Below are 57,671 nucleotides of genomic sequence, written 5' to 3'. Positions count from 1 at the left end.
TTGTCGTCGACCACCGTGTTCCCCTTCATATACGAATACGCGCCGCTCAGACTCCACAGATTGCCGATCTGCCACACGCTGCCCGCTTCGATTTGCCATATGCCGGCGCCGTTCAGGTTGTTGTGCACGGTTGTGAACAGCCCCGTTAGCGTGACAGCGCCCAGGTGATAGTGGGTACCGACACCCCAGTTACGTACGCTGTCCTGACCACCGGCCGTCGCCGTTTTTACGAGCGTGTACGCGGCATTCGCGCCAAATGCGCCGTTCACATAATTGAGCCCAAAGCTCGACGCGTTGCCCGAGCCGATCGATCCAGGCACGCCGCCGAAGCCATACATGGCGCCTGCCGAGAATCCACCGAAATTTGCGCTCTGATATTTGACCGAATTGGTGATCCGCTCGCCGGCCATTCGATCCCAGTCGAACGCGCCGGTCGGATTGTTGGGTAACGCAAGCTTGGCGAACGGCCCGTTCCGGAAGTCGTAGACACCCGCTGCGTAAAGCGCCGCGTCGTTGTAGCCGAAGAACAGCGAGTCGACCATGAAGTCATACTGATTGCCCAGCGTAAGACGCCCAAAACGTTCGTCATCGAGACCCACGTACGCCGTCCGGCTGAACAGGCTTTGTCCAGGCATGAAAGAGCCGTTGCCAAGTTGGAACTGATTTGTCAATTCGAAAACTGCTCGCGTGCCGCCCCCGAGATCCTCCTTGCCGGTGAACTTCAGGAGATTCGGCACCGCGATCCCATCATCGAACTTCAGCGTGTGACCGCCGCCTTCGTTGCTGACATAAGATACGCCGCCGTCGATCAAGCCGCTGATCGTCACACTGCTCTGGGCGAACGCGTGACACGCGAACAGCATGCCGGCTGCCGTACAAACCGCTTTCGTCTTCATTGACTGTCTCCTTACCGGATATCAAAGTTGCGACTTTTCGTCGTCAGTTGGTTTATTGCTACTTCTGTCACGCGTCCCGGATTCGCTGCGGCGGATACGGACGAGCCGATCCACAGCCTGGTGGCCGATCTGAATCCGGGAGGTTGAGTTCGTATAGATGCGCCGGCGTCATGCCCTGACGAGCCCGGCGCGGCCCGCGACAAGCGCGCTAGGGCGTCACACGGGATCGCCCGACGCACCAAGCGCGGCAGCCGTGCGTTCCAGCTTGCGTGGCGCCGTCTCGGCGAGGAACAGCGAAACGGCGGCGCCGGCGATCAGACCGCCTAGCGCGAAATCCAGCGTAAATGCCAGACCAAAGTGCTGAGCGATGAAACCCGCGATTACAGGCGCGAGACCGCCGCCAAAGATCTCTCCGGCACCGGAGACAAAGCCGACTGAAGAGGCAACTAGCCCAAGCGGTGCGGCCTCCGTGGCGATCGGTCCGCTCAGGAGCCCGAGCAATCCGAGCGCGAACACCGAAATGCCGAACAGCAGCGCAAACAGAAGTGGCGGATTCGGGCCGGTCTGTGAGAAGACATACAGCAGAACGGCGGCCGCCGCGAAGGCGATGACTGCGGCGTTACGGCGTCCGATGTAATCGGACACACCGGCCACGCCGAACGAGCCGATGAAGCCGCCGAAGCCGATAGCCGAAACGACGAAACCCATGCGCTGCGTGTCCAGATGCAGCACTTCGACGAGGTACGTGGGCACCATCGCGCTGACAACGAAAATGCCGGCCATCGCGCACAGGATCGCCGCCATCGCCAACCATACGTTGCGGCTGGCGAAGAGCTTCGTCCAGCGCGGACGCACCTCGCCGGACGTAGCAGTGACCCGAACGCTACGCGGCTGGTCGCGCAGCAACCGTGCGATCAATACCGCCACGATCAGCCCCGGCACAGCCGAAATCATGAATACCCAGTGCCACGAAGGCACGACGCGCAGCAACTGCGTGACGAGAATCGGGGCGAAACCGAGACCGAGCAAAGAGAACATGCTGAGTTGTAAGCCCTGGTTGAAGCCGCGCCGCGACGGTAATGAGGCCTCGCCGGTGGCGGCAACGCTCGCCGGCGTAAACGCACCTTCCGCAATACCCATTACCGCGCGGATCAGCATCAGACTGGCGAAACTGGTGGCCAGCCCCGACAGGCTGGACAAAAGGGAGAAGGCGACCATCGTGACCACGAGAATTTTCTTCCGGCCAATACGGTCGGATACGGGCCCCATCGCGATAGCCCAAACGCCCCATGTCACGCTCAGAATGCCGATCAGACTGCCGAGTTGCTGAAAATTGAGCCCGAGGTCGTGCATCATGTGAGGAAACAACGGCGCGACGATCCATCGGTCGAGTCCAACGAGGCCGAACCCAAGGCCCAGCAGGACGAGTGTCTTACGCTCGTACGCTACGTCGTGTCTGGAGGTAGTACTCATGAAAGCGTCTCCTGTCAGTTGAAATTTTAGTTATGTCTCATATTGGTTATTGATAATAAGTTGTTTATCGGCGAATGCAAGCGGGGACTGATAGGGGAAAACGCTGAAGCGCGTTGTCAATGCGAGCTTGCACGATCACCATCGCAGTGGATATCCGTGCCAATCGGCTCACGCTAGCGAGGGAGTTCGGGGCGACTCATACGATTGATGCTGCGCGGGGCAATGCCGTCGAAGCGATCTGTGCGATCTATGACGGCGTCGAAGATTCGCTCGGCACGATGGCTGTGCCAGCAATGATTCAGTTGGGGATGGGAAACATCGAACCTCGAACCCATGGAAGCTTCGTGCCGGAAATCGAACGGCCCGCCGTACACGGGTGCGCACTGGCGAGGGATAAGCGCTGCGTCGACCTCAACATAAGCGTCCGACTGTATCTTCACCCGGTGTACGCGGATGTCGCAACCTGGCCGGGCCGCGAGATTGAAGTACGAATGACTCGTCAGGTTAACCGGCGTTGCACGGTCCGTGAGTGCCAGGTATTCAATCTCGCCCAACGAGGCGTCCAATCACTGCCCTACAGTTTTTGTCAGCGATCCCAGACGTTCGGCAGTGAAACTGAAGCGACGAGACAGTCGTTCGCCGGCAGCGAGCATCGTCAGGCCATTTGCCTCCCGCCGCCCTGAAAGAGACACCGCACCAGGTCGGCCATCACCCGGCTGGAAGCAGAAGAAGCGCCCTTGACGTGGTATATGGAGCGCGTAGTTGGCAGCGTTCGCGGAAATCGTCAGTGCGAACTGGCGCGTGGGCCACTCCACGAACGCACGGCCGCCCCAGCCAGTAAACACATGATCGACCAGCGACCGTGGCAACGGATAGGTCACACCGAATTGCCAGGCGGGTGGGGTTGGAACGTGCCGCGGCGCATCCCAATCATCCTTGGTGAGCCACAGGCCACTGGCCGGCGCGCACAGTCCGGTATCGGCATCGCGTACCAGAAATGGACGAATGCCGATTCCGAACGGTGATGTTCTACGCCCCCTGTTTTCGATCTCGATCGTCACCGTCAGCGTCGGTCCGTCGATCTGATACGTCTGAATGGCGTGATACGGTTTCCGCAAGGTGCCTACGGTTCTTAGTCGCACGCACCTTGCGTCGGCCGATTCAATTTCCCAATCTTGCGGAACACGACCATCACCGACCGGAACCCGATCTTCGGCGCAATCGCACAGTGGTCCCGACGGACATCCCGTAAGACACGACTGCCCTCGCCCCAAACAAAAGGGAGTCGAAAATACAGGATGACATGCGAGTTGCCTGGTATCCACACCCGACGTAACCGCCGAAGGCGCGAGAAACACAGGCGCCCACATACCACGATCATTCCAGTCAAACCGGGTAACGCCGCCAAGCACGCCCGATACAACGTCAAGCTTCAGATAGGCGTTAGCAAGCGTCACACAGTCGCCGGCATTCACAGCCCCGTTTGATCTGCTGTCGCCCCTCCGTGCGATGTCCATAACGGCTGAAGTAGCCGAATCGACCTCGCGGGGATCTACCATGTGCATGCCGCACTCCCTTCAGACAAAACGCCTGTCAGTTATCCGTTTCATCCTGCATCCGGACGACCTTCAGTTCGCTGGTTATGCGCTTGTGATCGCGTAACTTCCATCGAGACCGCAATCTGATCAGTACCCGGTTGTTGTCTCACACCACCGGCTCACCCGCTGCGGGGTCAAGCCGCTCACCTCATCGTCACGAGATCGGCCCCATCGCCAACACCCGCTGGCGGTTGCCGTTCGCCAGGAGGCACTCCCTGCTTCGCGTCGAGCCCTGTACCACCTGAGCGTCGACGCCCAGCGTGCCGCTCGATAATCCGCTGCAGCAGGCAGAACACACACAGCAGCGCGCCGATTACGATGCGCGTCCACCATGAACTCAGCGTGCCATCGAACGTGATCAACGTCTGGATCGTGCCGAGTATGCCGACACCGAACAACGAGCCGATCACATAGCCGACACCGCCGGTCAGCAACGTGCCGCCAATCACAGTCGCGGCGATCGCGTCCAGTTCCATCCCCTGCGCCTGCAGCCCATAGCCGGACAGCACGTACAACGTGAACACGACCCCGGCAAGCGCCGAGCACAGGCCGCTCAGGGCGTACACGGCGACCTTCGTACGCGCGACCGGCAGCCCCATCAGCAGCGCCGAGCGCTCACTGCCCCCGACCGCATATACATTGCGCCCGAAGCGCGTGAAGTGCGCAACATAGATTGCGGCGGCAAGCGTCGCGAGCGCTATCAGTGCACCCGCGTTGAGCGAGCCGCCGCCGATTGGCACGCTCAGGCCTGCAATCGCATGGAACGTCGGTTCGTTAATCGTGATCGATTGCGTCGTGATCAGGAAGCATGCGCCGCGCGCGAGGAACATGCCGGCAAGCGTCACGATGAATGGCTGCAGGCGGAAGAAGTGGATCAGCGCGCCCATCGCTGCTCCATAGAGCGCACCGAACACCAGTACGAGCGGCACGATTACCCAAATGGGCCAATGCAGCCATTCCGCGCCGACCGCACAGAGGATCGTCGTCAGCGCGACCACCGCTCCAACCGACAGGTCGATACCGCCAGACACGATCACAAACGTCATGCCGATGGCAACGATCAACAGGAACGCGTTGTCGACGAACAGACCGGTCAGCACCTGCATCGAGAAGAAGCCCGTGTACGTCACCGAACCGAAGCCGAACAGCGCAGCAAACAGCACGATTGTCACGACGATCGGCAACGTGCGGGGGTCGGCCAACCGACCAATCAGCTTGCTCATGGGTTTGTCATCCCGGTGGATGCGCGGGACCGCGCGGAAGAGAAAAATCGCATTAGCTGCCTGACGAGCAACGCGCGAGCCGCCTCGGACTGAATCACGCTGACCACGACGACGACGACGGCCTTCACGACAAGCGTCGCCTCCGGCGGCACGCCGATCGAGTACGTCGTATAGGTCAGCGTCTGGATGATCAGCGCGCCGAGCACCGTGCCCGCCAGGCTGAAGCGGCCGCCTAGCAGTGAGGTGCCACCGAGGGTCACCGCGAGAATCGCGTCGAGTTCGAGCAGCAGTCCCGCATTGTTACCGTCGGCGCTGCGCACGTTTGAGCTCGCGATGATCCCGGCAATCGCGCCCATCAGCCCGCAGAACGCGTAGACGCTGAACACGATCGTGCCGGAGCGCAAGCCGACCAACCGGGTCGCAACCGGATTCACGCCAATGGAGCGGATGAAGAGTCCAAGCGCGGTGCGGTTCACGAGCAGCGCCGTCGCTGCCGTCACGGCGATCGCGATCCACACCGAGCACGGCACCATCGCGAGATAGCCGTCGCCAAGCTTCAGGTAGCCCGGCGCGTCGATCGGGATAATCTGGCCACCCGTCAGCAACTGTGCAATGCCGCGCCCGGCAACCATCAGGATCAGCGTCGCGATGATCGGCTGCATGCCGACGAACGCAACCAGCAATCCATTCCACATACCCGCCAGCAGCCCGACCCCGGCAGCCACGAGCAGCGCCTCGCCAACGTGGGACGGGTTCGCTTCCAGGACGATGGAAGCCGCCGCGCCAGCAATTGCAACGGTCGCGCCGACCGAGATGTCGATGCCGCGCGTCGCGATCACAAGTGTCATGCCGAGCGATACGATCACGAGCGGCGCCGCCCGATTCAGGATGTCGATCGGTGCGCCGAACAGGTGGCCGTCGAGAACCGTGATCGACAGGAAGCTGGCCCGATGCGCGAGGTCGAGCGCGAATAGCAGCACGAGCGTGAGCGCCGGCCAGATCAACGGGTGACGAAGCAATGCCTGAATCCGTTTCATGACTGGCCTCCGGCGATGAGTCGATACACCTGATCTTCCGACAGTTTTTCGCCCGAGACCTCCGCAACCTTGCGCCGATCGCGCAGCACGGCGACCCGGTGGCTCACACGCACCACTTCGCTCATCTCCGAAGAGATGAACAGGATGGCAAGCCCCTTCGCGCACAGCGAAAGCACGCGATCCATGATGTCGAACTTCGCGGCTACGTCGATGCCTCGCGTCGGTTCATCGAGAATCAACAGCTTCGGCTCGGTCGCCAGCCAGCGCGCGAGCAGCACCTTCTGCTGATTGCCGCCTGAAAGCAGGCCGATCGGCTGCTCGGCGTCGCGCGCCTTGATGCCGAGGCGCTCGATGTAGTCGTTCGCAATCTCGCGTTGCCGCGCCCGGCTCAGCATGCGCCACCAGCCGCGCCGCGCCTGCAGCGCGAGAATGATGTTCTCGCGTATCGAGAGCGCAGCAACGATGCCCTCGTTCTTGCGATCTTCGGGACAATACGCAATGCCGTGCCGCACGGCGTCGCGTGGCGAAGCAAGCTTCACGCGCTGTCCGTCGACCAGCATCGTGCCGGCGTCCGCGCGCTCCGCACCGAACACCAGTCGCGCCGTCTCGGTGCGGCCCGAGCCGAGCAGCCCCGCAAGCCCGAGAATCTGGCCCGGACGCACATCGAGATCGACCGGGTTCATCAGACCGCGCCGGCCCACGCCCTGCATCGACAGGAATGGCGCCGCGCGATTTTCCTCGCGCGCGACGTCCGATGCGCCATTCTTCAGCCGTTCTTTCATACGCTCATGACCCGTCATCTTTGCTACGAGCAACTCGACGGGTAGGTCCTTCGCGAGATATTCACCTTCGCGCTCGCCGTTGCGCATCACCGTGATGCGATCGGACACCGCATAGGTTTGCTCAAGAAAATGCGTCACGAACAGGATCGCCATGCCCGACGCCTTCAGTTGCCGCAACACGGCGAAGAGGCGCGCAACCTCGCCGTCGTCGAGGCTCGAGGTTGGTTCGTCGAGAATCAGCACGCGTGCATCGACCGACACCGCCCGCGCGATCGCGACCATCTGCTGAACCGCAATCGGATAGGAGTCAAGCGAACGCGTGACATCAAGGAAAAGGTCCAGGTCCGCGAGCGCTTCACGGGCGCGCACGTTGATTGCCTTCCAGTCGATCGCTCCACGCTTCTTCGGCTGCCGGCCGGCGAAAATATTCTCCGCGACGGACAGGTTAGGACACAGGTTCACTTCCTGGTAGAGCGTCTGGATACCCGCGGCTTCAGCCTCCAGCGGGGCTGCGAAGCGCACGGTCTCGCCACCAAGCCGGATCTCGCCGGAATCGTGCCCGAACACGCCGGTCAGCACGTTGATCAGCGTTGACTTCCCCGCGCCGTTCTGGCCCATCAGGGTATGAATCTCGCCGGGAAAGAGGCGAAAATTCACCTGCTGCAGTGCCTTGACGCCTGGAAACGTCTTGTCGATGCCGATAATCTCAAGAATGGGTGCGTGGATCATAGGTGAACGGAACAGGAATCCGCCCCGTCAAAGTGGTCGAAGACACAGCCACACACGGCCCGGGCGATGCGCGCCGGGCCGTGGAGCACGTAGTACCGATGACGGCCTGGGTCAATACTTGCGGGTCGGCAGGATCTGCGCCGCAACGTTCATCGGAAAAACGGTCTCGTTTGTGACGATGCGCTTCGGCACCTGCTTGCCCGCGACGACGTCCTTCACCGCCGCCATCAACTGCGGCCCAAGCAACGGGCTGCATTCGACGTCGACATTGATCTTGCCCGCAACCATCGCCTGAAAGCCACCCTTCGTCGCATCAAAGGAGACGACGCTCACGTCCTTGCCGGGCTTGATGCCAGCTTCTTCCATGGCCTGGATCGCGCCGAGCGTCATGTCGTCGTTGTGCGAGTAGACGACATTGATCTGCTTGCCGTAAGTCTTGGCGAACGCTTCCATCACCTGCTTGCCGCCTGCAAGCGTGAAATCGCCGCTCTGCGACGCGATGATCTTGAACTTCGGATCGTTCTTGATCACCTCAATCAGGCCCGCGTGACGGTCGTTGGCCGGCGCAGAGCCGACGGTGCCCTGCAGCTCGACGATATTGACGGGTCCCGCATCGCTCTTGTAACGTTCTTCGAGCCAGCGGCCAGCGCGCCGCCCTTCCTCGATGAAGTCGGATCCGATCACCGTCACGTAGAGCGAAGTGTCCTGCACGTCGACCGCGCGGTCGGTCAGAATCACGGGAATGTGCGCGGCCTTCGCCTCGGCCAGCACCGGCTCCCAGCCAGACTCGACAACCGGCGAGAACGCGATCACGTTGACCTTCTGCGCGATGAACGAGCGGATCGCCCTGATCTGGTTCTCCTGCTTCTGCTGCGCATCCGAGAACTTAAGGTTGATGCCCGCATCTTTCGCGGCGGACTTCACCGACACGGTATCGGCCGTGCGCCATGCGCTCTCCGCACCGACCTGCGAAAAACCGAGCGTGATCTGCTTTTCCTGCGCCGATGCGTTGACGCCTGCTGCCAGCGTTAGCGTCGTGCCGATCAGCGTGCCGACTGCGAACTTCCTGATAAGTCTCATGTTGTGTCTCCCGTCTGGTTGGTTGATTTGTAGTGCTGTGTCACACGTGATAACGCTCACGCGCAAGCGTGAAACTACGATTCGGATGACCACCTGTTTCGTGAGCGAGATCGTCGTGTCTGGCTGCCGGCCCGCTGGTCAGACTGTTCGCTTGCTCCGGCGATACTGATCGAACAGGACCGCCAGCAGCAGGATGCCGCCGCGAATCAGGTATTGGTAAAACGTCGGCACATTCAGCAGGCTCATTGCGTCCTGCACGGAGCCCATGATCAGTACGCCGACCAGCACGCCCGAAATCGTTGCAACGCCCCCCGTCAGCGAGACGCCGCCGAGCACGCACGCGGAGATCACGCCGAGTTCGAGACCGACCGAGGTTTTCGGATCGCCGAGGCTCATCCGCGAGGCGAGCATGACGCCGGCAAAACCGGTGACGAGCCCCTGCAGCACGAACACGGCGATCTTGATCCGCGTGACCGGCAGCCCCGCGAGCAGGGCAGCTTCACTGTTGCCACCGACGGCCAGCACGTTCTTGCCGAACACGGTCTTTTTCAGCAGAAAGCCGAACAGCACGAAGCCGACGATGTTGCTCCAGATCGGATACGAGATACCGAGGAACGAGCCGCCGCCGAGGTCGAAGAAACGCTCTTCCGAGATCATCACCGCGTCGCCGTTCGACGTGATGAAGGCGAGGCCGCGTACTACCTCCATCATCGCGAGTGTGACGATCAGCGAATTGATCTTGTAGCGCGCGACCAGCACGCCGTTCACGAGCCCGACCGCACCGCCCGCCAGCACGCCGGCGGCAACGCCGAGCAGCACGCTATGCGTCGCGGTGATCAGGGTGGAGGCGACCACGCCCGCGAAGGCGACGATCGACGCGACCGACAGATCCACTTCGCCGAGCGCCAGCACGAACATCATCGTGACGGAGATGGAGCCGATCAGCGTGACCGACAGCAGAAGCCCCTGGATATTGCGCGAGCTGATGAAGTCCGGCACCGTGAACGACAGAACGGCGAACAGGACGATGAACACCATCACGATCCCGGACTTGTTGATCACGTCCCAGGTACGCGCGGCGCGCGCGCTGATACCGTTGCAGACGGCCGGCGAGCTGCCCGGATCGGAGGAGCCTGATTGCGTTTGCATGTTGTCTATTTCCTTGAGGCCTTTTACAAAACCAACGTCCTGTTCAGTTACGCGGTGCGAAATACCGTAGCGGGTTAGCGCGGCAGAGCGAGCTTGATCAATGCGTCGGGCGTGGCCTGCGCCTTCGGCAGATCGCCGACAATGCGGCCTTCCTTCATCACGATCACGCGATCCGCTACGCCGATCACTTCAGCCAGATCGCTCGACACGACGATCACCGTGCGGCCCGCTTCGGCAAGTCCATACAGCAAACCGTAAATCTCGCTGCGCGCGCCGACGTCGATGCCGCGCGTGGGCTCGTCCATCAGGAACACGTCGATCTCTTCAGCAAGCCAGCGCGACAGGATCACCTTCTGCTGATTACCGCCGGAGAGCGTGCCGATCGGCGTTTCGCCGTTGCGCGTCTTGATCGCGAGCTTGCCGATGAACTCTTTGGCGATCTGCGCTTCCTTGCGGCCGTTGAGCACGCTGAAGCGGCTAAAGTGACGACGGCAACTGATATTCAGGTTGTCGGACACGGAGGCGATCGACACGATACCTTCCTGCTTGCGGTCCTCAGGACATAAGGCGACACCCGCGCGCACGGCATCGCGCGGCGTGGCAAAGCGCACGCGCTTGCCCTTGAGCATGATCTCGCCGCCCGCCGGTTTGACCGCGCCGTAGATCAGCTTCATCAACTCGGAGCGGCCCGCGCCCACGAGTCCGAAGAAGCCGACAATCTCGCCGGTGTGCGCGGCGAATGACGCGGGTTCTCTCAGGCCCGGTCCCATCAATTCCTTTACCTCGAGCTGCAAGTCGCCCGTTGCACGCGGGCGATAGCCGTACACGTCCGCAATCGAACGGCCCACCATGCTACTGATCAGACGGTCACGATCGAGTCCTTCACCCGCTTCGAACGTATCGATGTGGCGGCCGTCGCGAAACACCGTCACGCGGTCGCACAGTTCGTAGACTTCATCCATGCGGTGCGTGACGTAGATGATCGCGCGGCCCTCGGCCTTCAATGCGCGAATGATGCGAAACAGTTGCGTGGTCTCGCGCGCCGACAGCGAACTGGTCGGCTCGTCGAACGCAATCACGCGCGCATCGCGCATCAGGGCCTTGCCGATTTCGATCATCTGCCGCTGCCCGATCGACAGATGCTTGACCTGTTGCGAGGGATCGATCTTCTCGCCGAGCCGTTCGAGTTCGCGAATGGCGCGTGCAACCAGCGTTTTTTCGTCCACCACGCCGAAGCGATTGGGCAGTGCACCAAGCATCAGGTTTTCCGCGACCGTCAGCTCAGGCACCAGATGCAGTTCCTGATAGATGATCGCGACGCCAGCCGCGATGGCCGCCTTGGTGGTGATGAACTGCTGCTCGACGCCATCTAGCGACAAGGTGCCCGCCACCGGTTGATTCACGCCGGACAACACTTTGAGCAGCGTCGATTTGCCGGCGCCGTTCTCGCCCATCAACCCGTGTACTTCGCCGCGCCGCACGTCGAGTGACACCTGATCGAGCGCCAACACGCCCGGAAAACGTACCGTGATGCCGTCGAGCTGCAGATACGCCCGAGTATCGGCGGACGCCGGCGCAACGGGCGTATGCGCCTGGTTGTATTCTGAAACCGTCATCGAATGCCTTTTGCAGATGGACACGCGTGCGGGCCATACCGCGAATACCTCGCCTGAGAAACCGGTATCGGGTAACGGTCATGGCCCGCGCCGAACGTTGTCGGCTCACACGGACGTGCTTAGATACCCAGTTCCTTGCGCACGTCCTGCCAGTTGCTGCGCACCATCAGCTTGCCAGTGGTTTGCGTGTCGGCGGCCGGCTGCTTGCCGTCCTTGATCCACTCGACGAGGTTCTCCGTGCTCTCCTTGCCGTGCATCGTCGAGCTCACGGCGATCGTGCCGTAGAAGCCCGTCGGTTCCTTCTTCTGGAACTCGGCAAACGCTTCGCCCGCACCGTTGATGCCGACGCCGATCACGTCCGCTGCCGGGATGTGCAGTTGTTCGGTCGCGCGAACGCCGCCCAGCACGCTTTCCTCGTTGAGCGCGAAGATCACCCACTTCTTGATGTTCGGGTGCTGAGCAAGCACCGGCGATGACGCGTTGAAGCCGCCTTCGTCATCCGTGGTCTTTTGCGGGGCGTCGAAGATGTTTTCCTTCTTGAAGCCGCCGGCCAGCAGCGATTGCGTCGCGCCGTCGGTGCGCAGTTTCGCGGTCGGCAGTTCGTAGTTCGTGATGCGCAGCGCGCCGACTTCCTCAGGCTTCCAGCCGCGACGCTTCATCTCTTCGGAGATCGCGGTGCCGACCTGATTGCCGATCTTGACCGCGGACATGCCCAGATGCGGTACGTTCGGCAGAGGCTTGCCGGTAGAGTCGACCAGTTGGTCGTCGACGGTGACGAACTTCATGTTGTAGCGCTTCGCGCGCGCCTGAATCGCCGGTCCGAGCCGCACGTCGGGTGCGCAGATCACGAAGCCCTGGGCGCCTTGCGCGCCGAGGTTGTCGATCGCGGCCAGCACTTTTTCGCCGTCGGGCGTGCCGATATTGACCACCGAAAAGCCGTCCTTCTGGCCCAGTGCGGTCGCTGCTTTCTGTTCGTTGATGAACCATGCCTGTTCCGGCATCTTTACGAGAAATCCGATCTTGAGCGGCGCATCGGCGCGCGCCGCGAGGTTCATGCCGAGCGGTGCGATGCACATCGCTGCGAGGGTGGCGCGAAGGGTCAGCCGGCGGATCTTGCTGGTCATACTCTGTCTCCGAGATGTGTGGTTGTGGTCAACCGTTCGTAGGTATTGCGGCGATTTCTGGCGATTGTTTTGCAGACCAAGGTTTAGCGACCGAACGCCTCGACTTCGACATGCCGTCCGAGCAGGAACGCATCGGCAACGAGGCGCAGCGGGCGCACGTCCACATCGTGAGCGCCGTGCGCAATCAGTCCGTGAAAGCGTTCGTAGAGCGCTCCATATTCGCGCTCGCCTTCGAGCGCGACCGGTTCGCCCGCGATCGAAAGACGCTTCCCGCCTTCCGTGATCGAGAGCAACCCGTTGGCGGTTTCGACATCGATCTCCCATTGTTCGACGGGACCGTGGCGCCAGTCGAACTCGGCGCGCACCGGTACGCCGTCTGTGTCGATGCAGTCGAGTTCGGCCGCGATCGGCGTCGACGCATCGCGCGGCACGAGCAGTTGCGCGCCGCGCAACACGATTTCACGCGGCAGGATGTGCGTGACGATGGACAGCGCGTTGATGCCCGGATCGAACACGCCAAGGCCGCCTGGCTCCCAGATCCATTGCTGGCCCGGATGCCAGCGGCGCACGTCCTCTTTCCAGCGCACGTGCACGGAGTGGATCGTGCGTCCCTGAAGCCAGGCGCGCGCCGGCTCCACGGCGCTTGCATAGCGCGAGTGCCAGGTGGCAAAGAGCGTGCGTCCTTGAGCACGCGCCAATGCGCGCAGGGCCTCGACCTCGCTCACGCTCGCCCCGGGGGGTTTTTCGAGCATTACATGCTTGCCCGCCTCGAGCGCCGCGCGGGCCTGCGCGTAGCGCACCTGCGGCGGGGCGCACAGCGAGACGGCGTCGAGGTCAGGCTCGGCGGCGAGCAGCGCATCGATGTCAGCATAGTTGCGCACCTGCTCGACCTGCGTGCTGCGGCTCGCGCACGCGACCAGCGCGAAGCCCGCGTTCGCCGCGATAGCAGGCAGATGCTGGTCGCGGGCGATCTTGCCGATGCCGGCCACGGCCAGCGTAAAAGTCGACTTCATGATGTTTCTCCGCCCAATGTTTGCCTAGCCAGAGCGACTCGCCAAAGGCAGCCGCGGCTCATTGCGTCCATCTCAGCACCAGCGCATCGAGACGCCTCGCGATCGCGATCAACTCGGCGCGCGTCTCTGGATGCATTGCCGGCAGCGGGTGACGCGGTAGCTCGCAGGCGATCACGCCGCCTTCCTTCATCAACGACTTGCAGGCGAGCAGGCCCGCCTGGCGGTTTTCGTGATTGATGAGCGGCAGCCACTTCTGATAGAGCGCGAACGCGTCGTCGATACGGCCTTCGCGATGCGCTTCGATGATCGGGCGAATGCCATCCGGGAAGCCACCGCCCGTCATGGAGCCGGTGGCGCCAGCATTCAGATCGGCCAATAGCGTGATGCCTTCTTCACCGTCCCACGGCCCCTCCACGGCGTCGCCGCCCTGGCGGATCAGCTCGCGCAGCTTGTTCGCCGCGCCCGGTGTTTCGATCTTGAAGTACGAGACCTGCTCTATTTCAGAGGCCATGCGCGCGAGGAACGCCGCCGACAACACTGTGCCGCTCGCGGGTGCGTCCTGAATCATGATCGGAATGTCGAGTGCGTCGGACACACGCGCGTAGAACGCGTAGATCTGCGGCTCGGGCACCCGGAAGGTCGCGCCGTGATACGGCGGCATGATCATGACCATCGCGGCGCCTTGTTCCTGCGCGCGTTTGCTGCGCGCCGCGCACACGTTGGTGCCGTAATGCGTGGTCGTGACGATCACCGGCACGCGGCCCGCCACGTGTTCGAGCACCGTGCGCGTGATGATTTCGCGTTCTTCGTCGGAGAGCGAAAACTGCTCGGAGAAGTTAGCGAGAATGCACAGGCCGTCCGAGCCCGCGTCGATCATGAAATCGACGGCGCGCTTCTGGCTTTCCAGGTCCAGTTCGCCAGTCTCGGTGAAGGTGGTCGGCACTACTGGGAAAATGCCCTGATAACGGGGCGTACGGTTCGTTGTCATCACTCCAATCCCGCAAAAAATGGCGTTCGTCGAAGACCGCGCCTTCACGACTCGCGTGTGAATCCGCCTTCGGCGCGCGGCGCCGGACGGAGCGCCGCGTTACGACGCGCGCGGCGTTTCCGGTTTACCTGCAAAGCGGCGCCGCACGTTCAGTGGATTGGCGTCGCGCAGCGCGTCGGGCAACAGGCCGTCGGCGAGATTCTGGTAGCACACGTGGCGCAGGAAGCGCTCGATGGCGGCGGTGCCCACCGATGTGCTGCGGCCATCCGAGGTCGCCGGAAATGGGCCGCCGTGGACCATCGCATCGCACACTTCCACACCGGTCGGAAAGCCGTTCGCGAGCACGCGGCCCGCCTTGCGTTCGATGAGCGGCAAGAGCGTGTGCGCGAGTTCGGCGTCGGCGGCTTCCATGTGCAACGTGATCGTCAGTTGGCCTTCGATTTTGCGCAGTACCGCGCGCAACTCGGCCAGGTTCGCGCATGCCACGAGCACGCTGCTCGGGCCGAACACTTCTTCACCGAGTGTGAGATCGGCGAGCAGATCGCTCGCGCTTACGCGCAGGAGCGCCGCCTGGGCACGTCCCGGCGCCGCCGCGCCGCGCGCGAGCGTCATCACTTTCGGATGCTGCATGAGACGCTCGATGCCGTGCTCATACGCGCGCAGGATGCCTGCCGCGAGCATTACGCCAGCAGGCGCGGCGCTGAATTCGCGCGCGGCATTGGCGGCGAAGGCGTCGAACTCCGCACCCGCGAGGCCAAGCATCAAGCCCGGATTCGTGCAGAACTGCCCGCAGCCGAGCGTCGCGGACGCGACGAACTCGCGCGCCAACGTTTCGCCGCGCGCGGCGAGCGCGCCCGGCAGCAGCAGGTTCGGATTCACGCTGCTCATTTCGGCGTAGACCGGAATCGGTTCGGCACGCGCCGCCGCGAGCGTCACAAGCGCGAGGCCGCCCGCGCGCGAGCCGGTAAAGCCCACCGCGCGGATCGCCGGATGCTGCACCAGCGCGCCGCCGACTTCGTGGCCCGCGTCGAACAGAAGTGCAAACACGCCTGCGGGCAAGCCGGCCGCCGCAACGGCCTGCTGGATTGCGCGCCCAACGAGTTCGGATGTGCCCGGATGCGCCGGATGCGCCTTCACGACGACGGGACAGCCCGCCGCCAGCGCCGAGGCCGTATCGCCGCCCGCCACCGAAAACGCCAGCGGGAAATTGCTCGCGCCAAACACCGCGACGGGGCCGACACCGATGCGCCAGAAGCGCAGATCGGTGCGCGGCGGCTGGCGTTCGGGCAATGCGGGCTCAATGCGCGCGTCGAGTGCGTCGCCGCTGCGCACGAGCGCCGCAAACATGCGCAGCTGATTCGCGGTGCGTGCGCGCTCGCCTTCGAGGCGCGCACGCGGCAGGCCGCTTTCGGCCATCGCGCGCTCGATCAATGGATCGCCCAATGCGTCGATGCGCGCCGCGCAATCGTCGAGGAATTGCGCGCGCTTTTCGGCGGACAGCGCGCGATAGAGGTCGAACGCTTCGTCCGCGAGTTCGCACGCCGTATCGACATCGGCGCTCAAGGCGCTATGGAAAACCGGCTGTGCGATGGGCTCGTTCGTCGCGGCGTCAAGCGCCTGGAATGGCGCGCCCGCGCCGCGCCTCGCCGTGCCCGCGATCAGCAGTTCGCCCGTCAGCTGCATGGTCATGCTTCGTGCTCCCAATCAGTGCGAGTGGCGCGGCACGGCCGCGCCGCGCTTGCCCACGAGGAAATCGAGGTCGCAACCTTCGTCGGCCTGCAGCACGTGATCGACATAGAGACGTGCGTAGCCGCCCTTGCCCTGCTGCTCCGCCACGCCCGGCGCGGCCACCGGATCGACGTCGGAGAGACGCCGCGTCAGTTCCTCGTCGCTGATGTCCAGATGCAACCGGCCCGCCTCGCAATCGAGTTCGATCCAGTCGCCGCTGCGCACGGCCGCAAGTGGGCCGCCCGCCGCCGCTTCCGGCGCGACGTGCAGCACCACCGTGCCGTAGGCCGTGCCGCTCATGCGCGCGTCCGAGATGCGCACCATGTCCTTCACGCCCTGACGCAGCAGCTTGGGCGGCAGGCCCATGTTGCCGACTTCGGCCATGCCAGGATAGCCGCGCGGACCGCAGTTCTTCATCACGAGGATCGAGTCCTTGTCGACATCGAGCGATTCGTCGCCGATGGTCGCCTTGTAGTGATCGAAGTTCTCGAACACCACGGCGCGGCCGCGATGCTTGAGCAGTTCGGGTGTCGCCGCCGACGGTTTCAGCACCGCGCCGCGCGGCGCGAGATTGCCGCGCAGGATGCAGATGCCGCCGTCTTCGATCAGCGGCTCGCCCAGTGGCCGGATCACTTCGTCGTTGTAGTTCGGCGCTTCGCGCACGTTGTCCCAGATCGACTTGCCGTTGACCGTGAGCGCATCGGGATGCGGCAGCAGGTTCGCTTCGCCCAGACGCCGCAGCACCGCCGGCAGACCGCCTGCGTAATAGAACTCTTCCATCAGGAAGCGGCCGGAGGGCTGCAGATCGACGATGGTCGGCGTATTGCGGCCGATACGCATCCAGTCCTCGAGCTCGAGCGGCACGCCGATGCGCCCCGCAATCGCCTTCAGGTGGATCACGGCATTGGTCGAGCCGCCGATCGCGGCATTGGTGCGGATCGCGTTCTCGAACGCTTCGCGCGTCAGCACCTTGGAGAGCGTGAGGTCCTCAAGCGCCATCTGCACGATGCGAATGCCTGACAAATGCGCGAGCACGTAGCGGCGCGCATCGACGGCGGGAATCGCTGCGTTGTGCGGCAGTGAGACACCGAGCGCCTCGGCCATGCACGCCATCGTCGAGGCCGTGCCCATGGTGTTGCAGGTGCCCGCCGAGCGCGACATGCCCGCTTCGGCTGAGAGGAAATGATGCAGGTCGATCTCACCCGCCTTGAGCGACTCGTGCAGCTTCCACACGGCCGTGCCCGAGCCGATGTCCTTCCCTTCGAGCTTGCCGTTGAGCATTGGGCCGCCGCTCACCACGATGGCCGGCACGTCGCAGCTCGCCGCGCCCATCAGCAGCGCGGGCGTGGTCTTGTCGCAGCCGCACAGCAGCACGACGGCATCAATGGGATTGCCGCGAATCGCTTCTTCCACGTCCATCGAGGCGAGATTGCGCGTGAGCATCGCCGAAGGACGCAGGTTGGACTCGCCGCTCGAGAACACCGGAAACTCGACCGGGAAGCCGCCCGCCTCGTAAATGCCGCGCTTGACGTGCTCCGCGAGCTTGCGGAAATGCGCATTGCAGGGCGTGAGTTCCGACCACGTGTTGCAGATACCGACGATCGGCCGGCCGTCGAATTCATGATCGGGAATGCCCTGGTTCTTCATCCAGCTCCGATACATGAAGCCGTTCTTGTCCATGGTGCCGAACCATTGTTGGGAGCGCAGTTTGGGTTTGGTTGCCGACATTGTCCGTCTTTGGGTGGGCTAGATTTGCGTGCAGTTTAAGGATCAAACTGATAACCTACCAATGAAAATTGGGCTGCCTCCCATATCCATTTAGATATCAATGTAAACACCTAGATCATGCTGGATACGAACCCGTGGTACGTCCGTACTCGTCTGAAAACCCGCCAGTTACTGCTTGTGGTTGCGCTGGTCGAAGAAGGCAACATCCACCGGGCGGCGGCGGCCTTGAACATGACCCAGCCTGCCGCCTCGAAACTCTTGCGCGAGTTGGAGGAGATGCTCGGGGCGGTTCTGTTTGAGCGCATGCCGCGCGGCGTACGGCCAACTCTCTATGGCGATGCGCTGATCCGCCATGCACGCGTCGTGCTCGGCAGCCTCGAGCAGGCACAGGAGGAACTGGCCGCGTTGAAGGCCGGGCGGCTGGGGCACGTTGCGGTGGGTGCTATCACCTCGCCGGGCGTGCGAGTGCTGCCGGCGGCTGTCGCGGCAGTCAAGCGCATCCATGCGAACATGCGTGTCTCGGTCGAAATCGACACCAGTAACGTGCTGCTGGAGCGGCTGGCGCAAGACAAGCTCGACGTGGTGATCGGACGTCTGTCAGCGGAGCACGACAAGCGTCAGTTGTGCTACGAACCGTTGTCCGGCGAGCCCGTCAGCGCAGTGGTTCGGCAAGGTCATCCGCTGCTGACCGGGAAGCCAGTTGCGCTGTCCGATGTCCAGCGCGGCGCGTGGGTCGTGCCGCCGGCGGGCAGCGTGCTGCGGCATCGTTTCGAGCTCATGTTCCAGCGTGCAAGCCTCGCTCCGCCCTCGAACGTTGTGGAGACGGCAGCGCTGCTCTTCATTACGCGGGCGCTCGAGAAGAGCGACATGATCGCCGTGCTCGCCGAAGATGTTGCGCGTTATTACGCGGCACATGGCATGGTGGAAATCCTGCCTCTGCCGATGGACTGCAAAATGGACGACTTTGGGATCATTACCCTGGCGGAGAAACTTCTCTCCCCCGCCGCGGCGCTGATGATCGACGCACTGCGCGCAGCGAGCCACGAGACCTACGACTTGCCCTATCGCGTTCACGCAGGCGCCGTCGATACGCTTACACATTGATTCTCTAGCCCGGTTTGAGCACGTGTGGACTTAATCAGCGCAGCATTAAGCAAATTGAAAGAATGGAGGCAAAGAAATTCGCGGGTAAACGTGAATTTATATGAAGAATAGATTTGTGCTGCCGTTAACTGAAGAAATGAAGCACTTGGGGGTCCGCGCGTGGTCTGGATCCGGACATGTAGTCAGACGTGCAAAGTTTTTCAAGTCGACGAAGCGAGCTATGAATATTGGCAACATGAAACTCGGCGCCAAACTGATCGGCGCTTTTATCCTCGTATCGGTCATCAGTGCGGTCGTCAGCGTGATCGGTGTCCGCAGCATGGGGCAGATCAGCGCGAACGCTGACACGACCTACCGGCAGGATCTCATCGGGCTAAACCTGATCCAGCAGGCGAACGCGGATGTGCTGCGAGCCGGCACGTATCTGCGCAATGCGATCCTGGCTTCCACTGTCGAGAAGCGAAATGCCTCGGTGGCTCAGGCCGATAAAGCGATGGCCTCGGCGCGCGAGCACCTCAATCAGGCGGAGCCGCTCGTCTACTCCGACAAAGGCAAGGCGACCTTCGCCGATCTCGATCAGGGCTGGCACGACTTCACTCAGGCCTTCGACGAAATGAAAGGCCGGATCAACGCCGCCGGGCTGCAGGATCAGGCTGGTCTGACTAACTATCTGTTAGGCGAATACCACGAGAAGGGTTTCAAGACCCTGGTTCTGATGGGTACGCTCGTCGATGTGAAACAGCATGACGCGCAAACGACTGCCGTAGTCAACGACAAGGTCTACGACGACGGCCGCAATCTGATGCTCGTTTTAGTGGTCCTGTCCGTGTTGATCGGTTTGGGCATCGGCGTGTGGATGGCGCGCACTCTGACACGGCAGTTGGGCACTGAACCCGCGACAGCCGTTGACCTTGCCAGAAGCGTGGCGGCCGGCGATCTCAGCGTCAACATCGATCTCCGGCCCGGCGATACGAACAGCCTCATGGCGTCGCTGAAGGCAATGCGCGATGCGCTGTCACGGGTCGTCGCGGAGGTCCGCGAGAACGCCGAAGGCGTGGCGACCGCGAGTGCGCAGATCGCCCAAGGGAATCTGGATCTGTCGAGCCGCACGGAGGAACAGGCCGCATCGCTCGAAGAAACCGCGTCGAGCATCGAACAGCTTACCGCGGCTGTCCGCCACAACACGGACAACGCGCGGCAGGCAGCAACGCTTGCCGGCGCGGCGTCCGGCGTCGCGCAGAAAGGCGGCGAAGTCGTGGGCCGGGTCGTCCAGACGATGCGCGACATCGCCACCAGTTCGACAAAAATGTCCGAGATCATCAGTGTGATCGAAGGCATCGCTTTCCAGACCAATATCCTCGCGCTCAACGCGGCAGTCGAGGCGGCGCGTGCCGGCGAAGAAGGCCGTGGGTTCGCCGTGGTGGCTGGTGAAGTTCGCGCACTCGCGCAACGCAGCGCTAGCGCCGCGAAGGAAATCAAGGACCTGATCGCCGACTCGGTCGACCGGGTGGAGGCAGGGTCGAATCTGGTCGAGCAGGCGGGCAGCACGATCAACGAAATCGTCGGCTCGGTGAAACGCGTCACCGATATCGTGGGTGAAATCTCGTCGGCGTCGCAAGAACAGAGTACCGGTATCGAGCAGGTCAACCTGGCGATCAACCAGATGGATCAGGTCACCCAGCAGAATGCCGCGCTGGTGGAAGAAGCTTCGGCTGCAGCTCAGTCAATGGCGCAACAGGCCCAGGGCCTGCGCGCAGCGGTGGCTTTCTTCAAGGTCGACAACAGGCAGGTAGCCGCGTCATCAGCGAATGCGCCGCGGAAGGCAACACGGCGGCCGCAACCGCGCACTACCGGCGCCTCCGCTGCCAGGTCGTCAAAGATCTCGACGACGACGCGCGTTACCCCTGCTGCAGGCACTGCCGTCGCAATCAATGCCGATGAGACTGCCGATTGGCAGACATTCTGAACCGGTCAAGGCGTTCAGGCAGCACAGCAAACTGCAGTCGAACGGACCGAGGTTCGCGATCACGCGCACCGTACGGTCGATAACACCTCGCAGCGCTTGCCCCGGTCAATGAGGCGGTGCGGACGAGCGACGTCACAGTCAAGGAAAGAGTACTCATGGATGGAGACACGAGCCCGCTTCTGGCTGGCTCGGCGAAGCAGCACGCAACGCAACTGCAGCCGTTATGCAGCGCGTTCGAGGCCGTCTTGCTGTCTCCACATGCCGTTCGCCGGCCTGGTCGCGTCGCCCTTTCGCGGCGGCGCGCGACGACCGGATGAGGGATAGCGAGATCCGATTAAAGTTCTCTGCCCGGATCGTACTCGAAAACCATGGAATCACACGCTCCATTGAATGTATCGAAAACGGTCGTGAAGTCGTTAGAAGACGCGAAAATCGACCACGTCTTCCTCGTGCCGGGGAAGATGATCTACCCGCTTCTTGATGCCATCGACAAGTCGCCGTCGATTCGCGGAATTGTTTGTGCTCATGAGACCGGTAGTACTTTCATGGCTGACGGCTACGCGCGAGCCAGCCGGAAGTTTGGCGTGTGCCTGGGCATCTCCGGACCCGGCACGATGAATTTCGTGCCCGGTATGGCGGCCGCCAACGCAGACCGGATTCCCGTCCTCTATATTGCCGGCGGTGTGTCGTCTCGCGCGGAAGGCAAAGGCGCATTTCAGGACGCGACGCTGAGCGGTATTTTCGAAAGCGGCGTCGTGAGAAGTTTGATGAGCAGCGTCGTCGAATTGAAGAACAAGAACAATCTTCAGGCCGAAATGCGCCGCGCTACTGACGGTTTGAACTGGATGCGCCGCGCGCAGTCTTTCGTCAGCATTCCGGTCGACATCCAGGATCAGGAAGTTCTGCCCGGTCAGCACGCCTCGCGGCAACCTTACGATCAGCATGAGTTGAACGCATCCGGGGTTCCGGCGAACCACGCGGCGTTGGAAGCATTGTGCAAACAGTATTTGTTCGAATCGAAGAGAGTCGCTTTTCTGATCGGTAGTCGGGGCAACGACGCCGAAACGGCAAAGGTGTTGCTCGACGTGGCCGAACGATTCTGCATTCCCGTTGCGACTACGCTATCGGGCAAGGGTGCGTTTCCTGAAGAGCATGTGCTTTCGCTCGGCGTTTACGGATTCTCGGGACATTCGCGAGCCGTTCGCGCGATCAACTCGGATGAACTAGATGTCCTCGTCGTGTTTGGCAGCGACCTGAATCAGCGCGATAGTATGAACTGGACGGAGAAGCTGGCTGCCTACAAGGAATTGATCATCTTTGACGACAGCTTCGACGCTCCCGCGATGGGGCATGTCGCACGCGGCAGCATTTTTTCCGGAGTCGGCGCCGCATTCCGTTTCCTGTCGCAAATGGACACGAACCGGAGTGCAGACTTTGGCACCGCACTGGAGAAAAGAAAAGCATGGGTCGCGCAGATCAATCAAACGCCGCTGTACGACCCGCAATTCGAACGAGGCGGCATACACCGTTCGGTCGATGGTCTCTGGCTTTATCCAGGCGATGTTGTCAAACGCTTATGCCAGCTCCTGCCGAAAGACAGCAACGTCGTTGTGGATTCCGGCGCTCACCGGATATTCATGGCCCACTACTGGCTTTCGTCGGGCATCGGCAACTATTTTTCGTCCAGCGCTCTCGCGCCGATGGGATGGGCAATCGCCGCCGGGATCGGTGTCAAGCTTGCTGCGCCGGAGCGCCCGTGTGTCGTAGTGACCGGCGACGGGTGCATGCTGATGCATGGGACGGAGATTCAGACCGCAGCGCGATACGGAGTGAAAGTACTTTACGTCGTTCTGAACAATTCCGCGCACGGCGCGGTCCATATCGATGCGATCAGCAACGGCGCCATTCCGGCACAATTCAGCGCGCTCCCGCGTCACGACTGGTCGGCTTTTGCCGCGTCGCTCGGCGTCGCTGCGCGTAGGGTCGAACGCCTCGACGACCTCGCGGATGCAGTGAGCGAGGCATCCCGATCGAATGGGCCGTTCCTGATCGAAGTGTCGACCGGGGTCTTTCCAGCGCCGAATCGGTACTACGCGGAATGCGCGGCTTGTCCTTGAAAGCGAGGATGTAGAGGCCCCCCCTTCAAACGAGCGCTGTCACGTTGGGCGGGGTGTTCGCTTCACATGATGCGATGACGAAAACGACGAGATGTTCGTCACCCTGCGCGCGAAGCGCGTAACGTAGCCTGGCTGTTTTCAAGCTACTGCAACTTTCGGCCGATATCCTCGAAACAATCGTGCGCAACGCAACGAAGAGACACACGCCACTGAAGCGTGCGACGCTCATCGGGGACAAATAAGGCGGCGGCCGGACGGCTGTCGCTCCTTGACAAACGGCCTGCCGAGCAGGTTGCCAGCAAAACGGAGCAGCAGAAGATGGTGTGGACGACGGGCACGAGGCAGCGTGCGATCACAGTGACAGTGAAGGGGATATTTTGCGCAGCGACTGTGGGCCATGCGTACGCGCAGGCAACACAACCAGTGAACGACACGCAAGCGACAAGCGTCGCGGGACAGGCCGATGTGAAACCCGGCGTCACGCTGTCGGAGATCAACGTGAAAGACGTGGCAAACGCGGCGTCAGTCGGGCTCGTCGGCAAACGCACCGCGACCGGCACGAAGACCGACACACCAATCGCCGAAGTCCCTCAAACGATCAACGTCGTCACTGCGCAGCAGATCGAAATGACCGGCGCGACCGACCTCAACCAGGCGCTGCGCTATCTGCCAGGCTTCGCATCCTTTGGATCCGACAGCCGCACAGATCTGTATGCGGTGCTGCGCGGCTTTACTCCCACCTTGTTTATCGACGGGTTGCAAGCGCCGAATACAACGCCCATCGCGAGTTGGCGCGTCGACCCGTACATGATCGACAGCATCACTGTGCTACGCGGGCCGACGTCGGTTCTGTATGGAGCAGGAGATCCGGGTGCGATCGTCGACGTGCAAACCAGGCGGGCCGACGGCGAGCGCGTGCGCGAGGTGGACGTGCAGGTCGGCAACTACGCGCGCAAGCAGATAATGTTCGACATCGGCGACACGCTCGACGACGGTAAATACGCGTATCGCTTCGTTGGCGACGCGCGCGACGGCAACGCGTTGACCGGACCGCATGCGGACCAGCGCGTCGCGCTTGCGCCGTCGTTTCGCTGGCGACCGAATGCTGGCACTTCGCTGACGCTCACGGCGACCTACCTGCAAGACTGGAATGATATTTCGCACAACTTCCTGCCCGCGCAGGGCACCGTCGTGCCGAACCCGAATGGGCAGTTGTCGCACGACGTTTACACGGGAGACCCGACATTCAATGACTACCGCAAGAAACAGTGGTCGCTCGGCTACCAGTTCTCGCACGACCTCGATTCCATCTGGACGTTAAGCCAGAACCTGCGCTGGATGCACCTGTCGCTCAGCGACGCGTCGGTCTTTGGCGGTGGCCTCGCCCCGGGCAGCACGACCGATATCACGCGTTACGCAGGGCTGTTCCAGCCCAACTACAGCCGCTTCGACATCGACAACAACGCGCAGGCACGTTTTGGTACTGGCCCGCTCGAGCATACTGTACTGCTCGGCTTTCAGTACAACCGGCAGACGACGACCGACAGCGTGTGGCTCGCGCTGGCGCCGGAGCTCAACCTTTACAACCCGGTCTACACGCCGGTCACGACCGCGATCTTCTCGGGCCCGACGTCGCTCGGCCGCCAGGACCAGTACACGACGATGAACACGTTCGGCGTGTACGCGCAGGACCAGGTCAAATGGAATCGCTGGACCTTGACGCTCGGCGGCCGCGAGGATTGGGTCAACACGCGCCTCCACGACTACGTGGCCCGTACGCAGACGAACCAGGATGTCAGCGCGTTCTCGGGCCGCGTCGGCCTCACGTACCAGGGTGACTATGGGCTGTCGCCGTACATTGGCTATTCGACATCGTTCAATCCGGTCATCGGCGTGGACATGTTCGGCGGCGGATTGCCCGCGCCGACGCGCGGCAGGCAGATCGAGGCGGGCCTGCGCTGGCAGCCGGCCCGCAAGAATCTGATGTTGAGCGCAGCCGTCTATCAGATCAACCAGACGAACGTCATGACACCGGCACCGACAAACCTCGATCCGACAGGAACGTCTTCCGTGCAGACCGGAGAGGTGCGTTCGCGCGGTATCGAACTGAGCGCGGTCGGAAACGTAACGCGCGAACTGTCCATTATCGCGTCGTACATCTATCAGGACGTGAAGAACGTAAAGGCAAACGACGCGTCACTGAACAACTGGCCGGTCGACATTCCCCGCCCGCGCCAGATGGCGTCGATGTGGACCGACTGGACGTGGCATACAGGAGCGCTCGCGGGCTTCGGGATCGGTGGTGGGATCCGCTACCAGAGCGCGTCCGCGGGTGCGCCGGACAACTCGCTGACGGTCGCGAGCTATACGCTGTACGACGCCGCACTCCACTATCAGATCCGCAACTGGCGTTTCGCCCTGAACGCGACAAACCTGTTCGACCGCCACTACATCAGCGGTTGCCAATCGTACTTGATCTGCGCATTCGGCAACGAGCGAACCGTGCTGGCCAATGCGAAATACACATGGTGACAAAGCATCCGGGATTTCCAGAATCGGCGCACAGGCGCCGACCTCCGTGGTTATCAGCTGCACGGTTCGCTGGCATTTCCAGTTCGGCCTGCGCGACATCGAGGAGTTGTTGCTTGAGCGTGGTGTTTTGGTCACGTCCGAAACGATCCGTTTCTGGTGCGACAAGCCAGGCTCTCGATTCGCGCAGAGCGCCAAAGCGGCGCGGCGCAAGCCAGGCAGCACATGGCATCTGGACGAAATGTTCGTGACGCTTCGCGGCGAGCCGTACCTGCTGTGGCGAGGAGTCAACGATTCTCGCCTTGACACGAAGTACGACTCAGACGAGCCGAAACGGCGCTTAGGGTAGCGGGTATCTCCTGTATCGCAGACTGGATGGGCTCACTTTGTGGGGCAACCCTCTCAAGACCGGCAATTCAAAGCGCGCCACTCAGCTGAGATCCACACGCAATGTGAAGTGTCGCGGCAGTGAGAATTGTTGCCGCAAAGGCAACGCTGCGAGTTCCTCTAGCTATCTACCGGTATGCGGGCGTTGAACCTACGATGACTTGCGAGCGATATGGTGCCGCTACCCACCCTTCGACTGTGTGGAGGGAGCGCAGGTGGACTCATTTCGAAACCGGCAGGATACGAGGGGTACTATCATGTTTCATCTGAAATCTAAGCGAGTCTTATCCAACGCCGCGCGCACCCTCGCATGTGTGTTGATGCTGGCCGAAGTCGGAACACAGGCAAATGCGGCCGCAGTGACGCGTGCGACGGACATTGAAACCTCCGGCCTGGAAAATTCTTCGTCGGGGCACCCTTTCGTAGGCGATGACCCGGTTGCCATTCGGGACAGGATAGTGAATCAGCACTTGAGTGCAGGCTCGCCTTCTTTGGGCGATCGTGTCCTGAGCCTGATCCGCATTCCCACCGGTAGACAGCGCCACTATACCGACTTGACGGTAGTCCATCCCGATCGCGACCTGACTTTTGTTGTGCCCGTCCCCTATGGGATGAGGTATCAGGCAGAGAAGCACCTGTTGACGGTAAACGTGGATTTGTCCGGTGACGACAATCACGCAGGCATCCTCCTTAAAAAGACAATCAGCGGACCCAGCGGTCGAAAGCTTGTTGTCGCGCCGGAAGCGAGGTCAAAAGGGTTCATTCAGCATCTCGATTTGGTCGAACTCGAGTCTGGCGAAAGTAAGAAGACCACGGTTCGCGGACGACGGACAGACTCGGGATGCGGTTGTGGGACGGCAGGCTTTTCCTCTACAACGCCGGTGGCTCGCACCATTTCGCGGGCGCTGCATATATTGCGGGACAGCTGCGGCGACCGGTCCCCTTGCGAGCAAGGCTGGAGGTGATCGAACTCAATGAAGACGTTATCGACTGGTTGCTTGCCTTGTTCGTTCCACTCGCGGTTCCAGAAGGACTTGTAATAAAGCTTCGTCGACAATGCGCGGCAGTTCTTGGTAGCGCATATAGCCTGCCGATCCACGGCGTGCTGGCGTCCGACACCGCGATTCTGCTGCTTCCTGCGTCAAACAATGCTACCGGAGCGGTCTGCGAGCTGTTTAGGGTTGCCTGGATCGCCGACGTTCGAACGTGGTTTGAATCGCTGCTCGCCGAACAGCGGAGCAACCTTGCGTTGCTGCGGCAACGGTTTCTTGTTGCATTTGCAGAAGCCTGCCCCGTTCGTTGATCGACGTCGCGATCACCTGCGGGTTTCGCGCAGTGTCTGGCGTTTCAACTCACGAGCGGCCTTGCCAGAGACCTGCCACATACCGTACTCAAGCGCGACGACCAGGCGAGCAGCAATTCCGCGTAGCGTGCCCTCCAGAGCAAGTCGGCTTGACGCATCCGATGGACCGTCGACGGTCAGCGCGACGCAAATCGCGTCAGAAACCGTTGTCAGCTCGTGAGCCGCGGAATCGTCGCTCGCTCCGAATGACCACGTCACGGACTACAGGGAAGGCAGGAGGCCGCGCAATTCATCGAGCCTCACGGTCGCGCCGTCAATCAATGACCGCAACGAGGTCGGCGAAGCGGCCGTTGTGCGTGCCTCGTGTAACGATAGTCGAATCGACGTGCCGGTAATGGGCGCGATACGCAGATGACCTCGCGCGTATGCCTCGATGGGACCTGCAGCTCCGTAACCCGAATCACTTTCCCGGCAATCAGTCAGCAGGTCGGAATGCATTTTAGCGACGCGCAACCCGCCATGGTTGCCACGATCGCCAACAGCAGCATCACACTGAATATTCGCTTCATCATCACTTCATCCTCCTAGGTATTCGTTATCGGTTCACTGCGTCATCGTGCAGCCGCGCCTACACGTCAACGTAAGACGTCGTTTGCGACGGCACAAGACGCGGATGCGGTGTGCACTGACAGACACACAGATCATCGCTCAGTGCCGCCTGCCGGCCGTCTGGTCCTGTCGTGGAAATGCGCGCGCCCTCGCACTTGATCAACCCAACGGTCTTGCAGACCGGGCACAGGACCTGATCGGTTTCGTAGGCCTGCTCGCGCCCGCCGATCAGGTCGTTACCGTCACCACCCTGCACGATGCCACCCACCGTCGTTTTGTCGCCTTTCACAATGTCGTAACGCCGCATCGTACGCTCCTACACCGCACCCGGTCGCTGCCGGAGGCTATTCAGCAGGGTGTCCCATACCTGCAGCGCTCCCGCCTCATCGACCGGCGACGTTGCCTGATCAGGCGGCAGGTCGCTCCGTGAAGAGGTGCCCAGCAGCAGTTCAATCGAGGTATGCGGTTGCGCAAGCGTGGCAGGATTGCCCGGTGCCAGCAGATAGAAACGGTAGACCGTAATCGGCCCGTCCTGAAGCGCAAACAGTACCTCTTCGGCGTCCATGCCGGCCACCACGCGCTTGCCCTTGCGCACGATGCGATAGCTGCCAGGCATTCGATCGAGTTGGGCGCGAAGCTCAGACAGATTCCTGGTGAGCGGTTGACCTTGATCCTGCTCGACTGCATCTCGCATCTTGATCAGGAGCAGTGCAGGTCGGCCCGGCATCAGCGCAAACGACTGGCTGACTTCTTCCGTGTAGGTCGACGATCCGGTGACGATCCCGCCGTCGAAGCAAAACCCCGACTCCGTCGGCACTGTCCAGTTGTCTCGCGCCTTGATGCGCCTGTAGGTGTCGTCGTAGATATTCTCTGAGTTACCAAGAGCAGACGCTCCCATGAGGCCGGCCGTATGAAAGAGTGTGTGATCCGCGAAGAGGTAGCCATCCGTTTTAAAAGGCATCTCGACTTTCGCCACGCCTTCCTGGTAGATAAAAAACCGCGAATCATTGACCGGCGAAAATGCCTTCTCCAGCCAGGCCTTCCCGGTTTTCTCATCCAGGTTGACGGGGTTATAGCGCTGCTTCGTACGCAGCTCGTTCTCTCGGGCCTCGACTTTGTTGCGATAGACATCAAGTGAGACATTGTGCGTTGTTTCGAGTTTGTCTCCTCTGTACGCATAATGTTGATTCGAAATCTCGCTCGACGCGGGCCGGTCGAATACGAGGCGGCCGATGCACCACGGGCGCACTTTGGACAGCAGCGGATTGTTCATCGTTGGTTCCACGGAAAGCGCAAGAGAGCAGGTGCAAAGACCTGCCAGCAGAATGAGGGGGCGAAAGAAGCGAACCATTAACATGTTCCCGGCACCTAGATGTCGTTGACGATCTGGACCACACTGTAAAGTATCGCCCAGTGAGTCCATGGGTGCGCGTAGCTGGTCATGTGCTGGTATCCGCCCTGCAGGAACGCCATCTGAACTCCTTTGGCCGGGTCGCCAGGCACATCAGGTTTCAACCCGCGCGCCTGCGCGTCGGCCGACCACACTGGCACCGTACCGTCGCCGCGGATGATCCCTGTCCTGGTTGCTACCTGCGACCAGTCTGTCTTGGCATTCACGTCCGGCAACGTGTTTGTCTTCTGCACGGTGAACGTGACGCTCAGATTGCGTTGCTCCAGAAGCACGCGGATCTCGCCCTTGCCCGAGTCGTGCAGCAACTTTGCGGCCTGAAGTTCAGGCGCCTGCACGTCCGATGGCACATCTCCGGTCCAGATTGCGTTACCCCACGTCAACAGATTCTTCGTCGGATCACCTTTTTCGATGCTAGGCTTGCTCTTGTCGCTGCCCTCTGTCGTCGTGCTCGACTGTGGTGACCTGAAATCGAGCCCACCCTCGCCGTAGGCTACATATGTTTTGCCATGGTAATGATTCTTCAAATGGCTCTGGTTTTTTACAACGGTCTCCATAGTCGATCGATAATAATCCGACAGGCTTGTCTGAAGGCCGCCTGCCTTGAGCCGCGTCTTGACGATCCCAGCGGGATCGAGCTGTTTGTCGGGTGGTTGCAAACCGTACCACTTGGGATTCACATACAAGTCGTTATACGGATCGCCGTGCTCCGGGAACTGCATCACCACCTGTCCGTCCGGCCGCGCAAAAATCCACCACGGCGCGCCATTGTGATAATCAGGCATCGGTGTCAGCTCCATCGGTCCCGGCGCGTTCGCCATCACCGCCATGAACTCGTCCGCATCGCGCCCCAGCAGACTGCCATTGATGAAACCATTCATACCGCCTTCGGGACTGCCGCCTGTCTTGAACCGCTTGGCCGCAAGAGGAGCACCGGTGGCCGGTTGACATCCATGAAATACGCCGTGCGCAAGACCTTCGAGCCCATGATTTAACACCGCGAAGCGGGCAACCAGTCCACCCATCGAGTGCGTCAGAACAATGGCCTTGCCCGTATCATTTTCCTTGCAGATCTCGGTGACGCCCATCAGCCGTGTCGTCTTCTTTGTTTGCGGATCGGGAACGTCCAGACCATTCACCACATCACGCCCCGAAAGGTCGTTCGATTGCAGCCAGTTGTATCCAATCGCGTAGACGCGATAGCGATACTTGGCGAATTTCTTGAATTCCGCGGAGTCGGGTGCGATCACCTGGCCTTTTCCTGCTGCAGCAATTGCGCCGTAGGTCTTCGGATCGGTGCCCAGCACGGGATGGAGCGCCCATTTCTCGCCCTCGGGATCGGGGTTGATCCACACGCCTTCTGGCTTGCCGAGCAGCATCGGGTTGTTCAACTGTTGCTCGAGCCAAAGCAGGACAGGTTGATATCCAGTCCTATAGACCGAACCCCAGCCGCGGCGTCGCGCCTCCTTCTCGGTAATCGGGTCTTTCTCCCCAAGGTCAACGATCGGACCCAGCGGCGTCACCATGACACTCTCGGGATCGAAAAGTGTTTCGCGCGACGACGCGCTACGAAACCATCCTGCAATGAGCGAACACAACGCGCCGAGTGATGCACCTATCGTGTCTGTATTTGGTGCGGACCATGCCGCGTCGCCGCTGTCCTTGGCGGCCAGTGGCGAGCCCATCACTCCCGGTACGAAAATCACGGGAATGATGGGGCGCAGATCGTGCAAGGTCTCCTTGGCGCGAGTGTCGTCGGCCGGCGTCAAGGGCGCCTGGGCGGAAGAGTGGCCGTCCTCGTCGGTCTGCGACGCGAGGCGGACGACTTCCTGTTCGGCATCGTCGTCGCCGGACGTCTGGCCCTGCGTACCCGAATTGTCGGGCTGATTTTCGCTCATGGATTCTCGCTTATGCTTTGCTCGTGTCAGGCCGCAGCGCCCGGATCACCACGGTTTCGATATCGTTGCTTTTCTGCTCGACCGTGTGGCCCAGGTCGTCCGTGACTCCGCTCAGGCGTGTGCCATCCCCACGCACGATCTCGTAAGGGTGGTTTTTGAGCGGGTCGCCGGTGATCCGGTCCCGCAAGAGATACTTATCGTTGAACGCCGGCTTCTCGAGGCTATTCATATGCTCGGCCACCGAACTCGGACCCTGCCGGCTGAACGACGCCGACTTGATCGTGCGTGCACCGCGCGTGCCGTCCTCAATTCCTTGCGGGGTAATACGGATGTATGAGCCCCCGCACTTGAGCATCAACTCGGTCTTCGCGTCGATCTCGATGTTGCCGTTATTGCTCTTGAGCGTCAGGCCGAGTTCGGAGAGTAATCGCAGCTGATCGGTGAGCGCCTGGATGTCGATCGCACCTTTCCCGGCAATCAGTTTCATGCCGGCACGTTGAACGAACACGCTGATTTTTTCTGCGACGCTCGCAACCAGCGATTTGCCGACGGCCCAGTACGTGTCCTTACCGCTGACGAAGTTCAGATGTTCGTCCGCGACCATCTGCGACGACGCGTGCGTGGTAAAGCCCATGCTCTCTGGACTTGATCCGAGCATGACAGGTTTGGCAAAGGCATTGGCGTTTCCTGTCCCACCGCCTGCGGTATTGCCGCCTTTGGCCACGCCCTCCTTGCTGTGCTGGGTCGCCTTCGCGAACTGTGAAAGCGCTTCGCGGCCAGGCTTCATATCCTCGGCCTTAGCGGTCGAACTTGCGGAGGACAATGACTCGACCAGCAGATCCGCACGCGCCAGGATCTCGCGTGGCGCGGTGGTATCAAGCGGCTGACCGTCGGCGCTGATTTGGTGTGTGCTGAAATACAGTCCCTCGCCCGCATGGACGGCACCCGCATTGTCGGTACGCAGGGTGAACCCGCTGCCGGTGTACGCGCCGCGTGAATTACCGTCCTGGACGATCTGGTAGCCGAGATGGAGACCGCTCATGCCGTGGCTGCTCATCATCCGCATGCGAGGCTGCCCCGTGGAATCATCCATGACGTGCTGGTTATAGCCGCCACCACCGCCATACTCCCGGGACTGATAGCCGGAAAGCAGGCCGTTCGAATGCCACTGCGGCTTCGCCGCGCCGTTGTATACGCGATGCAGCGCGATCGGGCGGTCGATGTCATTCCCTATGTGGCCGATCAGCAGTTCTTCACCCGCACGCGGCATGTGGACGCCACCGTAACCATCGCCGGTATCGGACTGCGCGACCCGTACCCAGCACGATGCACGCTCATCGCCTTCATTGAGCCGGTCCCAGATGAAGAGCACCTTCACCCGGTTCAGTTCATCGGTGTAGCACTCCTGTCCCTTCGGCCCGGTGACAATCGCAGATTCCAGTTTTGCTTCGGGCTTGCGATGTTCGAACGGGCTCCGGTACGGCACCTTCGTACGCTGCGCTTCGACGGCGACCCGGTAGAACCCCGTGGAGCCGTCCGCGTGGCTCGCGTTGAAAATCTGACCCGGGTCATCGGCGCGGGCCTGTGTGAGCTGATGACTCAGGCTGTGTGGGTAGTTCGCTTCGTGCCCGGCGAGCGGAAGATTGTTCTCGATGACCCACTCGACCTCGATGCTCGCGAATTCGTTCTGGTCCGCGGCGTCGTGGTCATGCTCGGGATGACCGGTCAGTGTGAAGCGCCTGCCCGCGTCCATCGCGCGCAGGCTACCCACGCCGTGAAAGCGCTTGGCCTGCGCCTCCCATTCCTCCATGCGAATCTTCGACAGGTGATCGCCGCGGTCCTGTTCCGGGTACGTATAGCCGCCGGTGTATTCATAGACTTCGGTTTGCGCAGGCAACGCTCCCTGATTCGCCATCGTCGGAACGGACGTCCCTTTCGGATTGGAGGGCGCCGAAGGACTCTTATAGTCGAAAGTACGCGTCGACAGCATCACGGATTGCAGCGTCCGTGTGCCCGACCATTGGGTGAGTGCATCGGCCTCACTGCTCACGCCCGCACGATAAAAGTTGATCGTCGCAGGCGTGAGCGGCTCGAGCGTTTCGAGGCGGTCGGTAATAACCAGTGTGTGTGATTTGCCGTCGGCAGCCTGTTGCCAGATTCCATACAGGCCTTCGGACTCCAGGAGGCGGTGCACGAAGTTCCAGTCGGTCTCGTCCTGTCTGCAGTATGAGCGCGCAGGCAACGGTGCCGACAGCGCGAAACGGAACATCCCTTTTGCCTGCGGATGCTGGTTGAACACATCCGAGATGATTTCGTCCGCTGCCTTGCCCTGCCAGTGTCGTTGGTCTCGGCGGAACTTCAGGAAGTGCATCCACGAGGAAAAGCCCAACTGGTAGCTTGCAAGATTTCCGTCTGCTCCCAGCCGACGGGCCGTGTGCACATAGCCGTGATGGGGCAGATAAGACCCATCAGTCTGTTGGATCCAGAGGGTAACGGCTTGGGAGATCAGCGTTTTGAGCTGAACGTCGCCCGAGGTAGATACGCAGTCGAGCAGGAAGAAATAATCGCGGCCGATCAGTGAGCGCCCGGTGACACGGTGGGGCAACAATACGTTGTTGCCAGCCGGAGTATCCAGTTTTAGAAGACGGCCCTGCTGCGACAGTCCGCCCGTTATTGCCCCGATTATGTCCTGCGTGCTCATACCGCCTCTCGATTATTTCTGTTTTCCCGCGCGATTTTACGTATGACGATACTGCCACAGCAATCAGATAATTATGAGGAATTGAAAAATCGGAAATTGATTTAATGCGAATTGAATATAAAGGTGAATGCCGGACTGCAAAGACATTCACTCGGACTAGCGTGCATTGGATGTAAATTATGGCGGCGACGCGCTCGCGCCCGGCGTCGTCAATGCAGCGACCGTAAGGGCGATGCCGCGGCCCGTGCTGCCCGAGGCAGTGACGCTGGATGGCGAGCCGGGACGGGCACCGATGGCCTGCCCGCGACCGCGGTTTGCATTTCTTCGGGCGGTTATCGCTCAGGGAACAACGGGTCTCACCTGTTTCCTGAAGAGATATGCACTTCTGTTGACGCGACGATATGCGGTTATGTTCTAACCTCACAAATGAGGGACACTATTAGTTTCGGTTAATCGTGCCTATCAGTTTCCGTTAATCAGTGGGCGCCTCGAAAAACTCCCAGCGAATTCATAGCGTTACGTCCTGCACCGGCCCCGACACACGTTACCTTGGCCGCACCGCCTCCGCGACCGAGGAGAGCAAAATGTCGGGCGACGCAGGAGCACTATTAATATCCATTAATGGCCGCCCGCTCTGCCAGTTCAGATATCTCCGGCGAAGCGTGCGTCGTCATCAGGGTTGTAGACGCCGAGCCGTTGCTCGTTGACGGACGCCTCGACATTCCAGTCAGGCTTGGCGCCAAACATCACATGCGCGGCAATTTCAGCATCTCGCTTCTCGGCATCAACCTTGGCTTTGCGATTGGCTACTTTGGCTCCTTTAGCCGTTCGTCTCGGCTTCAGTCCGTGGGCATCGGCCATGACTGCCTTCATCCGGCCCGGCAACTTTTGTTCTCGAGCCTTTACTTCTGTCTCATAAGCGGCGGCTCGCCCGCGCAGACGATTCCGCTGATGCACCAGCCAGATGTTCGTTCCATAGTGGCGCCGGTATTTGGGCATCATGTTCAACACTCGCTGCTGTCCATCCTCCTCCACCCATATGAGAAACCGGTTGGTATCCGGATGCGGCTTCACCACGATTTGCATTCTCTTGGCTTTGCCTGATGGAGTCGATACATTCATCTCCCACATCCGTTGAAGCACCGCATTTGTGTACTTCGCACCTTCCCACTTAACAGCCCCGCCGGCGGCGACCTTGATTGGCTTCGATGGAAGAAGCTTCGAGTATGTCTCGCGAGGGGACCATTCGATGGCTGCGTCGGCCAAGCGCTGCTGCCGGAGTTCGTCGAAGTACGCCTTGGGGCTGTAGGTAGTCATCTTCTGCGCTAACTTCTCCGGCAGCCGGTCGAATATGTTTCGTTGGGTGTTCCAGTCGTGGATATAAGTCAGGACCAGCTCCACGAATTGCTTGAACTGCACCTTCGCCCACCTTTCGGAGTGTGACTTGGCGTCTTTGTCATGCGAGGAAGCTGTCCGCTTGTAAAAGCCGGGTAGTTCGGCAAGTGCATCTTGTATCGCACGATTGAACGACTCGACGAGACCTTTGTCCCTTCCCTTCCGAGAGCGCGCGATTCTGATACCAATCTTCATCTCATCCGCCAGCGGACCGCGGAGAGCTTGGGCGATGCCTGGCCCGCGGTCAAACCTTGCTTCATCGCAGCAACCGCTAACAAACCCTTCGGCGAGGGCCTCCAGTCCGAACGTGTGAAGCAGCTCGTCCTTCGGTACGAAGGCGTTGAAGAGACAGTTGCGATATCCATTGGCCGACTCATTTTTGGTTGTGATGTGGACGCCGACTATTGCGGATGACTCTACGCACACCCCGATGATTACGCACGCCTTGCCCATCTGATTCAATACGTGGGTGCCCCAGAGCAATTGCGCGTTGAATAGCAGCCCGTCGAACTCATAGATATCAATTCGACCGCGCGTGTGGTCGGAACTGTGCCCAACTCTCGCCTTTGCCGCATCCCAATCGTATTCGCTGTCAAAATATCGCTTGAGTACATGTTCTCGGAAGATTTCTCGTCCAGTCTCCAGAAACCGGCGTTTGCGTGGGAGCCTTTCCAGAGGAATCGGTACCGCCGTCTGAACGCCGTCAATTTTTTTTGTCTTTACAAGGATTTCGTCCCGAAATTCAACCCACAGAGTCGACAACCGATACTGGCCAGCGAGCCCAACCTTGCCCTTCTGTTCGTGGATTTCCTTCGCTCGGTTGACGAGGAAGTCTCGCCAGAGCTCATACAGCTTCGGTGTCATTCTGGAACCACGAAGATGAGTGCTCGGGTCCTCTTTCCAAGTAGACAGCTTTGGACCAGGCTTCCGCGTGTTTAGGTAAAGACGCCTCTCCCGAGTGACGCCCTGGTTAGGTCGCAGGGTGAGCAACGCGTTTGGCACCGCTCCATACCAGTAAAAGGTGGTGAGAAGACGGCGGATTCGCTGCTCGCTCAGCTCGCTTTCCTTCGCAGCCTGTTGGATTAGGCTGGTTCGGAATTTCGCGTCGAACAACATACGCTTTGCACCAATGGCAAGCATCACCCCGATTTTCGCCATCCTGTCATCGCGCTCTGACATCTGCCGTTGCATCTGCCTTGTCGTAGCGTCTTCGTTCCATTCGCGCATCCACTTGGGGCACACGCATTCATCGACAACGGACCAATTACGCCGGTTTTCGAAAAGGCTCTTACGGCCCCTAGTTTCTGGCAATCGCGACGAGGGGACCTTTTCGTTTGTGCTGACCAGTAGAAACGCAATCAGGTCGCTCTCAGGGTCCCATCCGAGATACCGCAGGAGTTCTCCATTCTTCGCTTTGTGTTCACGAATGAGTGCACCGGGTCGGAATGGCTCATACACAAACGCTGACTCGAACGTCATATCAGAATCCCCATGGCGCCTGTTCGGGCTCATTTCTAAACCGATAGCAGCCATCCGCTGTAAGACGCAGCGGCGCGCAAAGCTCGAACACGTACCGGTGGTCAATCCTAAGAAACCCAAGGTATATCGCCACGCAGGTCAGACGGAAGACGTGATGCCCGTCAACGCCCAACTTCTTCGCGAGTTTCCCTAACACCTCATTCACTGACCCCTCTCCCCGCTGAGACTTCCAAAGCGAAGCTACGCTCTCTGCATCGCGTGAGAGAGGGAAGACATCACTTCTCCTGATGTGCTTGAGGATGTACTCGTAGTTGTCGTACTCATTTATGGAGAAATAGTCCTTCGTTACGCCTTCCCACGTGCCATTGATGCTCTCGTAGAACGCCTGTTCTCGCTCAGCACGTCGAATGACTTTCGGCTTTGTGAACTCCTCGGGCGTATCTTTGCAAGAGAAACCATGCTGCAGTAAGGCGGTACCATTGTCTGGTAGGTATGCGACGTCTATGTCGATAGTGGCGGCGAAATGCGCCCAGATTGGCTCGCCTCCCGTGTAAAGCTTGATGAAACGTGGCGCGTCATAGAATGGCAAATGTGTGCGAATCGCTCTCACCCGAGAATTGAAATCCGCGAAGTGCAAAGCGATACGCTCTGTTTGAGAGTGGTAAACGCATGTTCCTTTTATACCGACATAGATACCGGACTCGCCGGTCTTGCTGTCAGTTGGTCTTTTCGTTTCGGGCAACCGGTAAGGGAACCCACGGCTATCTTCTTCCGGCATTGGAATGCCCACCAAGTACGGTGTGCTCTGGGGCTGCTCGAAGAATTTCATCGGTTGCACGTCTCCGGTCGGTTCGTCGGCATACCCAAAATATCCCGCTGACTTCTTCGCTCTGCATACTGCGCTGTTGTTTCTTCGCACTCGGCAATGGCAGTCATCGTGAGAAGCATTTCTGCTCGGTAGCGATAGATGCTCCGACTATTTATCCATCCCTCAATCAACCGTGTCCGCGTAATCCGGAAGGATGGAAGATTACATTCAAACTGAGCGCGCCTTCGTCGAATTTCGACTGCGAAAGCCGCGTCACGTCTCGCGACTTCTTCTTGGACGCGGACTGGATTGCTGCGGCGGATTCGACGGGGGGGCAGAATCTGGTCGGCAACGCCCGGAACAAAGCGGTTCAATGCGGCGATGGAGTGCCCGACTGCAACCCACGCTTCCTTCCTTGATGCGCCTGGATTTTGTTTGAAATATGTCGTTACCCGTTGCAGATAGCGTCCAACAAGTCGCTCATTCGCGCCGCGGTCGGGTCCTGTAGCATCGATGTTCGTGGGACTTTTCAACTCCAAATCAGTTAGCGGTATTGCTTCATGCATCTCGCGCCTGAAATCCTCCAGCGACTCATAGAAAGCCGCGATAAGAACTGCGTTCTGCAACGGATTTCGAAGTGGCCGCTTTCCGCGCAGAAAATCCGTCAATGCAGCCGTCTTGACATGAAGCCTGTGTCTCTTCAACACCTCTCGGTCAAGTTTCGCGTGCATGAATTCTTCCAATCGTTTGACTAGCACGTGACGCTGAGTCAGCAAACCCAGCATTGCCGCCCTCTTTCTGAGAACGAATTGTGTGTGTCTAGCGTCGAGCGTAAGGTTATCGGCAACCTCAAAAATGAAATCAAATGCCTCCGCGACACGCATTTCAGTCGCGACAATCCTTTCGTTCGTAAGGTCTATTCGAGAGGCAAGGCTCCCGCCACACCGGCAACGTAAGTTCAGAGCATTAAAAGTATCTCGTGGTGCATCCTGTCCGCGGCAGTTCACGCACGTAGTCAGTATTGCTGTTTCGTGTCTCGAACAGACTGTAAGATTGGTAAACATCCAAGCTCGCCTCACAAATGCTCGACGATGTGCACGTTCGTCGTCTCGAAGGCATTCTGGGCAGACCCCCACACTCCAGCTTGGCTCATAAGACGGCCCTTCTCTCTGTCGCGCCTTACAGGCGAGGCCGGCGGTCGACGCAGTACTCCAAACGGAAGCAAACAACGTATGCCTATAAACATCGGCATAATCGGATTTCGGAAGGGTTAGCCTTAAGACCGGCAATATCGTGTTTTGCTTAACCAGTTGTGGGGTAGAAGGCAGCGACTCGCCAATTGCGTCTCGGATAATTTCAAGGCGTGACGGCAGGAGCGGCGATACCACCCGCACTGCGAACCCGATATTTTCGTTGAGTGCTCTCGCCTCCACGTCGCCGGCGAGGATTAGCATGTTGTGGAGATAGCTCGAAAACGTCTCGTTTTGAAGGATGGGGAAAATTCTTGCGCTTAGATGCAAACCATTCATGTGTGATTCTTTCTTCAACAGATTTTTAAGGTTTTAGTTCCGACCCAGTCTGGCCCGTGTCATGCGTAGCCCGGCCCAGCGCAGAGCTTTCCAGCGCTCGCAATAACCTTGCGGTCCACCGAATTCGACAGCTGCTTCGGCTACCCTACGCGCAACGAACTCACCCTCGTTCTCGACAACGACGCGCAGGAGAGCTTTCGTCTTCGGGCCGCATGAACTAAGGTAGAAATCCGACAGGCCGGTTTCGAAGCCAACGCGGTGAATCGAGACCCGAGGAAAGTGATTGCTTTTTGCTCTTGCGTGCAAGTTTCGGATTGCGGCCCGTGCTTGTGCCTCCATGTGTCGCCGCTTGCGCGGCTTTGCATGGTTCGCCGGCGTATGCACGTCTGCGTTCGTGTACTGAAGTATCAAGCGCTTGTCGGCGCGATACGCACGAGCGTAAAGAGCAGGATTCTGTTTCCGTAGTTGCGTAATGGTTAGTTGCCTGTTCATCACAGCAGCAACCCCCAATGATTTGCGTACGGCGGCTATTCGGGCGGCCCTCACAAGCTCTGCGTCGGATTCGCGTAGTCCAGCTGCTTTTAGCGCCCGATAGACGCTGCAGACAGATACGCCAAGCATCGTCCCGATAGAGGGAATCGACATACCCGACTTGAACAGATTTCCAATTTCGGCTCTGACGGAAGGGGCGAGTAGAGAAGGCTTCAAGCGGACTGGAAGTCCGAGCTCGAGAGCCCGCGTAATGAATGTGTTGACAGAAACCCCGATTGAATTCGCGGCAGCCGTGGCATTACGGTTGGCGTCGAATGCCGCCCGTACGAGCGTCTCAGGCAATGGTTTCCTTCCGTTCGATGTCGCGCTCACGACTTGACCGGAGGTACAAGCTATTTCGGTCAGCGACCAATCCAGTAAGCAATAGAGAACTGGGTGCGGACAGCCCGTGTCGTTCATCAAGCCGTTTATCGTCCGACGGAGCAACTCATCATCGTGGCAAACTGTATTGAGTCTGGCATCCGGAAGATGCTCCGAGTGAAAAGCATTATGAGCCTTCACGAACTGCTGCCAACGAACCCTTCCGCACTGCGTGACGAATCCCCGTTCTTGCATCGACGCTTTGAAACCACGAACCAGGTCATCACCACCCGTTAGGTTTTCAATGAGATGTTGAGTGCGTTGTGCAAACTCGAGACTCCTGAGGTTGCTGGAGGCACTGGTCGCACAGATGCATTCGCTTCCGAACAACGCTCTGTTTTGGGCTTCATTCAGGCGACACCCATGTGTCGGACACAGCGAGACAAACGGCGCCTGGTGGACTACGAGCGTGGGCCTGCACCCTAATTCTTCCAGGTGCCTCTCATCACACTCGGGGCAATGAAATATGTCATAAGGATTTGGCTCGAGGTTGACGGGAAGACGACAGGGGCGAATCGGACCGGGACGGCCGTAAATAAGAATTGAGCGCACTCGCGCTCGGGTATTGTCATTCGCGCAGCAGGTCCAATAGCCATATAGAGTATGGCCTTGTCGAAGGAGCGCATCTGGAGTCGCGCCGTCTGACTGCAGCTCATCACATAGCTTTGCCAGCGGCGAAGGCATTGCCTCAAGTGGGCGATGTTGTCGCCCCATCTGAGCTTTAAACGCCCAAAATTCTGAGCGGTACCCAGACAGAACTGCAGCGCGACGCACGAAGCTCGGTACGGTCTCACCAGCAACGAGCGTTGGTCGCCGGAGGCGGCTGAAATTCTCCGGTGTCGGATGGTGAGTCTGGTTGCGCATTTCAGACATCCCAGACTCCCATTCTGCGGTAGACATCCACCGACAGAAAATCAGACCACGCGCTTCCATCTGGCTTCTTTGCGGCAGCCCCTGTCTTCGTGGAGAAGAACGTACAGAGATAGGATGCGACGCGCTGCAGTTGGTCCGTCTGCCTCGTCATTGTTTTGGCGACGTCTTCCAGCAGTCCTTCCGGCGTTTCCCGTGGTTTGCGAACTGCGGCAAGGTGCAAAAGGCGATAGAAAAGGTTCAGTGCCTCCCGACTTCCATGGGCGCACATAGCCGCACAGTCCAGAACTTCGGCAGGCACCAGATTCACTGGCTTCCACATGAGGCTTTGATTGAATAAATGCAAATTCGCGTTGCCATGAAACGCGCTCGAGGTATCCAGCCATTGGATTTCCTCGTTTCCACCACTGGTGAGGGCTCCAAACAGGGGACCCATATGAACTATCTGTTCGTAGATTGGCGCGGTACAGGTGAGGACAACAGGTATCCCGGTGTACGTCATAAATTCCTGCAAAAAGAGCAGTATTGCTTCCGATTTTTCGGGATGAAAATTGCGCGAAAACGCGCCGCTGACAATCAAGATTCCAACGTTCACGATGCTGGACAATGCCATGACGAAGATTGGCCTCGTTATCTTTTTCGCTGTTGGCCGGAACAGTGCTTTGAAATAGGAAGACCTCTGCAGGTTGCCATCAAACGTCGAAACGAAATTCGCATAGAACTGGTCGACAGTTCCGCACGATGGCCACAGCACAGTCATTGCTGGCCAGTAGGGGATATCTTCTCCGTCGACCGACTTCACATAGTTTAGGGACGCACCGAGGGCGTCGGCCGCACGCTCAACAAATCTGAGACCGGCTGAGCCGGATGCGCAACAGAGCAGGAATCCCTTCCCACAATGCCTCGCTTTTGGCATCGCGACGAGGCTCACAGACTGAACTGCTCTTGCGAATCCTGTGTAGCGCATCGCAGCGGCTGGGCTGAGTGGGTCCGCATGTTGCCAACTGGTTCGAATAGCGTCGTGGAAATCACCGTATAGCGATTCCTCCATTTTCGTCGGGTAAAAGCTTTCGTCTATCCGTTGAAGAAGGCTAACCTTTTCCGTGGGCGACGCCGCGAGCGCTTCCGCAGTTGGCACTACTCCGACAGTCCGCAACAGTTCTCCTGCTCGCGTGCCCTTCGGTCGCTCCGCATAGAAAGCAACCAACGGATTGCTTCGAACGATTGCATCAGAACGGCACTCAATGGCGCGTACGGAGTTGGTGGGTGCGAGATTACTCATCGCACCCCCAGATTGCTGGATACAGCCCGAGCCTCTGAAGCATCGCGTCCGTGACTTCAGCAAGTTCAGCTGTTATGCAGGTACGACGGTGCTTTCGTTCTTCCGGGTCGAGCGCATGTAGCGGTTGGTTTGCGCCAGAATTGCGCAAATGTGTTCGGACAGACGCTCTCGAGTTGCCCGTCTTTGTTGCGAGATGCGTTTGGTTGCGTGCCTCGCGTCCCTCGTTCAGACGAGAACGCACGGGGCGAATGCGTGCAAAGCCGTGGCAGCTTACATCGATAGATTGATGAGTTCGCGCAGCAAAGCCACGTAGCCGAGAGTGTGGCGGGCAATTGCCGGGAGGCGTTACTTCGCGGGAAGCGCGATGTTCGTCCAAGACGCCGTTAATGCTAGTCGACATACAGTTCTCTACTTTCGCCCGGCGCTTAAAAAGCAAGCGGGCAGGGGTTGACACAACCCACCACATATGAGAGCCTCCGCGCGCGACCACGGTGGTATGCCTCATACGAGGTGTGCCATGAAAGCGGAGGCTCGGGTGCCAGCCCTCCTCCGCTTTGTCTTTTGCGGGATGAGTTAGTCGTATGGCTTTTCCGTACGTGTACTCCGTGTGCAACAAGCAAGGCGTCAGCCTAAAATTTCTGCTTGACAAAAACTCAATATGAGGTATAATTCGACGCCGATTTCCCCGGCGCGGATGGTACCCTATTCGTTGCCCGTTCCGCAAGTCCGCCTCAACGGCTGAACTCTGTGCCGCGCGTCACGCGCAGCCCCCGCTCTACGCCCCCCCCTCTATCATTTGCACCGCCAGCTCAAGCTGCTCGACTAACGTCGCTGCGCGGTAAGCACCGACTCGCTCCATTTGCATTGCAGGTCGTCGGACTGCACTTGAGCAGTTTCCGTGCGTGCGCTAGGCGTTTCATCGCACTCTCAATACAATTGAGAGGCCAGTGGAAAAGACGCGCCGCATCCGCCAGCGTCCCGCGACCAGCTCGCCGAACGAATTTGGCGACTTTTATGTCGTTTACGGTAGCTCTTTTTTCTCCAAACACAAGGAGTTTTGTGAGCGAGGAAGATACGCATTGGGCTAATCTGGCCTCCCGCGTCGTTCGCGTCGTGCTCGCGCGGAAAGATTTTAGTTATGCGACCTTGTCCGAAGCGCTCGCCGCCTTGGGAGTTATCGAAAGCGAGCGTTCGCTTGCCTCCCGGATATCGCGCGGGAGAATTAGGCTCGCGTTGCTACTGCAAATTTTAGATGCGACCGGCGCCAAAGCCCCCCGCTTGTGGGAGGCGGCTATCATGGCGGATGGCACGTGGGAAGACCGTGCCGCCGCTGTCGTTTTGGCGGAGCTGGCTCGTCATCCCACTGTGACTCTTCCTGAGTTGGCGCGCCGGTTAGTCTTGCTGGGCGCCGACCTCACTGAGAAGACGCTTCTCTCTCATCTGTCGACAGGGGCGCTTTCGCTGCCTGCTTTTCTTCAGTGCATCGTTGCGCTCGGCAGCTCGAGCTTAGACTGCTATCTGGACTACGAAGACCTCGTCTTGGCAGTTGCGATTGACCGGCGATGACCGCCCCCTCAGAATTGCCTTGCCATTTTTTTACCGATGACTACACTCGTATTCAGCGATTTTTATCGCTGATTTTCTTCGCCACCTAGCATAGCGTCGCGCTTTTCCGAATATTTCCGGATGTGCCGAGTCCCCCTGCTCATCCACGTCGCGTAGCACCCGCATCATCCGGTACATGAGGGCTCTCCAATGACAATGCCAGACGAGCGCACGAAAGCCGTGATAGAGACGCGCAGGTTTCTGCAAATGCTTGAAGCGGCTGATGAAGTCCACATCCCCGGCCTTGTCCAGACCGTAGCGGCCGCGCTCCTTAGGCACTATCCGCTCGACGTCGACCTTTCGGTGTCGGCTTCGACGCTACCGGGCATTTGGGCCCAGCCAGTAATCGGCCAAGGATGACTGCGCCACGACCATAGGGAGGGGTGAGCAAAATGGAAATCCACGATGATGTCCCTGCCAGTTTTCCGCGAGACACGATGCCTCCAGTTGTCTCCGGAGACCAATCAAATCTCTGCGCGGTATTGGTCGACGGAATCTATGTCACGGGGCAAACAGATACGGCGAGATTTGAGCGCTGGCTCATCTGCGAAGACCTTGCAAACGAGCTCGTTCCTATTGTGCGCAAGGAGGGAGCGGCGTATCCCCAGCATTCAAATGACCGGACTCTCGACCGCATATGCAGTTCCGTTGCACGCAAGGCCGGGATATCGCTAGACGAATTGACGTGACTCGCTCAGCGCCTACGAACGCTAGTCGGTTCGTAAGGCACAGCCGCAGCTATCCACGCTCCACAGAACCAGCCACTTGATGTGTCGCCACCATGCCTGTCTCTTCGTCAGCTCAGAACAACGGCACAATCCCGCTCGCATTCAATCTGCAGACGCTCGGACGGCTGGTGAAAGACACACGTTTGCGCTGCACGCTCAATGTCCGCGACGCCGCAGATTCGATAGGGGTTTCGTCTGGCGTACTCGCTCGTATCGAAAATGGAGACGCGGTTGGGACTGAGCGCCTGCTTAAAGTACTGACGGGATTCGGCTTAGCCATCCTGGTTATGCCCAAGCGCGATGCGGATGCCGTGCTCGAGGCGCTTGGCCATTCCGTGAACTGGTATGGCGTCGCGGCGAAACAATCACCTTCCACGAAGAGCGTCCCGAGGTCGCGCCTCGTATTGGACAAGACGACCCCAACACTTTTCGTCGACTACGACGGGACCCTTCACGCGGGCCATGCGCTCATTGATGCGAGCGGCCAAATTACGCTCGACTCCGGACGGACGTTGTTCGAGTTTGCCCCACTGCTGATTGAAATGCTGAAGCCTTATCCGTCGGTCGAAATCGTTCTCACAACATCTTGGCTACAAACACTGCCGGAAGAGAAAGTGATGTCTTTCCTGCCAGCAGAACTGGCTCGACGTGTAGTCGGTACTACTCAAGGCAGGAAGCCCCGATTCAGCTATTTGCTAGACGGCACCGGCCGCACTGACATCATCACCTGCTACGCGTTCGGAAAGCGCTTGAAGCATTGGATGGCGCTCGATGATTCCGTGTTCAGCGCTCATCGATTTGGGCCCGAGCCCGGCGAGTTAGTGCGAAATTTTGTGCTTTTGGATTCCACGCACGGCATCAGCGATGAAGCGGCACAGCGGCGAATTCGAGAGTGGCTCGTCGAAGTACACAAGGACTGCAGCTCGTAGTTACGCCCGAAGAGTTTGACGGGGCGTAGCACAGAGGCAGCCAACGCAGCGTTGGTTTGCCAATTTCTCAACCGGTATGTGACGGGGGGAACCGCGGATGCTCAAAGTAACTGTCGAATTATGGCCAGGCGGCCGCGAGAGCGGCAGTCGGGTGTTGGCAACCGCAAAGATTGGCCGAATTAAAAGTGGTTCTCTCGCGGACTATAAGGTCGAACTAAGCGAGGACCCGCATGGGAAAATATGCAGTTCCTTGAACGACTACCCACGCTACGCCTCCACCCTATGGGACCTCGTAGCTCGCGCAGTTGCGGTCGCGCTGACAGGGAAGGAGGAACTGCCCCCGCGCCCCCAACAACTCGATGTTCCCGTTCGCATCTCCGGCAATACTCAGTATGTGCGCTTTCGGGAGATACCGGAACCTGCGCGAAGCCTGTTCAAAAAACGTATGGCGTATTCGACACGCCCATTAATTGACGAGGACCCGGAGCCCATGGAATGCGCTTACGCGTGGGACTGGCGCGATTTTCTGGACGGCGGCAGATAGTGGCGTCGACGTTGGCTAGGCGCGCCTTCACATGAAGTGGCTATTCCGTTTCGCTTCATCGCAGAAGAATATCGATTGCGTCGCGAAATGGTTCGGGGGGGGCCATGGCGGTGTTGGCTCTGATATCTGCTGTCGTCCTGTTGGTCGCCATGATTTTCAAATAATCGCGACGTATGGACGCCGGTGATGGAGTTTGCGTCTTACTTTCATCGGCTCCATCGTGAAGCAGATGCATTCGGGAGGTCCGGGATGAACGTCGAAGACGTAGCCAGTTACCTTTTTGTCAGTCAAGTGCACGTAAAGCGGCTTCATGAGCGTGGCGATTTGACCGGAACACTCGCTGACAATGGACAGTACCTTGTCGACGACGCGTCTGTCGAATACTACCGCGCACGACTGGAGTTCGCCCGAAAGGAGTACTTCGACTCGCAGGAAGAAAGTCATGACCTGCGCGGAATCTGAGAAGCGCGTGTGCATGGGTGGCTTGAGCACCGAGCGGTCGACCGCTGTGAGCCCCCGGCCATTACAGGGTGAGAGCACTGTACCGGCAGCCTTACCGCGGTGGGCTGCCAGGTTGATTTTCGCCGTCGGTCGTCAGGCGCTTGAGCGCTTTGTGTCGCCCGCATGCTGAGGCGGTTCGACCCATCGCTGCGGCGCCCTTGCAGCTTCGGTCTGAAGGCGACGCAATACATCCACGAAATCGATAATCGCGGTGGCAGCCCTTTGTTCCAGATGGGATTGTTCCCGAAGGTCCGAGGCGTGCATGTCACCGAAAACGATTTGGTCCAGTATATGAACTTCGAAATGGAATCGGGCTTCTGCGGTCTTCCCCATCGTTTGTTTCGCCACCTGCCAGTCCTCGGTGATTTGTGCGACGCTCGCTGCTGCCGCTTTGGCAAGAGCGGGCTCGATTTGGCCTGATTCTGTCTGAGACTGCGATTGACGGACGGACTTTGCCAGGCCGCCATACCTTGCGAGGAGACCCTCAAAAACGACGAACCACAACTGGCCGCCGAACGCCGGTATCGCCAGGCTGGCGGGCGTCTCCGGCTGCTCAGCCCTCGCGCCGGAACCGGACGGCGAAGCGTCCTTGTCGTCGACAGCAGGGTTATCCGTGGTCGGCGCCGCGCGGCCAAAAAGGACACCTTTGCTCAAATATCTCATCTTGATGCGTACCAGCCATAGGGACGCAAGAAAGCCTATTGCTGGCACAACCAGCATTGCTGGGTTCTCCTGCGCGAACGACAGAAATCCGCTCATGGTTTCACCAGTTTGGCAATGGCCAGCATCGTCGCCGGCACGTAAAACGCAAGAGTCTCGGAACCTGATACCCCGATTGCCTTGTTGAACGTGAACTCTGGCCACCAGACGGGAAGGGTCCCTTTTATGGAATGGACGAGGATGACCGCCCAAAGGAGACTTCCCACGATGAACCATCCTCCCGCGAGCAGTAGCACACCCGCATTCCAATTGTAGTCCCTGCGCCTGCGCGCCGCCTCCGTTGACTCTCCCGGCGCAGCCGGTTCCGGCCGCGGTCCGACGGAAAAGCATGGCAGGAGGGCGGCAAGTCCGGCTGCGGCTAACGCCGGTGGGAAGAACTGCGGGTCATTGTCACCTGCGGCGCCCCGTAGCGTTGACTCGAACGCACCGAGCAAAAAAGGGAAGAGGAATCCAAACGCCAACGAGCCAAAATTCCAGACTTTACGCAGGTCGAGCATGGCCTTTCCTTTGACTTACGGGCTTATTGGCGCACTGCTTAGGCGGGCTCTATATTCGCACGGTAGCGCGTAATGCGGCGTTGCCGCGCGCGGCGGGTCTGCCCCGATAGACCGTTTTCTTTGTGCGCTAGGGCACGGACTACGTCTTCGATGGCGCTCCGGCTTGCCAAACGCCGTCCATCGTAGCTTCTGCCCAGTGCGAGTCGACAAGATGAAATGAAACCTCATTCAATCGGCCTGACTCGTCACCTTCCTAACGGCGTGCGCCGTACTTCCCGACGCGACCATCACTTACTACCTGCCTAAATCCCAAACAGCGATACCCTTGGGGATAGGTAGAAGATGTCTAAAGACTGCAGGACATCAACCGCAAGCATGCGGAAAAAGGGAGCGTCTCGCTCGGGAATCCGCCAAAGCTGGCCGAAGGCGACCCCTTTACCCTTCTTCGGCCTGAGTCTCTACGATGCGACCCGGCGGCGTGTGGCTGTCCGACTCCGCCACCTTCAGCCCGAGACTCTTGAGTCGATTCACGAGTTGGTCAATGCGGTGCTCAATGAAGGTCTTCAGGGCGTCAATCGGCATCGTCTCCTTCCCCGCGAGCTCGAGAATCGTCCTAGGAATGAGGTGGCCCTCCAGGACGTCAGGGAATTTCGGCTGACTGGCAAAGTCCTTCAAGTAGTCCACCGGGTTACGCGCGGAAATCTGAAGGTTGGTGAGCTGGGTGATGTACGCAATATTCATGAGACTGTCGACCATCTCAGCACCTTCCAGCGCCATCTCGCCTTGGGCGGTTTCCACGAACGCCCGTGGGAAGATATGGTGCAGATTCGGGCGGTCTGTCACCTGATAGTAGAGGCTCGCCAGCACCTCGTCATGCGGAGCGTCCCAGTTGCAAGGCCGCTGGCTCGCGAAGAAACCAAGAATCGCGCGATACATGCGAGACTTGGAGTTGTATCTGCTCGACCTGAATGCAGCGCGGTCGATGACCATTTCGGTCCACAATTTTTCACCGCCGAGGGTCAACAGCTCGATATCCGGCCAGATGCTCGACGTACTGGTCAGCAGGTCTCCCTGGTCCAGTGCGGTCGTCCAGAAGTAACGCTCCAAGAGCGCGTAGTCCGGACTCTTCCGCCGAAAAAAGTAGCCCACCAGGACCATGTAGAAGTACCGATAGGGGACGAGGCCCGGCCCATGCAGGTTCAGGGTCCGGTCAAAGAAGCGGAACGTGTCCCGGAATGCTTCGGCTGCATCATCCCAGACCTGCTCAATATGTTCGGGCCGGAGGTCACTCAGGTAGCGGTCGGTAATGTTGCTGATGCCGGAGTCAGGCACGTAGAGCTTCACGATTACCGCGAGCATCTGGAGGTAGTCATGGTCGCTGAGGTGCCGGTACTCGCTCGAAGCCATGCGCGGGTCTGCGCGGAAATCGTCGAAGAGTTCCCGCAGATAGAAGGATGGCTTCTTCTCAGCGTTATCGCGAGGCCGATAGGTCTTGGCAACAACGATGTCGAAGATGCTGAGCGGCCGGCCACCGGTATTCACGCGCTCAAAAATCTGGCAAACCTCGGCCACCTGAATGCCATTGAGCTCAATGAGCGAGAGCTGGTAACTGTCAAAGATGGCCCGGATGCGCCTGAGGTTCACCCTTTCGGGGTGGTTGTACTTCCGGCCGGAATCTTCAAGCTTTGCTTCCACCGCCTCGTAGCGTTGCAGGATAGTTTTCAGTGACACCACCGTCAGGCAGCGGCGCTTTTCCTTTAGCTGCGCGCTATTACGGACCTCCTGTTCAAAGAGGAACCGTTTGCGGTAGCTGTTGTCATCGGTGTCACCGTCGAGCTCTACAGAAAGGTCCACATACAGGTCCGGCTTGAAATCCTCGCGACCGGCAATCGTGCCACCCAAAATGGAAGTGTAGAGCGCAGTGGTCCGCTGTTGACCGTCGAGCAGATACTGATATTCGGTCTGCTTCTCGTGCGGAGATATCAGCAGACCACCAATCTGGCGGTGGCTGTGCAAAGCTACGCCAGTTCGCCATACCAGCAGGCTGCCAAGCGGATAGAACTTGAAAAGACTGTCCCACAGCTTCTTGACGTTTTCGGGCATCCAGACGACGTCGCGCTGGAAGGTCGGAATCTGGTATTTACGCTGCTCCAAGTTCATCAGGAACAGGCTGATGCTTATGCCCTTCGGCACGATGCGGTCTGAGAAACCGGTGGCCTTCGCGCCGATGCCTGCCTGTTCGAGGATGGCAGAGTCGTCCTGAAAATCGTCGTCCTGTCGCTGGTTCATCCTGTCTCGCCGTGTCGTTGGTAGCCTGCTCTCGCTCCGGAACGTCGAACACTAACCGAAACCGCGTCATAGCAGCAACCGGGAGCTGAAAATATCCGTTGATAATGCGTTGCGCCGATAAAATTCAAGCCGGCATGAGGCGCCGTGGACTGAAGTCCGCCAGGCACTATCCGTGGTTATCGACCCAGGCGCGCGCCCAGTCTAATCCCGCGAGCTGAGCCTCTCCTTCCGTATCAAAAACACCGAGTACCCCGGAGGCTTCAACCATCTTTGTGTCGCAGATGATGGTCCCGCTACCTGCGTATCGCTCGGGCGAAAGGATGCTCTCTTGCTGAAGTATGGCGTGACCGAAGATGCGGTATCCGTTGTAGCTTCCCGATTCCATCAGCGCACGACCTCAACATTCGAGTCGTGAGCATCAACGCGCAGCACGTTCCCCTCGGGAGTTATCAGACGGGGAATTTCCGACACGTCAGGAGTAACGCGTCGCGTACCGGTACCGGGAGCACCCTGCTTCACAGCTAGGTTCGTAGCGGTGGCCGGCGAGCGATGCGCCCGTGTTTTTACGAAATGAGGCACACGCCGCTTCTGCGTAAGCGACTTCGGCGCGCCTGCTCCCTGATGCAATCCACCGCGAGCTTCGGGCGGATTCCAGATTTCGGTGTAGTGCTCACCTGCAAGCGCGGACGAAGTACATGCCAGTAAAAGCAACCCGCATCCAACCAGTTTCACTATCGTTTCTCCTTGGCGATGCGATTCAATATGTCGCTGCAGGATACATCCCCTCCGACGCACGAACCGTCGCAACCTTCACAGTAGTGGCGGTCGCGCACGGCGCCGTCAACATGCCAGACATCCGTTTCCACCGGACTAGCGGTACCCACAGAGCGGCCATTTTCGCACGCAAAGAACGTCGGCTCCCCGGCTCGGCCGCGACGAATGGCTTCATCGATTTCCTGTTCGCCAAACGCAGATTTCATGTCGGCGACAAACGCCGCAATCTCGGGCATTGGATGGCTGACGGGCTTGCGAACGCGCATATCCATGAAGTTTCACCCCAAAAAAGTGTCTGTTCGCCGCCACGGAAATCCGTGTAGGATACTGTACATCCATACAGGTATCTGCGCAATCCAATGACTGTCCCGTCCCCCATTCCGGAAGCAATACATCCGTCGCTCTGGCGGGCGTCGCAGCTCGCGCGCGGTCGGGGACGAGTCGTGGAGACTGGGTATCCGGCGTTGTCCGCAGAACTGCCCGGCGGTGGCTGGCCCGTCGGCGCGCTTGTCGACTTGCTGGTCCAGCAGGCCGGCGTGGGCGAAATGCGGCTGCTTCGTCCGGCGCTCAGCGAACTGGGCAAGCGGCCGGTCGCGATGGTGCAACCCCCGCATGTTCCGAACGGACTTGGCCTTGAGTACATCGGCCTTTCCCCAGAGCAACTGATGCAGATTCGGGCCTCAAAGACAGCGGACGCATTGTGGGCGGCAGAGCAGATTCTGCGCGCCGGCAGTTGCGGCGCACTGTTGTTCTGGGCGCAATACGTTCAGACCTCGTCGCTGCGAAGACTGCATCTCGCAGCACAGTCTTCGGAAACGTTGTTCTTCATGGTCCGCCCACTGGCGTCAGCACAGGATGCATCTCCAGCAGTTTTACGACTGGCGCTCCGGCCAGAACGCGACGGTCTGACCGTCGACATTACGAAGCGACGAGGTCCAGCACGCGCAGAGCCTCTGTCCATCCCACTTCAACCAACACCTGTCCTGTTTTCGCACCATGCGCGTATTTCTCGCCGTCCACTTGCCCCGGTTGCAACTCGAGGTCTTCCGACCAAAGTGGCTGCCTGAGCACGCACAGGGCAGCGTGGTCCTGGACAGGGACAAGGTGCTCATCGCTGACGGGGTAGCCAGGTCTGCGGGCGTCCGGGTCGGCATGAAGCGCGGCGGTGTGTTAACGCTCGCGCCGGAGGTAGAGATGTTCGAGCGCGACCCCGGCCGTGAACATGCCGCGCAACGCGATGTGGCAGTGGCGCTCATGCAGTTCTCGCCCGACGTCGCAGTGCTCGAAGAGGCCGTTGTCGTGGTCGACATCGGCGCAAGCCTTCGGCTTTTTGGTGGACTGCTTGCTGTATGCCGGCAGGCGAAAGCGATACTCGAAGCCATTGGACTGACCGCGCGGATAAGTGCCGCACCAACTGGTCAGGGCGCGTGGCTGCTCGCGAAGCACCGGAACCGGCGCGTACTCAAGATTGACTCGCTTGAACGGCAACTGTCCGCGTTGCCACTGCTGTCAGTGCCGGAGGTGCGGCCGTTTGCAGACTGGTTCACAGGACTTGGCTGCGAAACGATTGCAGACGTGCGACGACTGCCGCGTGCCGGGCTGCAGCGACGTTGTGGAGAGCACCTGCTTGATTCACTCGACCGAGCTTTCGGCACGGCGCCCGAATTGTTTGACTGGCTGGAACTGCCTCCAACGTTTTCTGCGCGCATTGAAATGCCAGACCGCATCGAACACGCGGAAGCGGCGGTCTTCGGCGCACATCGCCTCATTGTGCAGCTATGTGGCTGGTTGTGCGCAAAGCAACTGGCGCTCACAGGCGCGACGCTTTTACTGGAGCACGAGCGAGGCAGACAGGCAATTGAACCGACACCCATTGAAATTGCACTGGGAGAGCCGACGTGGCGCGAGGACCATCTTGTACGGCTCATCAAGGAACGCCTTGGCCGGATTGAACTGACTGCGCCAGTCATCGCGCTGCGACTCGATGCATCGAACGTGCAACCGGCAGTACCTGCATCGGACACCCTGTTTCCGGAGCCTGGTGGCTCGGCCGAGGAGCACGCACGTCTAGTCGAATTGCTGGTCGCACGACTTGGTGAAGAAAACGTACTTCGGCCTGCACCGACTGCGGATTACCGACCTGAGATTGCAAATCGATGGGTCCCCGTTGCGAGTCGGTCTAAAGGCACCACACTGCCTGAGGGCCTTCCGCGACCAACCTGGCTGCTGGAAAAACCCGTGCGCCTGCTGATGCGAAAACATCGGCCGTTCTACGGGTCGCCGCTGCGCATGGTGTCGCCGGGTGAACGCATCGAAGCCGGGTGGTTTGATGGCGAACTGGTGACACGCGACTATTTCGTCGCGCAAGGTGAAGACCAAAGCTGCTTCTGGATTTACCGTGAGCGCGTCAGCAGTCGTGATGCGGAAGAAGACCAGCGGTGGTTTCTCCACGGCCTGTTCGGATGACACGCCATGGATTCCTCGTTCACTATGCTGCCGGCATATGCCGAGCTTTTCTGCTTTTCTAACTTTACGTTTTTGCACGGTGCTTCTCACGCAGAAGAGCTGTCTGAGCGTGCGGCGCAACTGGGCTATTCAGCTCTGGCAGTAACCGATGAGTGCTCGCTGGCGGGCGTCGTGCGTGCGCACGTTGCGGCGAAGAAAGCAAAGCTGCCATTTATCGTTGGCTCATACTTCCGCCTGGCGAACGCTGACGGTTCGCCCGCGTTCGGGCTGATTCTTCTGGCCAGAAATCGCGAGGGATACGGCAACCTGTCTGAATTGATTACGCTAGCCCGTACGCGCGCACCGAAGGGGGAATATCGCCTTACTCCGCAGGACCTGTCCCGACCCGACAGGGAAAACCGGCATCTGCTCGGCATGCCCGATTGCCTTGCCATTCTCGTGCCCGATTTTCCCGCGAAAGAAGACGTTCTTGCGGCACAGGTCGAGTGGCTCGATGACACGTTCACTGGGCGGGTGTGGGTAGGTCTAGTGATGCACCAACGTGCCATGGACGATATTCATCGGGGTGCGGTGGAATTCGTCGCCCGCAGTCAGGACGTACCTGTTGTCGCGCTTGGCAACGTTGTCATGCATGTGCGCTCGCGAAAACCTCTGCAGGACACGATGACGGCCATCAGGGTTGGCAAACCTGTCCATGAATGCGGTTATGACCTTGCGCCCAATGCTGAACAACATCTCCGCTCCCGGCTGAGACTCGCGAATTTGTATCCAGACGAAGCACTTGCCGCAACGGTTGATATCGCTTGCCGTTGCACGTTTTCTCTTGATGAGCTCCGTTACGAGTACCCGGACGAATTGGTGCCAGCCGGCTTCACGTCGGCGGCGTACCTGCGGCAAGAGACGTACATCGGTGCCCAACGACGCTTTCCGTCGGGAATCCCGCACAAGGTCCAGGAACAGATTGAGCACGAACTAGACCTCATAGCGGACCTGCAATATGAAGCGTACTTCCTCACGGTGTACGACATCGTGCGCTTTGCACGTAGCCAGCACATCCTTTGCCAGGGTCGTGGCTCGGCTGCCAATTCCGCGGTCTGCTTTTGCCTCGGAATCACAGAGGTCGACCCTGCTCGAGGCAGTATGCTTTTTGAGCGCTTCATCTCGAAGGAGCGTGGTGAGCCGCCAGACATCGATGTCGATTTCGAGCATCAACGTCGCGAAGAGGTAATCCAGTACATCTACCGCAAATATGGTCGCGACCGGGCTGCGATTGCTGCCGCCGTTTCGACATATCGACCCCGCGGCGCGCTTCGCGAAACTGGCAAGGCGCTCGGCGTTGACCCACAGATAGTTGACCTGGTCGCGAAGAGCCATCATTGGTTCGACACGAGCGAGGACCTGCTCAAACGCTTTGCAGAATCCGGCCTCGACCCTGAGAAGCCGCTTATCCAGGCGTGGGCGAAACTGGCGTCGCAGTTACTCGGATTCCCGCGCCACCTGTCACAGCACTCGGGCGGCTTTGTCATCAGCCGCGGCAAGCTCACGCGACTCGTGCCGGTCGAAAACGCGGCAATGGCTGACCGCAGTGTTATCGAATGGGATAAGGACGACCTCGAGGCACTTGGCCTTCTAAAAATCGATGTGCTCGCGCTTGGGATGCTCTCAGCTATCAGGCGCACACTCGACATCGTGTCAGAGCAGCGCGGTGAGCGATTTGAAATGCAGGACATTCCGGCAGAGGACCCGAAGACGTACGAGATGATTTCCGCAGCCGATACTGTCGGCGTTTTCCAGATTGAATCGCGTGCCCAGATGTCGATGTTGCCGCGGATGCAACCTCGCACGTTTTACGACCTCGTCATCGAGGTAGCCATCGTTCGACCAGGCCCAATTCAGGGCGGCGCCGTACATCCCTATTTGCAGCGCCGGCAGGGTTTCGAGCCTGTGACCTATCCGAGCGAAGCGTTGAAGACCGCATTGGGCAGGACTCTCGGCATTCCGATTTTTCAGGAACAGGTGATGCAGGTCGCGATTCTTGCCGCGGGCTTCACCGCCGGCGAGGCTGACCAACTGCGTCGCGCGATGGCCGCGTGGAAACGGAAAGGTGGCCTCGAAAAATACTACGACCGCATCGTCAACGGGATGCAGGAGCGCGGCTACGACCTGGCTTTCGCCGAGGGTATCTTCGAGCAGATTAAAGGATTTGGTGAATATGGCTTTCCAGAGAGTCACGCGGCGAGCTTCGCGTTGCTTGTGTACGCGAGCAGCTGGCTGAAGTGTCACGAGCCGGAGGCGTTCCTTGCTGCTATGCTGAACTCACAGCCCATGGGCTTCTATTCACCATCACAGCTCGTGCAGGATGCACAGCGACATGGAGTCAAGGTCCTGCCAGTTGATGTGACCGTGAGCGGTTGGGACTCAGCATTGGTCAAGCTCGTCGACATTGCGCGACCAGCAGTGCGACTCGGTTTGTCTTTGCTTCGCGGCATGAAGGACGGCGCTGCGGAACGCATTGAGAACGCACGCGCGGTTCGGTCCTTCGAGAGCGTCAAAGACATGGCTCGACGCGCACAACTTGACCGGAAGGACCTTCACGTACTCGCTGACGCCAACGCATTGGCCTTGCTTGCCGGCAATCGTCATGAAGCGCTATGGCAGTCCGTCGCTGCTGTTCCGGACAAGGACATGCTCGCTGTTGCGACGGTTGACGAAGAAACACCCGAGTTCGGCGCGCCGACTGAAGCTCACGATATCGTCGCTGACTATCGGTCAGTTGGTCTGACGCTAGGCCGGCATCCGCTTGAACTGCTGCGGCCGCAGTTGCTTGCGAACCGCCTGATGCCAGCATCGACTCTGCGCACATATCGCGACGGGCGGCTCGCACGAGGGTGCGGGCTTGTTACCGTGCGTCAGCGTCCGGGCACAGCAAAGGGCGTGCTTTTCGTTACTTTGGAAGACGAGACGGGCAACGTGAATGTAATCATTTGGCCGAGCCTCTTTGAGAAACAGCGGAAAGAGGCGCTGGGCGCATCTCTACTTGCGGTGTACGGGACCTGGCAGTGTCAAGGAGAGGTTCGACATCTGGTCGCACAGCGGCTTGTCGACATGTCACCTCTGCTGGGTAGTCTCACGACCGCGAGCAGGAATTTTTGTTGACGCGGCACCACAATGTGAGCGCCTCCCTATCACGAACTGGGGTGGGGCTCGTTTCATGCGCAGCAGCAGACGGTCGTATGACTACGTTGTTCCGCCGCGCCGTTGCTCTCGATGGGTTGCGTGCTCTGTCAGCAGCCGTCGCATCGTGGTCAGTAAAATGTGCCCATCTACGGGCTTGCGAAGGAAACCGTCGTAGCTGATGAAGGCTGGCGGGCTAGGTTCTCCGGAAACCAGTATGAAAGTAACGTCAGCTAATCCGGGGAGAGTGCGCAATCGGTGACAGAGTTCACTCCCCGACATCACCGGCATGCGCCAGTCGGCGACCACTATGTCTACAGGGGATTCGATGAACATTGCCAACGCTGACTTGCCGTCGCTCGCCGTCTTCACTTGAAATCCGTCTGCGATACAGTTCGCCTCCCATGCTGCAAGGGTTTCCGCTTCGTCATCTACCAGCAGCACGCTTGTCATATCCGGATATCCGAGCGACCACTTGTTCTTTGGCAACTGAATACCGACTAAAGTTTCACGCGGCCTGTCATCCAAACCGCATATTCGTTGCGGTCGCCTTGCCGCGGAGAATGCGTATCATGGGAGCAGGAAACGGAGGCGTCCATGTGCTACTCGGCTCAAATTCTGGCGGACTACAGGAAGTTCGTGCGCACTTTCGGCGCCTTGATGGACATCCACGAGTTCGCACGCCTGTTTTTCGAACGCGCAGAGGGCACCAGCAAGGCAAAAGTGCCGAAGGCAATGGAGGATGCGTTTGCTCAGCCTCAGACCGAAGCCGAGCGAGAAATCAAGGCTCTCATCGAAAAGTTCAACGCCGAACAGACATCGAAGCTCGAGCAGGACCTTTTCAAGCAGCGCAAGCGACTGGCCGACGCCGAACGAACACTTCAGACGAAGGTCACGAAGGCGGCCGCCGAAAGCCAGCGAATCGCCACCGATAAAATCGAGTGGACCCGCGGCAAACTTGAGGACATTCAGCGGACTGAGCC

General features: G+C 59.6%; 43 protein-coding genes and 2 pseudogenes (1 of these 45 running past the window's edge). 15 read left to right on the top strand and 30 right to left on the bottom strand.

Annotated elements, in window-relative coordinates; translation table 11 throughout:
• The 15 genes from PQR67_RS34300 to PQR67_RS34230 form a co-directional block, all read right to left on the bottom strand.
• Window positions 1-896, bottom strand: the 5' portion of a protein-coding gene (locus PQR67_RS34300) for a porin (protein ID WP_408467236.1). The gene continues 181 nt to the left of window position 1, outside the view; only the first 896 of its 1,077 coding nucleotides appear in the window; it begins with the start codon at window positions 894-896; its stop codon lies beyond the left edge, outside the window.
• A gap of 216 nt (window positions 897-1,112) precedes the next feature.
• The gene (locus tag PQR67_RS34295) at window positions 1,113-2,369 is read right to left on the bottom strand and encodes an MFS transporter (RefSeq protein ID WP_408467235.1); all 1,257 of its coding nucleotides are present in this window, start codon (window positions 2,367-2,369) and stop codon (window positions 1,113-1,115) included.
• A 173-nt stretch (window positions 2,370-2,542) separates the two neighbouring features.
• A complete protein-coding gene (locus PQR67_RS34290; RefSeq protein ID WP_408467234.1) occupies window positions 2,543-2,923 on the bottom strand; it encodes an aldose epimerase family protein in 381 nt (126 codons plus the stop codon).
• Between the two features lie 12 nt (window positions 2,924-2,935).
• Window positions 2,936-3,826 carry an aldose epimerase family protein gene (locus tag PQR67_RS34285; protein WP_408467233.1) on the bottom strand — a complete coding sequence of 297 codons (891 nt, stop codon included), beginning with the start codon at window positions 3,824-3,826 and terminating at the stop codon, window positions 2,936-2,938.
• Window positions 3,827-4,110: 284 nt separating this feature from the next.
• Window positions 4,111-5,190, bottom strand: coding sequence for a galactofuranose ABC transporter, permease protein YjfF (gene yjfF, locus PQR67_RS34280; RefSeq protein ID WP_408467232.1), 1,080 nt, complete (start codon window positions 5,188-5,190; stop codon window positions 4,111-4,113).
• Window positions 5,187-6,227 (bottom strand): ABC transporter permease, encoded by a 1,041-nt coding sequence (locus PQR67_RS34275; protein WP_408467231.1) that lies wholly within the window; start codon window positions 6,225-6,227, stop codon window positions 5,187-5,189. The genes yjfF and PQR67_RS34275 overlap by 4 nt, the downstream gene beginning before the upstream one ends.
• Window positions 6,224-7,738 (bottom strand): sugar ABC transporter ATP-binding protein, encoded by a 1,515-nt coding sequence (locus PQR67_RS34270; protein WP_408467230.1) that lies wholly within the window; start codon window positions 7,736-7,738, stop codon window positions 6,224-6,226. The genes PQR67_RS34275 and PQR67_RS34270 overlap by 4 nt, the downstream gene beginning before the upstream one ends.
• 111 nt (window positions 7,739-7,849) lie before the next feature.
• Complete coding sequence (locus tag PQR67_RS34265; RefSeq protein ID WP_408467229.1) at window positions 7,850-8,818, bottom strand: ABC transporter substrate-binding protein; 969 nt, start codon at window positions 8,816-8,818, stop codon at window positions 7,850-7,852.
• Between the two features lie 138 nt (window positions 8,819-8,956).
• The gene (gene araH, locus PQR67_RS34260; protein WP_408467228.1) at window positions 8,957-9,967 is read right to left on the bottom strand and encodes an L-arabinose ABC transporter permease AraH; all 1,011 of its coding nucleotides are present in this window, start codon (window positions 9,965-9,967) and stop codon (window positions 8,957-8,959) included.
• Between the two features lie 74 nt (window positions 9,968-10,041).
• A complete protein-coding gene (araG, locus tag PQR67_RS34255; protein WP_408467227.1) occupies window positions 10,042-11,583 on the bottom strand; it encodes an L-arabinose ABC transporter ATP-binding protein AraG in 1,542 nt (513 codons plus the stop codon).
• Between the two features lie 119 nt (window positions 11,584-11,702).
• On the bottom strand, window positions 11,703-12,707 hold the full coding sequence (locus tag PQR67_RS34250; RefSeq protein WP_408467226.1) for an arabinose ABC transporter substrate-binding protein: 1,005 nt from the start codon (window positions 12,705-12,707) through the stop codon (window positions 11,703-11,705).
• An 83-nt stretch (window positions 12,708-12,790) separates the two neighbouring features.
• On the bottom strand, window positions 12,791-13,720 hold the full coding sequence (locus PQR67_RS34245; protein ID WP_408467225.1) for a Gfo/Idh/MocA family protein: 930 nt from the start codon (window positions 13,718-13,720) through the stop codon (window positions 12,791-12,793).
• A gap of 58 nt (window positions 13,721-13,778) precedes the next feature.
• Window positions 13,779-14,708 (bottom strand): dihydrodipicolinate synthase family protein, encoded by a 930-nt coding sequence (locus tag PQR67_RS34240; RefSeq protein ID WP_408467224.1) that lies wholly within the window; start codon window positions 14,706-14,708, stop codon window positions 13,779-13,781.
• A 99-nt stretch (window positions 14,709-14,807) separates the two neighbouring features.
• Entirely contained in the window at window positions 14,808-16,391 is a 1,584-nt protein-coding gene (locus tag PQR67_RS34235) for an aldehyde dehydrogenase (NADP(+)) (RefSeq protein WP_408467245.1), read from the bottom strand.
• A 21-nt stretch (window positions 16,392-16,412) separates the two neighbouring features.
• A complete protein-coding gene (locus PQR67_RS34230) occupies window positions 16,413-18,164 on the bottom strand; it encodes an IlvD/Edd family dehydratase (protein ID WP_408467223.1) in 1,752 nt (583 codons plus the stop codon).
• A 117-nt stretch (window positions 18,165-18,281) separates the two neighbouring features.
• Here PQR67_RS34230 and PQR67_RS34225 point away from each other — a divergent pair, with 117 nt between their 5' ends.
• The 7 genes and pseudogenes from PQR67_RS34225 (at window position 18,282) to PQR67_RS34195 (ending at window position 27,570) form a co-directional block, all read left to right on the top strand.
• Entirely contained in the window at window positions 18,282-19,268 is a 987-nt protein-coding gene (locus PQR67_RS34225) for a LysR substrate-binding domain-containing protein (RefSeq protein ID WP_408467222.1), read from the top strand.
• A 220-nt stretch (window positions 19,269-19,488) separates the two neighbouring features.
• Entirely contained in the window at window positions 19,489-21,234 is a 1,746-nt protein-coding gene (locus tag PQR67_RS34220) for a methyl-accepting chemotaxis protein (protein ID WP_408467221.1), read from the top strand.
• A 368-nt stretch (window positions 21,235-21,602) separates the two neighbouring features.
• Window positions 21,603-23,351, top strand: a complete 1,749-nt coding sequence (locus tag PQR67_RS34215; RefSeq protein ID WP_408467220.1) for a thiamine pyrophosphate-binding protein — start codon at window positions 21,603-21,605, stop codon at window positions 23,349-23,351.
• 318 nt (window positions 23,352-23,669) lie between these two features.
• Window positions 23,670-25,883: a TonB-dependent siderophore receptor gene (locus PQR67_RS34210; RefSeq protein WP_408467219.1), complete on the top strand. Its 2,214-nt coding sequence runs from the start codon at window positions 23,670-23,672 to the stop codon at window positions 25,881-25,883.
• A pseudogene (locus PQR67_RS34205) lies at window positions 25,864-26,175 on the top strand (hypothetical protein); the annotation flags it as partial. The gene PQR67_RS34210 and the pseudogene PQR67_RS34205, both read left to right, overlap by 20 nt.
• Before the next feature lie 349 nt (window positions 26,176-26,524).
• Window positions 26,525-27,232, top strand: a complete 708-nt coding sequence (locus PQR67_RS34200) for a hypothetical protein (protein ID WP_408467218.1) — start codon at window positions 26,525-26,527, stop codon at window positions 27,230-27,232.
• Complete coding sequence (locus PQR67_RS34195; protein WP_408467244.1) at window positions 27,115-27,570, top strand: DUF6685 family protein; 456 nt, start codon at window positions 27,115-27,117, stop codon at window positions 27,568-27,570. Before PQR67_RS34200 ends, PQR67_RS34195 begins: the two co-directional genes overlap by 118 nt.
• A gap of 628 nt (window positions 27,571-28,198) precedes the next feature.
• Here PQR67_RS34195 and PQR67_RS34190 read toward each other — a convergent pair.
• From PQR67_RS34190 to PQR67_RS34145, 9 genes are all read right to left on the bottom strand, one after another.
• Window positions 28,199-28,486, bottom strand: a complete 288-nt coding sequence (locus PQR67_RS34190) for a PAAR domain-containing protein (protein ID WP_408467217.1) — start codon at window positions 28,484-28,486, stop codon at window positions 28,199-28,201.
• 9 nt (window positions 28,487-28,495) lie between these two features.
• Window positions 28,496-29,452 carry a T6SS immunity protein Tli4 family protein gene (locus tag PQR67_RS34185; RefSeq protein WP_408467216.1) on the bottom strand — a complete coding sequence of 319 codons (957 nt, stop codon included), beginning with the start codon at window positions 29,450-29,452 and terminating at the stop codon, window positions 28,496-28,498.
• Between the two features lie 95 nt (window positions 29,453-29,547).
• Window positions 29,548-31,485, bottom strand: a complete 1,938-nt coding sequence (locus tag PQR67_RS34180) for a lipase family protein (RefSeq protein ID WP_408467215.1) — start codon at window positions 31,483-31,485, stop codon at window positions 29,548-29,550.
• A 10-nt stretch (window positions 31,486-31,495) separates the two neighbouring features.
• Window positions 31,496-34,186, bottom strand: a complete 2,691-nt coding sequence (locus tag PQR67_RS34175) for a type VI secretion system Vgr family protein (RefSeq protein WP_408467214.1) — start codon at window positions 34,184-34,186, stop codon at window positions 31,496-31,498.
• Window positions 34,187-34,828: 642 nt separating this feature from the next.
• Complete coding sequence (locus tag PQR67_RS34170; RefSeq protein WP_408467213.1) at window positions 34,829-36,772, bottom strand: TnsB C-terminal domain-containing protein; 1,944 nt, start codon at window positions 36,770-36,772, stop codon at window positions 34,829-34,831.
• A gap of 289 nt (window positions 36,773-37,061) precedes the next feature.
• On the bottom strand, window positions 37,062-37,889 hold the full coding sequence (locus PQR67_RS34165) for a PDDEXK family nuclease (RefSeq protein ID WP_408467212.1): 828 nt from the start codon (window positions 37,887-37,889) through the stop codon (window positions 37,062-37,064).
• Complete coding sequence (locus PQR67_RS38295; RefSeq protein ID WP_507022009.1) at window positions 37,886-39,397, bottom strand: TniQ family protein; 1,512 nt, start codon at window positions 39,395-39,397, stop codon at window positions 37,886-37,888. The genes PQR67_RS34165 and PQR67_RS38295 overlap by 4 nt, the downstream gene beginning before the upstream one ends.
• 33 nt (window positions 39,398-39,430) lie before the next feature.
• Window positions 39,431-41,173 carry a TnsD family Tn7-like transposition protein gene (locus PQR67_RS34150; RefSeq protein WP_408467243.1) on the bottom strand — a complete coding sequence of 581 codons (1,743 nt, stop codon included), beginning with the start codon at window positions 41,171-41,173 and terminating at the stop codon, window positions 39,431-39,433.
• Between the two features lies 1 nt (window position 41,174).
• Window positions 41,175-42,461, bottom strand: a complete 1,287-nt coding sequence (locus tag PQR67_RS34145; RefSeq protein WP_408467211.1) for a hypothetical protein — start codon at window positions 42,459-42,461, stop codon at window positions 41,175-41,177.
• Between the two features lie 1,014 nt (window positions 42,462-43,475).
• On the opposite strand from PQR67_RS34145, the gene PQR67_RS34140 reads away from it, so the two are divergent.
• The 4 genes from PQR67_RS34140 to PQR67_RS34125 all read left to right on the top strand — a co-directional run bounded on the left by PQR67_RS34140 (window position 43,476) and on the right by PQR67_RS34125 (window position 46,729).
• On the top strand, window positions 43,476-44,027 hold the full coding sequence (locus PQR67_RS34140; protein ID WP_408467210.1) for a DUF6471 domain-containing protein: 552 nt from the start codon (window positions 43,476-43,478) through the stop codon (window positions 44,025-44,027).
• A 189-nt stretch (window positions 44,028-44,216) separates the two neighbouring features.
• The gene (locus PQR67_RS34135) at window positions 44,217-44,426 is read left to right on the top strand and encodes a BPSL0761 family protein (protein ID WP_408467209.1); all 210 of its coding nucleotides are present in this window, start codon (window positions 44,217-44,219) and stop codon (window positions 44,424-44,426) included.
• A gap of 421 nt (window positions 44,427-44,847) precedes the next feature.
• On the top strand, window positions 44,848-45,723 hold the full coding sequence (locus PQR67_RS34130; RefSeq protein ID WP_408467208.1) for an HAD domain-containing protein: 876 nt from the start codon (window positions 44,848-44,850) through the stop codon (window positions 45,721-45,723).
• Between the two features lie 793 nt (window positions 45,724-46,516).
• Complete coding sequence (locus PQR67_RS34125; RefSeq protein WP_408467207.1) at window positions 46,517-46,729, top strand: hypothetical protein; 213 nt, start codon at window positions 46,517-46,519, stop codon at window positions 46,727-46,729.
• Between the two features lie 132 nt (window positions 46,730-46,861).
• On the opposite strand, the gene PQR67_RS34120 is transcribed toward PQR67_RS34125, so the two are convergent.
• The 5 genes from PQR67_RS34120 to PQR67_RS34100 form a co-directional block, all read right to left on the bottom strand.
• Entirely contained in the window at window positions 46,862-47,527 is a 666-nt protein-coding gene (locus PQR67_RS34120; protein WP_408467206.1) for a hypothetical protein, read from the bottom strand.
• On the bottom strand, window positions 47,524-47,985 hold the full coding sequence (locus PQR67_RS34115; RefSeq protein WP_408467205.1) for a hypothetical protein: 462 nt from the start codon (window positions 47,983-47,985) through the stop codon (window positions 47,524-47,526). The genes PQR67_RS34120 and PQR67_RS34115 overlap by 4 nt, the downstream gene beginning before the upstream one ends.
• A 435-nt stretch (window positions 47,986-48,420) precedes the next feature.
• Window positions 48,421-50,274: a GmrSD restriction endonuclease domain-containing protein gene (locus PQR67_RS34110; protein ID WP_408467204.1), complete on the bottom strand. Its 1,854-nt coding sequence runs from the start codon at window positions 50,272-50,274 to the stop codon at window positions 48,421-48,423.
• Between the two features lie 166 nt (window positions 50,275-50,440).
• Entirely contained in the window at window positions 50,441-50,659 is a 219-nt protein-coding gene (locus PQR67_RS34105) for a hypothetical protein (RefSeq protein WP_408467203.1), read from the bottom strand.
• 346 nt (window positions 50,660-51,005) lie between these two features.
• On the bottom strand, window positions 51,006-51,320 hold the full coding sequence (locus PQR67_RS34100) for a hypothetical protein (protein ID WP_408467202.1): 315 nt from the start codon (window positions 51,318-51,320) through the stop codon (window positions 51,006-51,008).
• 87 nt (window positions 51,321-51,407) lie between these two features.
• Here PQR67_RS34100 and imuA point away from each other — a divergent pair, with 87 nt between their 5' ends.
• The 3 genes from imuA to PQR67_RS34085 are packed head-to-tail and all read left to right on the top strand — an operon-like array spanning window position 51,408 to window position 56,670.
• Window positions 51,408-52,115 carry a translesion DNA synthesis-associated protein ImuA gene (imuA, locus tag PQR67_RS34095; RefSeq protein ID WP_408467201.1) on the top strand — a complete coding sequence of 236 codons (708 nt, stop codon included), beginning with the start codon at window positions 51,408-51,410 and terminating at the stop codon, window positions 52,113-52,115.
• Complete coding sequence (locus tag PQR67_RS34090) at window positions 52,045-53,514, top strand: Y-family DNA polymerase (protein WP_408467200.1); 1,470 nt, start codon at window positions 52,045-52,047, stop codon at window positions 53,512-53,514. Before imuA ends, PQR67_RS34090 begins: the two co-directional genes overlap by 71 nt.
• Window positions 53,515-53,520: 6 nt before the next feature.
• Window positions 53,521-56,670, top strand: coding sequence for an error-prone DNA polymerase (locus PQR67_RS34085; protein WP_408467199.1), 3,150 nt, complete (start codon window positions 53,521-53,523; stop codon window positions 56,668-56,670).
• Window positions 56,671-56,751: 81 nt separating this feature from the next.
• On the opposite strand, the gene PQR67_RS34080 is transcribed toward PQR67_RS34085, so the two are convergent.
• The gene (locus tag PQR67_RS34080; RefSeq protein WP_408467198.1) at window positions 56,752-57,141 is read right to left on the bottom strand and encodes a response regulator; all 390 of its coding nucleotides are present in this window, start codon (window positions 57,139-57,141) and stop codon (window positions 56,752-56,754) included.
• 144 nt (window positions 57,142-57,285) lie between these two features.
• Between PQR67_RS34080 and PQR67_RS34075 the strand changes: the two are divergent.
• Window positions 57,286-57,671 (top strand): annotated as a pseudogene (locus PQR67_RS34075) (SOS response-associated peptidase family protein); the annotation flags it as partial.

Source organism: Paraburkholderia fungorum, from assembly GCF_046026025.1.
In the GTDB taxonomy this organism is placed as follows: Bacteria; Pseudomonadota; Gammaproteobacteria; order Burkholderiales; family Burkholderiaceae; genus Paraburkholderia; species Paraburkholderia fungorum_E.
Note: the sequence above shows the minus strand (reverse complement) of the source record. Positions and strands in the feature narration are given on the sequence as shown.

What these genes read in the sequence shown, in the direction of transcription:
- PQR67_RS34295 (WP_408467235.1), bottom strand. Translation starts at nt 2,369, where the DNA reads ATGAGTACTACCTCCAGACACGACGTAGCGTACGAGCGTAAGACACTC.
- yjfF (WP_408467232.1), bottom strand. Translation starts at nt 5,190, where the DNA reads ATGAGCAAGCTGATTGGTCGGTTGGCCGACCCCCGCACGTTGCCGATC.
- PQR67_RS34275 (WP_408467231.1), bottom strand. Translation starts at nt 6,227, where the DNA reads ATGAAACGGATTCAGGCATTGCTTCGTCACCCGTTGATCTGGCCGGCG.
- PQR67_RS34270 (WP_408467230.1), bottom strand. Translation starts at nt 7,738, where the DNA reads ATGATCCACGCACCCATTCTTGAGATTATCGGCATCGACAAGACGTTT.
- PQR67_RS34265 (WP_408467229.1), bottom strand. Translation starts at nt 8,818, where the DNA reads ATGAGACTTATCAGGAAGTTCGCAGTCGGCACGCTGATCGGCACGACG.
- araH (WP_408467228.1), bottom strand. Translation starts at nt 9,967, where the DNA reads ATGCAAACGCAATCAGGCTCCTCCGATCCGGGCAGCTCGCCGGCCGTC.
- araG (WP_408467227.1), bottom strand. Translation starts at nt 11,583, where the DNA reads ATGACGGTTTCAGAATACAACCAGGCGCATACGCCCGTTGCGCCGGCG.
- PQR67_RS34250 (WP_408467226.1), bottom strand. Translation starts at nt 12,707, where the DNA reads ATGACCAGCAAGATCCGCCGGCTGACCCTTCGCGCCACCCTCGCAGCG.
- PQR67_RS34245 (WP_408467225.1), bottom strand. Translation starts at nt 13,720, where the DNA reads ATGAAGTCGACTTTTACGCTGGCCGTGGCCGGCATCGGCAAGATCGCC.
- PQR67_RS34240 (WP_408467224.1), bottom strand. Translation starts at nt 14,708, where the DNA reads ATGACAACGAACCGTACGCCCCGTTATCAGGGCATTTTCCCAGTAGTG.
- PQR67_RS34235 (WP_408467245.1), bottom strand. Translation starts at nt 16,391, where the DNA reads ATGCAGCTGACGGGCGAACTGCTGATCGCGGGCACGGCGAGGCGCGGC.
- PQR67_RS34230 (WP_408467223.1), bottom strand. Translation starts at nt 18,164, where the DNA reads ATGTCGGCAACCAAACCCAAACTGCGCTCCCAACAATGGTTCGGCACC.
- PQR67_RS34225 (WP_408467222.1), top strand. Translation starts at nt 18,282, where the DNA reads ATGCTGGATACGAACCCGTGGTACGTCCGTACTCGTCTGAAAACCCGC.
- PQR67_RS34220 (WP_408467221.1), top strand. Translation starts at nt 19,489, where the DNA reads ATGAATATTGGCAACATGAAACTCGGCGCCAAACTGATCGGCGCTTTT.
- PQR67_RS34215 (WP_408467220.1), top strand. Translation starts at nt 21,603, where the DNA reads ATGGAATCACACGCTCCATTGAATGTATCGAAAACGGTCGTGAAGTCG.
- PQR67_RS34210 (WP_408467219.1), top strand. Translation starts at nt 23,670, where the DNA reads ATGGTGTGGACGACGGGCACGAGGCAGCGTGCGATCACAGTGACAGTG.
- PQR67_RS34200 (WP_408467218.1), top strand. Translation starts at nt 26,525, where the DNA reads ATGTTTCATCTGAAATCTAAGCGAGTCTTATCCAACGCCGCGCGCACC.
- PQR67_RS34190 (WP_408467217.1), bottom strand. Translation starts at nt 28,486, where the DNA reads ATGCGGCGTTACGACATTGTGAAAGGCGACAAAACGACGGTGGGTGGC.
- PQR67_RS34185 (WP_408467216.1), bottom strand. Translation starts at nt 29,452, where the DNA reads ATGAACAATCCGCTGCTGTCCAAAGTGCGCCCGTGGTGCATCGGCCGC.
- PQR67_RS34180 (WP_408467215.1), bottom strand. Translation starts at nt 31,485, where the DNA reads ATGAGCGAAAATCAGCCCGACAATTCGGGTACGCAGGGCCAGACGTCC.
- PQR67_RS34175 (WP_408467214.1), bottom strand. Translation starts at nt 34,186, where the DNA reads ATGAGCACGCAGGACATAATCGGGGCAATAACGGGCGGACTGTCGCAG.
- PQR67_RS34170 (WP_408467213.1), bottom strand. Translation starts at nt 36,772, where the DNA reads ATGCAACGGCAGATGTCAGAGCGCGATGACAGGATGGCGAAAATCGGG.
- PQR67_RS34165 (WP_408467212.1), bottom strand. Translation starts at nt 37,889, where the DNA reads ATGAAATTCTTCGAGCAGCCCCAGAGCACACCGTACTTGGTGGGCATT.
- PQR67_RS38295 (WP_507022009.1), bottom strand. Translation starts at nt 39,397, where the DNA reads ATGAATGGTTTGCATCTAAGCGCAAGAATTTTCCCCATCCTTCAAAAC.
- PQR67_RS34150 (WP_408467243.1), bottom strand. Translation starts at nt 41,173, where the DNA reads ATGCGCAACCAGACTCACCATCCGACACCGGAGAATTTCAGCCGCCTC.
- PQR67_RS34145 (WP_408467211.1), bottom strand. Translation starts at nt 42,461, where the DNA reads ATGAGTAATCTCGCACCCACCAACTCCGTACGCGCCATTGAGTGCCGT.
- PQR67_RS34140 (WP_408467210.1), top strand. Translation starts at nt 43,476, where the DNA reads ATGTCGTTTACGGTAGCTCTTTTTTCTCCAAACACAAGGAGTTTTGTG.
- PQR67_RS34135 (WP_408467209.1), top strand. Translation starts at nt 44,217, where the DNA reads ATGACAATGCCAGACGAGCGCACGAAAGCCGTGATAGAGACGCGCAGG.
- PQR67_RS34130 (WP_408467208.1), top strand. Translation starts at nt 44,848, where the DNA reads ATGCCTGTCTCTTCGTCAGCTCAGAACAACGGCACAATCCCGCTCGCA.
- PQR67_RS34125 (WP_408467207.1), top strand. Translation starts at nt 46,517, where the DNA reads ATGAACGTCGAAGACGTAGCCAGTTACCTTTTTGTCAGTCAAGTGCAC.
- PQR67_RS34120 (WP_408467206.1), bottom strand. Translation starts at nt 47,527, where the DNA reads ATGAGCGGATTTCTGTCGTTCGCGCAGGAGAACCCAGCAATGCTGGTT.
- PQR67_RS34115 (WP_408467205.1), bottom strand. Translation starts at nt 47,985, where the DNA reads ATGCTCGACCTGCGTAAAGTCTGGAATTTTGGCTCGTTGGCGTTTGGA.
- PQR67_RS34110 (WP_408467204.1), bottom strand. Translation starts at nt 50,274, where the DNA reads ATGAACCAGCGACAGGACGACGATTTTCAGGACGACTCTGCCATCCTC.
- PQR67_RS34105 (WP_408467203.1), bottom strand. Translation starts at nt 50,659, where the DNA reads ATGGAATCGGGAAGCTACAACGGATACCGCATCTTCGGTCACGCCATA.
- PQR67_RS34100 (WP_408467202.1), bottom strand. Translation starts at nt 51,320, where the DNA reads ATGGATATGCGCGTTCGCAAGCCCGTCAGCCATCCAATGCCCGAGATT.
- imuA (WP_408467201.1), top strand. Translation starts at nt 51,408, where the DNA reads ATGACTGTCCCGTCCCCCATTCCGGAAGCAATACATCCGTCGCTCTGG.
- PQR67_RS34090 (WP_408467200.1), top strand. Translation starts at nt 52,045, where the DNA reads ATGCGCGTATTTCTCGCCGTCCACTTGCCCCGGTTGCAACTCGAGGTC.
- PQR67_RS34085 (WP_408467199.1), top strand. Translation starts at nt 53,521, where the DNA reads ATGGATTCCTCGTTCACTATGCTGCCGGCATATGCCGAGCTTTTCTGC.
- PQR67_RS34080 (WP_408467198.1), bottom strand. Translation starts at nt 57,141, where the DNA reads ATGACAAGCGTGCTGCTGGTAGATGACGAAGCGGAAACCCTTGCAGCA.